Here is a 56,702-nt window from a genome sequence, read left to right on the forward strand (position 1 = left end):
CTTTAGGCGCCAGACTCAGCCGCGACGACCGTGACGTTGGCGGGCGGCGGTACAGCTGTGGGTAAGTTAGCCCGTCCCCTACGAGTTACCCATGTGCTTACGAAATCAGTGGGACAGTTACCAAATCAGCGGGACGGTTCGGCGGAGTTGGGGAAGCACTGGGTCAGGTAGGTACGCAGGGTCGCCGCGACTGAGGTGATCTGGGCGACCGGGACGTGTTCGTCGCGCTTATGGGCGAGATTGGGGTCGCCGGGACCGAAGTTCACTGCCGGGATGCCGCGGGCGGCGAAGCGCGCGACATCGGTCCACCCGTACTTGGCGCGCACGCTGTCGGCGCCCACCACGGTGATCAGATCCTTGGCCGCGGGGGCGGACAGGCCGGGCAGTGCGCCCGCGGCAGCGTCGGTGAGCTCGAAATCGAGCTCGAGTCCGTCGAATACCGCGCGCATATGCTCGGTGGCCTGCGCGACGGTGCGGTCGGGGGCGAAGCGGAAGTTCACGTCGACCTCGGCCTCGTCCGGAATCACATTGCCGGCCACGCCACCACCGATACGGACCGCGGACAGGCCCTCGCGATAGACGCAGCCGTCGATATCGACCTCGCGGGCCTTGTAGTCGGCGAGGCGCTGGAGTACCGGGGCCATGCGGTGAATCGCGTTGTCGCCCCTCCAGGAGCGCGCCGAGTGGGCGCGCACACCCTTGGTCGTGAGCCGGGCGCGGAGGGTGCCCTGGCAACCAGCCTCGATGACCCCGCCGGACGGTTCGCCGAGGATGGCCAGATCACCGACGAGCCAATCCGGGAGGTCTCGCTCGATGTGGTTGAGGCCGTTGTGCTTCGCGGCGATCTCCTCGCAGTCGTAGAAGATCAGCGTCAAATCGTGCACCGGTTCGGCGACGGTCGCGGCCAGATGCAGGAACACCGCGTCACCGGATTTCATATCGACGGTGCCGCAGCCGTAGAGCTGGCGCTCCCCCGCCTCGTCCACGAAGGTGCTCGGCACATTGTCCGCGATGGGCACGGTATCCAAGTGACCTGCGAGAATGACCCGCGTCGGCCGCCCCAGGTCGGTGCGCGCGAGCACCACATTCCCGTGCCGCAGCACCTCGAATCCCGTGGCCTGCTCGCGCAGCGCCCGCTCGACTATGTCGGCAATGGCCGCCTCGTCCCGTGAGACGCTCGGGATGTCGACGAGAGCCGCAGTCAGTGCGATGGGGTCGGCGCGCAAGTCGATGGTCACGCGCCCCAGCCTACGACCGCGGTGTTGATCTCCCGTCGTGCCCGTAGCCATCACAGCGGTGACCGTCGCGACGTCGAACCAGACTGGAGGCAACGCCGGGCGAGCGTCGAGTACTGGCTCGCCGGGGCAGGCCTGGGATGGCGACGTCGGCCGCTCGGGCGAGGACCGGTCGACGTGGCTCAGCACGGTCGTGGCTCGGTGGGTAACCTCTGATGACGTGAGCATTCAGGGAGCAGCAGCAGTCGGTATCGCCAATGTGACCGCGGACGGGACCGTATTGGATACCTGGTACCCGAATCCGGAGCTGGGCGCGTTCGGTGACACCGGGACCAAGCGCCTGGATGCGGCGCCCGCGGACTACGCGGCGCTGCTCGGATTCGACGAGGCACGCGGGGTGGATGTGGTCGCGGTGCGGACCACGATCGCTGATCTGTCTGCCGCCCCGGTGGATGCGCACGACGTGTACCTGCGGCTGCATCTGCTCTCACATCGGCTGGTCAAACCGCACGAGGTGAGCCTGGACGGGCAGTTCGGTCTGCTCAGCAATGTGGTGTGGACCAACCACGGTCCGGCCGCGGTGGAGGGTTTCGAGGCAACGCGCGCCAAGCTGCGGGCGCGCGGCCCGGTCACCGTGTACAGCATCGACAAGTTCCCGCGGATGGTCGACTACGTCGTGCCGTCGGGTGTGCGCATCGGTGATGCCGACCGGGTCCGTCTCGGTGCGCATCTGGCCTCCGGCACCACTGTCATGCACGAGGGCTTCGTGAACTTCAACGCGGGTACCCTCGGCGCCTCCATGGTCGAGGGCCGAATCTCCGCGGGCGTCGTGGTCGGCGACGGCTCCGATATCGGCGGCGGCGCCTCCACCATGGGCACCCTGTCCGGCGGCGGCACCACCATCATCTCCATCGGTGAGCGCTCCCTGCTCGGCGCCAACTCCGGCCTCGGCATCCCATTCGGCGACGACTGCGTCCTGGAGGCCGGTCTCTACCTCACCGCGGGCACCAAGGTCACCACCCCGGACGGCACCGTGGTCAAGGCCGCCGACCTCAGCGGCCAGAACAACCTGTTGTTCCGCCGTAACTCGACCACGGGCGCCGTCGAGGTCGTGCCCCGCAAGGGCACCGGCATCGAACTCAACGCCGACCTGCACGCCAACTGATCCGCCTCGCCGAGTCTTCAGGCGCCAGACTCAATCGCGGCAACTGTGACGTTAGCGGGTGGCGGTCGGACTGTGGGCAAGTTAGCCCGTCCCCCGACGAGTCACCCGTGTACGTACGAAATCAGTTGTCTCGTTGGGGACGATGGTCAGCACACCACGCAACCTTCAGTCGGTATCGCACTCGGCGGCGGCCAACTTGATCGCCGCAAGCTGTGCCTCGACTGTCACGAAGTCGAAAATCACTGCTCCGGAGTGGAACTCCCGCCCGAGGCCGTGGAGGAGGTCCATCCATTCCCAGCTCACCGCGATCTCCGCGTCGATGGGATCGAGCTTCGCACCGATCGCCGGTCCGGCCTTGTGCCGCAGGACGCGCAGACGCCATTGACCGAGGAAGCGTCGGAAACGGTCCAGCGCCGCACTCGCCCGTTCGGTCTGCTGCGCGACCGTCGACAGTTGCGCATTCACCTCGCGCATCTGGTCGGCCATATCGCACAGCCCGATGGCGGTCGCGTCGCACAGCAGGGGTACCGCCTTCAGCGTGCGGGCCGGCGCCGCGCCGTCGACCACTTCGGCGGCGAAGGCCGCGACCATGCTGTTGTACAAGGCGGCCAACGAGATTCGGAACCGCAGCTCCGTCACCGCCCCACGCAACCGGTCCAGTTCGGGCCCCAGCGTGTGCAACGCGGCGACCGCTTCGCTCATTGGTTCACCCATCACCCGGGCGATATTGAGCAGCACCGGATGCTCGTCGGCGACCCGCGCAGAGGCATCCCTGGCCGCCACAACGGATCGATCGATGTGGCGGGTGATGTCGGCGACCCGCGTTGCGGCGGTCATGAGCCGGCCGCACAGCTCCCGGTATTCGCCCAATCGCCCAACCATCTGAGCGAGCCTCGCATCCACCAGAGCGGTGCCCGCGAGCACGGAACCGATGGGCCCGGACACCTCCGGCCGCAGTGACGTCGCCGATACCAGATTGCCGCGGGCCGCGATCTCCGCGGGCAGAGCTTCGTGCATGAACTCGTCGTACGAGCGAAATCCGTGGCGACGCAGCGCTTCCTCGAGCCCGGCCATACCGCTCGCGGCGATGCCACGGCGGTCGTTCCCGGAACGGCGCGATGCCTGCTCCGCGGTTCGCGCCTGCGCGTAAAGCTGTTCGGCGAGGCCGAAATACGGACTGCACGGAGCAAGCCGCACCGAGACATAACCATCAGGCACCGGGCTCATCGTCGCGAACACCCAATACGCCGTTCCGTCCTTGGCCCGGTTCCTGACGAACGCCCCGACCGGTCGGCCATCGGCAAGCCGTTCCCACATCAGCCGGAACATTCCAGCAGGCATATCGGGGTGGCGGACGACATTGTGCGGCTGTCCGGCCAGCTCGTCGAGCGCGTAGCCCGATACGCGGGCAAAGACAGAATTCCCCAGGCCGATCACACCGCGCCGGTCGGTGGTGGAGAAGAACAGTTCCGTCGGCCCCAGGACCAGGTCGCCCGCGTCGACCGGCGAGGCCAGTTGATCCGCAACCTTTTCTGCATATGAAAGCACCGGGCAACCGTAGAGCAACGAGAACGGGTGACCGCTACGGGGCAGAGTGATGCACATCGCAATTCGGCTGAATTATTCTGCTAGTATGCAAGATACGTCCCTTTGCAAGGGCATTCGGATATCGGACATTGGGACCGAAAGACATTCGAATCAGTGACATAGGTCCCATCAGTTACATCACGGCTTCTCGGTCGAGCCGACCGGTTCGGCGTGCCGTTCGCGGATTTCGGCGGCGAACAATTCTGTAGAACCGGATCGATTCATCCAGGCAGGTAGTCGATCTGTTCGGGGGTCAGCGCTGCGCTCATACCGGCGACCGTAGAACCTGAACTTAAATAGAGGTCAAGCCGATGGCGCTCCAGTGCTCGTTCGCGGCGACACGTCCCGCAGTCGTACCCCGACGGACCCGGGAACGGCGTTAGCCTGGGATATGGACGCTGTCACGGTAGTCCCTATCCCGAGCAACGAGCCGGTGCATTCCTATGCGCCGGGCAGCCGCGAGCGGGAACTGCTGATCACCAAGCTCACCGAGATCGCCGCCGAATCCATCGATATTCCGCTGGTCATCGGTGGCAAACACCGGCCGGGCATCGGGACGCGGCACGATATCGTCGCCCCGCACCGACGTCGGCATGTGCTCGGCACTTACACCGACACCACGCATTCGGAAGCCCACGGCGCTATCGAGGCCGCGATCGCGGCGGCACCTGGCTGGCGCACCACGACCTTCGACGACCGGGCGGCCATCTTCCTGCGCGCGGCGGATCTGTTGGCCGGGCCGTGGCGAGAGACGGTCGCCGCCGCCACCATGCTCGGCCAATCCAAGACGGTGCAGCAGGCCGAAATCGATGCACCGTGCGAATTGGTCGACTTCTGGCGCTTCAATGTGGCCTTCGCGCGCCAAATTCTGCAGCAGCAGCCGCAGTCGAGCGCCGGGGTGTGGAATCAGATGGATTACCGCCCGCTGGAGGGTTTCGTCTACGCGGTCACACCCTTCAACTTCACCGCCATCGCGGGCAATCTGCCGACCGCGCCAGCGTTGATGGGCAATACCGTGGTGTGGAAGCCCTCGCCGACGCAGACACTCGCGGCCTTCTACACCATGCGGCTGCTGGAGGCGGCCGGATTGCCACCGGGCGTCATCAATATGGTGACCGGCGACGGTGTCGAATTGTCGGAGGTCGCGCTCGCCGATCCGCGACTTGGGGGTGTCCATTTCACCGGCTCCACCAAGACATTTCAGTTCCTGTGGTCCCAGGTCGGCGCGAATATCGGCCGCTACCACAGCTATCCACGCTTGGTCGGAGAAACCGGCGGTAAGGACTTCATTGTCGCGCACCCGTCCGCCGATCCGGATGCGCTGCGTACCGCGCTGATTCGCGGTGCCTACGAATATCAGGGCCAGAAATGTTCGGCGGCTTCCCGCGCCTATATCGCACGCTCGATGTGGCGCACGATCGGTGACAATTTCCTCCAGTTGACCCGTGAACTGAGCTACGGCGATGTCGCCGATCTGACGAATTTCGGTGGGGCACTGATCGATCGGCGCGCCTACGACAAGAATGTGGCCGCCATCGAACGCGCCAAGGCGGCGGGTATCGCCATTCCGGCGGGCGGCGCATACGACGACAGCGAGGGCTGGTTCGTCCGGCCGACGGTGCTATTGGTCGACGATCCGCACGACGACGCCTTCGTCACCGAATATTTCGGTCCCATCCTCGCCGTGCACGTCTATGACGATGCCGAACCCGGCTCCTTCGCGGCGGTATTGGCCGAGGTGGAGTCGGCGGCACCCTATGCACTGACCGGCGCGGTCTTCGCTCAGGACCGCAAGGCCATCGACCAGGCCTCGGCCGCATTGCGATTCGCCGCGGGCAACTTCTACATCAATGACAAGCCGACCGGCGCTGTCGTCGGTCAGCAGCCCTTCGGCGGTGCGCGTGCGTCGGGCACCGACGATAAAGCGGGTTCGCCGCTGAACCTGCTGCGCTGGGTCGCGCCACGCACGATCAAGGAGACCTTCGTGCCGCCGGGTGATTACCGGTATCCGCACATGGGGTCGGAATGAATCCATTGCGGCCGGTAATCCTCGCGGCCTCCGCTTCCCCGCGGATGCAGCGCATCCTGACCGGGATGCCGGTGACCGCGGAGATCGTCCGGCGCTTCGTGGCCGGCGAGGGCCGTGACGAGTTGATCGCGGTGGTGCGCGAGCTGCTGGCCAGCCGTCGGCTGATCAGCGTCGACTTTCTCGGGGAGAACACTACCGACCGGGCACAGGCCGAGGCCACGGCGGCCGAATACCTTTCGCTGATCAACGATCTGGCGGCATTGAACGGCTTCCGAGATATCGCGGCACGTACCGAGGTGTCGGTGAAAATGTCCGCGCTGGGGCAGGCACTGCCCGCGGACGGCCCGGCCATCGCCACCGAGAACCTGCGCATTGTGTGCACCAAGGCGGCTCAGGCCGGCGTGTGGGTCACTGTGGACGCGGAGGACCACACCACCACCGAGGCCACGCTTGCCGCGGTTCGTACGCTGCGCGCCGAATTCCCTTGGCTCGGTGCGGTATTGCAGGCTTATCTGCATCGCACCGAGGCCGACTGCCGGGAACTGTCCGGTCCCGGATCCCGAATTCGTCTGTGCAAGGGCGCTTATCGGGAACCGCATACCGTCGCGTATCAGCGTTCCGCCGAAGTGAACGATTCCTACCTGCGCTGCCTGGAGATTTTGATGGGCGGCGACGGCTACCCGATGGTGGCCACCCACGATCCGGTGCTCATCCTCGCCGCGGAACGGCTGGCCACCGAAACCGGCCGTGGTCCAGACCGTTTCGAGCATCAGATGCTCTACGGCATCCGCGATCCCGAGCAGTTGCGGCTGGCCGCCGCGGGCAATGCCATGCGAGTATATGTGCCTTATGGCAGCCAGTGGTACGGCTACCTGACCCGCCGCCTCGCCGAACGTCCGGCCAACCTCACATTCTTTCTGCGCGCGTTGGTCAGCAAGTCCTAGGGGGATGGCAGCCGGCGGAGCCGGCGGGGTGGGTGAGCTCAGACCAGCGGCTTGCCGCGACGATGCCGCCTGCGCATATCCCACAGACAGAGGTTCATCGGAAAGAGCCTGGCGGACTTCGGTAGTAACCGGTGCACGGCACCGATCGCGCGCAGTAGTTTATTCGCGACGCGCTCATGCCGCTCGCTCCAATCCATGTTCATCTCGGCGCGTAGGTGCGGCGGTAGCAGACCGGTCACCAAGAACCGCTGCAGCGGGGCGAATAATGTGCGGACCGGCCAGGCGACCATTTTCAGATCGACGAGATCATTGAAGTACGCGCGCGTGCGGTCATCCACGGTCTTGGTCGCGAGATTGGCATTCCAATACTCCTGGAAGGCCTTTCGGTCCCGCGGCCACATGTCCGGTCGCATCTGCAGGGTGGTGCCGAGCCGAGCGGCGTACTGGTAGAGCACATCCGCGGTGTCCTCATCCATCGGTCCGTGCAGCCGCTCCTCCAGATCGACCAAGCCCCAGTACAAACAGGCGGCCACCCACAGTTGCAGCTTCGGGTCGAAGGCGTTGTATTTGATCGGAGCGCCGGGCTCGGAATGCACCGCGCGATGTGAACCGTTGACGGCCTCGCGGTAATTCGCGCGGTCTTCCTCGGTGCCGAGCAGCGCCACCGCGAGATAGGTCAGCGTGGTGCGCGTTCGCTTCCACGGGTGCACATCGATCCGGCCGGATTCGACCGTGCTCTCCATGACGCCGTAGGCGACCGGCCGCAGGCTCAGCTGCATGATGACATTCGCCGTTCCGCCGAGGAAGGCCGCGACACCGCTGCACAATTCGTCCATCGCGAAGTCGTCGACAGTGCCGTAGCGGCAGGTAGGCAGCGGATCGGGCGGCTGCGCGGGTTGCGGCAAGGTCATCGTTGGCCTCGGCTTTCGGGGGGTGATCACCGACAATCGAAAGGTGATGAGAAGAATTGACATTTACCTTCTCATCACCTCGAGAGGCTGTCAAACGATCCCCGTACACGAGCGGTTTACATTCACCCACCCCGTCGGCTCCGCCGACTGCCGTCCCGCTGATCACACCAGGTGCAGGCCGAGCCGCCTGCGGATGCGCATATCCCACAGGTAGGCGTTGATCGGGAACATCCTGGCCTGCTTCGGCATTCGAGCGGTGATCGAGCCGAGGGTGCGCAGGATTCCGGCGAGTTTTCGATCGTCGTCCGCGGTCCAGGTCATGCCTATCTGGTCGCGCAGTTGCTCGGGCAGCAGGCCGGTGACCACGAAGCGGTGGAACCGGGCGAATGGTAAGCGGGCAGGCCTCGGCAGCATTTTCAGATCGATCAGCTCGTTGAAGTAGTCGCGGATCGGGGGATCGATGGCGGTCTTCGCGAGCCGCTCGGTCCAGAATTGGTCGAAGGCCACGCGGTCGGCGGGCCACGATTCCGGATGCATTTGCAGCGTCGTGCCGAGTCGAGACCCATAGCGGTAGAAGGCTTCCGCGTCGGCGTCGTTCATCGGGCCGTGCATGCGCTCGTAGAGATCGCGTGCACCCCAATAGAGACAGGCGGCCACCCAGAGCTGTAGTGCGGGATCGAAGGCGTTGTACTGCACCGGACTGGCCGCGGTCGACTTGACCGAGCGGTGCGACAGGTTCACGGCGTCGCGATAGGCGTCACGTTCGGCATCGGTGCCGAGCATGGCGACCGAGAGATAGGTGAGGGTGGTGCGCAGCCGCTTGATCGGATGCAGCATGACCTTGCCGCTGTCGACGGTGCTCTCCAGCACGCCGTAGCCGACCGGCAACGTGCTGAGCTGCATGATGACATTCGCCGTACCGCCGAAGAATGCGGCGACACCGTCGAGGTGCCGCTCGATATCGAAGGTGTCCTCGGCGGGTGTGCGAAACGGGCTGGTCATCGGCGCCCCCGTTCTCATGTTGAGAAGGAATTACCCAAACGTTCTCACTGTCTCATGAGTGTGTCAACCATCGCGTTGGTGGCCGAGCCGGCTCGCCGGGGGAGCGTGGTGGTGGTGCGACGTGGTGCCGAAGTAGCGTGAGCGAATGTCATTCGGTCCGCCGCTGCTGCTTCGTTCGCTCAATCCGCTCGCTGTTGCCGGGGGAGCGGATATACCCGATGCCGTCACCATCGATGGGATGACGTTGTCGCGCAGTGATTTGCTCGGTGCGGCGACGTCGGTGGCCGAGCGCATCGCGCGCGCCGATCGGGTGGCGGTACTGGCGCGACCGACCGTAACCACGGTGCTCGCGGTGGTCGGCTGCCTCATCGCCGGGGTGACGGTGGTGCCGGTGCCACCGGATTCGGGGACCGCCGAGCTGGCGCATATCCTCACCGACTCTGGTGCCCAGGCGTGGTTGGGGGCGGCGCCGGAGGGATCGGATCTGCCAGTCGTTCCGGTGCGCGCGCACGCGCGCTCGTGGCATACCTATCCCGAACCCGACTCTGCCACACCGGCATTCGTGCTGTATACCTCGGGGACCACCGGTCTGCCCAAGGGGGTCGTGCTGAATCGCGGCGCCATCGCGGCCGGGCTCGATGCACTCGCTGACGCGTGGGCCTGGACGCCGAACGACGTTCTGGTGCACGGTCTTCCGCTGTTCCACGTGCACGGGCTGATTCTCGGTTTGCTCGGGCCGCTGCGGGTCGGCAGCCCGCTGATCCACACCGGCAAGCCGACACCGCAGGCCTATGCGGACGCGCACGGCACGCTGTACTTCGGGGTGCCGACCGTATGGTCGCGCGTTGTCGAAGATCCCGATGCGGCACGGAAATTGGCCGAGGCGCGGCTGCTCGTCTCGGGCAGTGCGCCGCTGCCGGTGCCGGTATTCGAGCGGCTGCGCGAACTCACCGGGCACGCGCCGATCGAGCGGTACGGGATGAGCGAAACAATGATCACGCTGTCCACTCGGTTCGATGGGGAACGCCGTCCCGGCTGGGTCGGCACGCCCGTCGCGGGTGTGCAGACTCGGCTGCGGGACGAGGCTGGTGCGGATGTCCCGCACGACGGGGACAGCATCGGTGGCCTGCAAGTGCGCGGGCCGATGCTGTTCGACGGTTACTACAACCGGGCCGAGGCGACCGCCGAATGCTGGACCGAGGATGGCTGGTTCAAGACCGGCGATGTCGCGGCGATCGATGCCGACGGTTGGCACCGTATCGTAGGCCGGGAATCGGTCGACCTCATCAAGTCCGGTGGCTACCGCATCGGCGCGGGCGAAGTCGAGACGGTACTGCTCGGACATCCGGAGGTGGCCGAGGTCGCGGTGGTCGGCGTTCCCGATGCCGACCTGGGGCAGCGGATCGTCGCATACGTCGTACTACGCGGTGCCGCAACGGATTCCATCGAGCAGGCGCTCATCGAGCATGTGGCCGAACAGCTTTCGGTGCACAAGCGCCCGCGCGAGGTCCGCGTGGTGGCTTCGCTGCCGCGCAATGCGATGGGGAAGGTGCAGAAAAAGCTGCTCGGCTGAACGGAACTTCTCGCGCGCTCGTCGCATTCTGATCAGCCCGAATCCAACGATTACCGATGCGAATGGGCGCTGTCGACCGCCCCCGGCCCTCACGGTGGATACGACAAGATGGTGCGCATCCAGTCGAGGGTGTAGCGCAGACCGTCGCCCAGGGGTCTGCTCGGTCGCCAGCCCAACAGCGCGTGGGTACGGTCGAGGTCCGGGCTGTGCGCGGTCGGTGCGCTGAGATCGGCTGGGGCGATCTCCAGCCAGCCGCTACCGGCGAGGGCAATAGCGGTGTGGGCGAATTCGGCGGTCGTCACCGCGGCGGGGCCGCCGATGTCGACCGGGCCGGTCGTAGTGCTGTCGAGCATCGCGACCAATGCGTCGACGGTGTCGGCGATGTAGACGAATGATCGGACATCACTGTCGATGACCTGCACTGTCTGATCGCGTAGTGCGGCGGCGCAGATCGTGGCCGCGATGCGGCCGTCGCCCGGCCACTGGTGTGGTCCGTACACCTCGAAGGGCCGCACAATGCCCACGTCCACGCCACTGTAATGGCGGGCGATGACCTCGGCGAGGAGGGTGCTCAACGCGTGTACCTGAAAATCGCCTGCCTGGCCGGTGTTTCGCGGGTCGCCGTTACTCTCGGGACCGGATGCGACGACGATGCGCGCGCCGCGACTCGCGGCCAGGTCGAGAGCGGCCAGGGTGCCGGCCGAGGCCGCTCGAAGGGTGTCCGTCGGCCGCCGGACGGTGGCTTTCGGACTGCCAGGGCAGGCGAGATGCGCGATATGGGTGATCGTGGCGAGGTCGGCGAATGCGCCGGGTGTGCTCACATCCGCGGTACGGAGGGTGAAATGCGGCTGTGCCGTGAGGTTTTCGATGGCCACCCGACGGCCGGTGCTGAGGTTATCGATCGCGGTGACCCGGTCTCCGCGCGCGAGCAGTGCACGGCACAGGTGCGAGCCGAGGAATCCAGCACCACCGGTGACGACGATGTGGTTACCGGTGTGCGGGGATTCTTCCTTCATGGATGGGTGATCGTTCACGAGGGCATCTCCCACCAACGGGATCGACGTGCCGAATCAGGTGTGGCGTGCCCGGCCGCGACCAGTGTCGCGAACGCGGCCCGCTTTCTGGCGCAGTCGTGTTCGCGGTGGAGTTGCATAGCACGATGGGCGTCGGCGAGCGTCAACGGCGGCGACGGCAGGTCACATGTCCACGCCTTCGGCCACTCGACGGGACGTAACGGGCACGGCGCGCTGGCGCGCCGACGTGCGGCGGGGCGGTATGGCCGGTCGACCGGCCATACGCATCCGAGGGCGATCACCGCGACCATGCCCCCGCCGAGTACCGCCACCACGCTGGACACCACATGCCACGGACTCACCGTCGCTCTCCCTCGCGGCCGTCCCCCAGATGGGCGCGCATATCTTGCACGAGGCCATCCAGCACCCGCTGTAACAGCGTGAATCCCGGTGTGCCGCAATCAGACAGCGATCCATCGGCAGGCGATGACGCGGTGGGAAATTCGATGCCGCGCCGATGCGCGCGCTCGCGCGGACTCAATGTCTGCGGCGCGATCCTGCCATTGGCCACGAGGGTGTTGTACGCGACCCATTTCCAGGCACATATCTCGACCCGGCACGCCCGATGTCGCCGCATCTGCTGGTGTGCCAGCTCGATTTCGGCGCTGCCGCAGATAGCCGCTGAGGTGGCGATCGTATCCTCGCTCAACACGCCGCCCCCGTTTCGGTACCGGGTACCGACAGCGCGGTGCGCGTCCAAGTGCTCTGCGGGCAAACAGTTTCCAGGTCGTACCCGTGATCGCAGATCAGTGCGGGTTGATCGTTCACGTGCGCCAGTTCGAAAACCACGATGGCCTCGACACCGAGCCCGGCCGCCATGGCCAGGACGTACCCGATCGGGTCGGGCTCATCCCCCGGCGGATGCACTGTGTACACATACCGGTATCCCAATGTGCGCGCGTGCCTGCGTATTTCGCTGGCATGGCGAGGCGCGTGCAGTTTGGAGACATCCGTGCGAACGAACCCCATCGCCTTGGGTTTATCGGTGCACGGCAACGGCGCGATGGATTGCTTGTGGGTCATGTGGGTGCCTCCCCGGAACCTGGTCGGTATGCGAGATCTGCTGGCATCTGGATGAGCGGGCAGCGACGAATCAACACCGGTAGCGGAATCGGATCGCGAGGGTGCCGCTGAACCGTTACCCCGCCGCCGATGTTGTTGCAGTTCCGCCAGATTGAGGTATTTCGAGGGCCGCTGTGTCAGCCGAACGCCTGACACAGCACACCACGGGCGCTAGCCTGATTCGAGCAGAATCGATTATTCGAATCGAGCTGATGCGAAGGCCCAGAATGGGATCCGCGCCTGGGTCACGTTTGATTCGATTTCACACCACCGATCCACCCACTTTTCCGTAGCGGAGGCATAGACCATGACCAGCGACGACGTATCCGAGCCATCGACCCTGCCCAGGCGACAGCTGGGCCGATTCCTACGCGAGCGCCGAGAAGGGACCGGCTTGACTATCGCCAAAGCTGCCGCCCTGGTGGAGCTGAGCCAGGCAGCTTTGCAGCGCATCGAGGCGGCCAAGACGAAGAAGGTCCGCGCGATAGATGTGCAGGCGCTGTGTGATCTGTATGAGGTCTCACGCGCGGACATCACACGGGCCGTCGAACTTGCCAAGCAAGCCAGGGTCACCTCGTGGTATACGGCATTCGCCGGTCTCCACAGCGACGAGACGTTCAACATGATCGTCGAGTTGACGCCCGCTGCGCGGCAACTGATCTCGTACCAGGAGATCGTGCTGGGTCTGGTGCAGACTCCCGATTACGCGAGGGCAGTGATCAGCGCACTGCCAGGTCAGGAAGATATCGACCGCAAAGTGGAGCTGCGTTTGAAGCGCCAGATGATTATCACCCGCAAGACAGACCCGGTGCAGCTCGAGCTACTTCTTCACGAGTCGGCGCTGCACCGCGTCATAGGCGGCCCCCGCGTGATGGCGGCACAGCTGCGGCACCTGGCAGAGATCGGTAAGTTGCCGAACGTCAGTATCCGGATTCACCCGTTCAGCGCTGGGTGCACGTGGGGACTCCTGCATGGCCCCTTCATGATTCTGGACTTCGACCTCGATACCAAGGGCAAGCCAGTGGAGCCGCCGCTTGTCTATATCGAGGGTGCCGGTAAGCCTGACTTGTACTTGGAAAATGCCAACGATGTGCAGCGCTACCATGAGGTTGCTTCGGCCGTCCGAAGCACAGCACACGATGAAGTGAAGTCGCGAGACCTGCTCAGGCGGGTTGCAAGGGAGTATGAAGCGTGAAAACTGACCTACTCGGGGCCAACTGGTTCAAGAGCAGCTACAGCAGTAGCCAGACCGATTGCGTCGAGGTGGCATGGCTCAAGGGCGGCTGCGTCGGCGTCCGGGACTCGAAGAACCCCACCGGTCCAGCACTGGTCTTCACCCCGAGCGAATGGGACACCTTCGCCACAGTCATACGAGACGGGGAATTCAACCGCCCCGCATGACCGCCACTCCCCCGGCGCAGCAACGAGTTACGCAGCATGACCATAGATCTCTCCGGGCGAACTAGTTTAAAAGCAGCCACAGCGGCAGCCAGAGCGCCTGCGTTGAGGTGGCCTGGCTCGAGGGCGGCGGCATCGGTATTCGCGACTCGAAGAACCCAACCGGTCCAGCACTGGTCTTCACACCCAGTCAGTGGGACACCTTCGCCATGAGCGTGCGAGAGGGCGTTTTCAAGGAAGAATGAACGTGGAAACCGAACTGTCCAGCGCAAACTGGTTCAAGAGTAGTCACAGCGGCAGCCAGAGCGCATGCGTGGAGGTGGCATGGCCCAAGGGCGGCAGCGTCGGCGTTCGCGACTCGAAGAACCCAACCGGTCCAGCGTTGGTCTTTACCCCGAGTGAATGGGACACCTTTGCGGCGGGCATGCGGTATGGGAGGTTCACCCGCCGAGCTTGATCACCATTTCCGTCTCGATCACAACGGCCGCAGGTTCTCGACTCCCGACTCAGCTCAACCGTGCGCACGGTTCACCACCGCGCGCACGGTTCACCCGGCGATAATCCGTGGAACCGAATCGGTGTCCGATGCGTCCTACACTACGAGCGGACTATTAGGCGGCCGGACGGGAGCAGTAGTGGGACGACGGACGACAGCAGCGGTCGCGGTGCTGGCAGGGGCGTTGGTTGTCGCCACCGGGTGCGGATCAACAAATGGAGAGACAGCGCCCCCGAGTTCGACCTCCGATAAGACGGCAGCGACTGCGGCACTGTGGGATCCATGCACACAGATCACCAACGAGACCCTGCGGCAGGTTGGGGTGGATCCGTCGACACGTAGCGACACGATTGCGGGCGTCGAGAAGGTGGAAGGTTGGAAGTTGTGCTCGTGGAAGGACAAGCCGACTCGATCGAACTATTCCCTCGGCGTGTGGTCAACAACCCATACGATCGACGAATCGAAGAAGGACGCGAACAACATCGATTTCACCGATGTTTCTATCGCTGGTCGAGACGGGGTCCAGTTTCGCCGAGCAGATGATCGTAATGACGAGGTCTGCTATCTCAGCTTTCCGTCGAACAGGCAAACGATAGAGATCTCCATCTACAAGTCCTTCAGTACAAAGAAACTCGAAGACGATCGAGGCCCTTGCGTCATCGCCGCGGTGGCAGCGGAGATATTGGTGCCGACTTTTCCGAAGTGAGAGAGTGACGGTACGGCAATGGGCATGCAAGAGGATATTACGCTGTGGCAGTACCTTGCGGACGAGGCAAAAGCTGGCAGGTTGCACCTGGACGATTCGGTGGCGAAGCGGTGTCGTACGGCAATCGATAATCAGATCGAGGTGTATCGCGACTCCATGCGTGACATCGATCAGATGGCCCGTGTGACTGGTTTGGGCGAGTTCCAGTGCGGGAAGGAGCTGGCCAAACTGCTCGGCTTGAAGGCAAGCGACTCGGAAGGTGACGGCGATCTCGATACCGCTCTGCGAGACCACATCCGGGTACTCGAGCTCATGGGCGATACCATCCAGGCATCACTGGACCGCATACAAGAGCAGGACACCACCAACGCGCAAGACTTCGGCCGGATCTGAACCAAGGGGGGCACAGGGTGTTCGGTCTTCCATCTTTCGAATCAATCATCATCAATGTCGGCAAAATGATAAATAACGGCCCACTCGGTGCGGTCATTTCCGGTGCCAATGACATTGATAAATCGGCGACATCATTGGCCGCAGCCCTGGGCGACCAAAGCCCGGAGTCGATTGCCGCACGCAACCGCATCAAGGATCTGACCGATCACCATTTCGAGGGCGACTTCCATGATTCGCGCATTCCGGAGTCCCTGTACGGAAATGTTCGGAGCGAGGATCTGGATGAGCTGTATCGGAAGGCGCAGACGATCGATGTCGGTGTCATGACGACGCTACAACAGATGTGGAAGTCCCGAGCCGAGAAACTCGAATCCGGCCTCACCCAGTTCGGCCCGGAAATCTTATCGGCGATAGCGGAGTCGTGGACGGGAGCGGCCAGCCAGGCCGCCGCCGGTGGGATCGTCGATTATGTGGCGAAGGCGCAGAATATGGTGTCGGCCACGAAAATCGTCGCCGAAAAAGTGGAGATCGTGAAGTCAGCGGTCGAGGTGACCAAAGCGAATGTGCAGCCGCAGCCGGAAACCGGGTGGGCCAGCACCGTCGCCGGTTGGATACCCGGTCCGACCTGGAAAATGGACCGCAACCGCACCGACGCCGCCGAGTTGGCCACCTATACCGTCCTCGAAAAGGTCTACCAGCCAGGTATTCGGGAGGCAGACACCGCGCAGCCGCGTATTCCGTTGGCCTACAACCCGGTCCATGATCCTGGCACCGTCACACCGGTGCCGCCGCCGACCGGTCGGGAGCCCGGTCCAAGCGGAAGGTCGCCGTCCGATAGCTCGGAGCCCGATGGCGGCGGAACGACGGGCGGGAGCGGGGAACCTGGCGATTCGGCCCCGGCAGGCGTGGATCCGCTTGCGGGACAGGCAGATCAGCCAAGTCCTGGATCCGGGTCGACCACACCGGCGGGGCTCGGTACCACAGCATCGACCGCGACCACGCCGACCGGTCTCAGTCCTGGATCCACTCCGGGCTCCGGCCTCGGCAGCACCGGACTCAGCGGCTCTGGAAGCACGGTTTCCCCCGGTCCCGGGAGCACGTTTTCCGGTAGCCCGGGTCGATCGATTCCGGGCACGGGCGCAGTCACCGGCGTGGGCTCAGGTGCTGGCACCGGCGTCGGTAGCGCGGGCCGCAATGGCGTGTCCGGTACCGGCTCCATGATGCCCGGCGCGGCCCGAGGCAAGGGCGACGAGGAAAAGGAAAAGGGGAAATCGGCGGTGGCCGAGGCGATGGTGACCCGCGAGCACGGCGAGGAATTGACCGGCCTTGATCCCGACCATCGCCCGAAGACGGTTCCGCCGGTGCTTGGCGATTAGCGCGCTTCGCGAATAGTGTACTGGGCCAATGACATACGAGGCGGATAACGGTGTCGGGTGGATGACGGTGCGCGGCGGATGACACAGCGGATGTGGTCGCTATCGGCACTCGAGCTGACCGTACTGTGGCAGGCCATGGGCCGGGATGTGCTGCCCTACCCGCTGCGGTACCGACCGACCGAGGACACCGCCGCAGCCTACGAGCGCGCCTACAAAACCGCCGCCTCCGGGGTACGGGCGATGCTCGACGAGGATATGTACGGCCCACTGCGGGTCCTCGTGGAACCAGAGGCCAGGATCGAGGTCGCGGGATTCGCCGGTGCGGCAAGGGGTGTGCTGCCACGCGAGGACGCGGCCCCAGCGGCACTGGTACGTATCCATGTCGCAGTCTCCGGCCGCAGCGCGGTGATCCTCACGCAGGAACCGACAGCGGATCCCGACCGGGGCGGCGCCGTACGCATGATGCTGGTCGGGGCACACACCGTAGCCCGCCGCGTCATCGCCGCCCTACCGGACGCACCCCGTGGCACCGCCTCGAGCTTCGAGATCAACCGCATCGACCTCGACGGCGAAGACGACCGGCCATTCACCGCATTCTCCGCCGATGCACCTGTCTCCCGGCGCACCGAGGCGGAACGATTCTTCGAACGCCACCGCACCACAGTCGCGCACATCGCCGTATACCCGGGCGGCGCGTTCGACAACCGTCCCACCCCCAAGCGCGACTTCCACATCATGGACTACCCGGATGGCCGCTACCGGGTGCGCGCCACCGCAGCCGTCCACGTGACCCCGACCGACACCGCGGAACTATCCGCACACTTGCAAAACCTGCTCGATCGAACCCTGCGCGAGTACCGCGAAGACAACGACCCCACCTACGAATACAACTGATAAGGCAGAGACTTCCGCACCAGAAGGGTGCTCCTCACTCACGAATTTCTGTCTTCAGCAAATAGAATTATCGCAGGTCGGAGCACCCTTCACCGTCTCCAGCGCCAGCTGCCATCAATTTCGGCAAATTCCCGAGATTAGATGCTCCAAAGCCCTCTTGCACGCTCGGCCGTATTCAAGCTAATTACATCGTCAAGAGCGATCACCGGATGTGGCAAGTTGCCACATCCGGCACACCTCGCTCACCCCTTACCGCGATCTGCCACTCAAACCACGCAAATGGGATAGCCGACGACAAATAAGAGGAGGGCCGGGATACAAACGACCAAACCCACCAAAAAACCGGCGACGGCGCCTGGTACGCCTGCGCCTACGATGCTCCCAAATATTGTCAGCGCGGCTGGTTGGACCGCGTCAGGAGCTGCCGGTTCAGAAGCAGGTGCCGATACAGGTACTGGTTCTTGTACCGGGGTCGGTTCGGCGGCGGCCACACTCGAGCCCAGCACGATCGCGAGAGCCATCACCAAAGCTGATGCTATCGCCCGTAATCTGTTACTCATAATGATCCCTCCACAACTCCATGGACTGATGTCGAAGGCGCTCCACGGTCCCTACGGCCTTGGACGGACCCCGACATTCTGTATACTCCCGCCACCCTCGACTATATAATCATCTCGCCGAATTCCTCTGATAGCAAGGACGTCACTCCGATAACCGGACCCCGACAACCGCGTGCATGCCACGTGCGCTGACACGTTGTCATATTGCGAGAGCACACGGCGTTTCGAGCGTTAATTGACTTTCCCGATAAATAATCTGACTTGAGAGAATTTGGCGAGATGGAATAATCGAGGTGATTTTCCTAATCGTTAGTAGCGGTAAGGATTCCACGAGTATGACGGTCTCGAGTCGCGTTCCCGGATGGTCTGCGTCGCCCCCTCGCGCAAGCAGCTTGATGGACTTACCACCTGACTTCGGTCAATTTCGGCCGCGATCGCGGTCTGGTTGGCTTCGGAGATCATCCCGGCATCGGCCACCACGGTGACGTCGGTGAGCCGGTGAGCGGCTTTGAACGCGTTGATCACCGGCAGCATCGTGGCGGTCTCGGCTTTGTTGCCCTCGAACGCCGACACCGTCAGCGGAAACCCGGTGGCATCGGTGACCGGCCCGATGGTGATCTGTGGTTTCAGCCGACGTTCCTTGGAGAACCCCGGCTCACGGAATCCGTCCCCGGCGTCGGTCTCGAAATACAGGGTGCTCACGTCGTAGAGCACCAACGACGCCGGCCTCAGACCGCGTGTGCCGCGCACGCGGCCGACAATCCTTGGCGGAAACCGTCTTTCGCGTAATCCGGTAGCCGCCGCGTCAGCGTCCGATACGACACGGTCGAGATGCCGGTTTCCGCAGGACCCGCAGCGAGTCGGCCTTGCTGGTGGGCTCGATGATGCGGGCCAGCACCAGATCCCGGAACACCTCCATAACCGCCGGCCGCATCATCGAGCCCGAGCGCCTGAGAGGTGATGTAGCGGCATCGCCGCTGGCAAAGTTGACCGACGCAGCCTCCGCCATGATCCCTATTCATTATGTGCGAAAACGCTGAACAACAACGAGTTCCGTCGACGCCGAACTTATCGCGATCGACCGGGCTGGGCCCGGTCATGGATCCCCCTTTTTCACTCGCACGGACGCCGCGTCGATCACTGCCCGCGACCAGTCGATCAAGCCATGGCTGCCTAGCTCGTCGAGTATCGCGCAATGTAAACGGCGCCACAGTCCGGCCTCGGTCCACACAGTGAGCCGGCGGTGCGCCGTCGGCACCGTCACCCCGAACGATGGCGGCAGCATCCGCCACGCGCAGCCGCTGGTCAGCACGAACACCACGGCCGTGAACACCGCCCGCTCATCGGTCGGCGCGGTACCACCACCTTGCGGGCGCGGGCTGAACCTGGGCAGCAACGACTCAACCCGCTCCCAGAGCTCGTCCGGCACAAGACGTTTCGACAACTCGTCGGTCACGAATCGAACATCATGCCGCGCAAGCGGTTACGACACACAACCAACGAATACAACCACATAAGACACGGTCTAAGCAGGCGCTTCTGGGACGTCCCTCAATAACGAAGCCGTCTTCGTACGCGGCGAATGGCCGATTCGTGGAAGATGCCGCCGCGCGGGGGTATTCCGCTGGATCGTCTACCTCCTTGTGCTGTCCGCAATGTTCACCATTGTGGCCCTGGTTGCTGCGCCACAGCAGGGTATGGAGAACCTGCTACTGCCACTGGCATTCGTCGTGCTCCCGGGTTGGCTTCCGATCGGACTACTCCTCACCGTGCACGCATTCGATCGATCGATAGTCGCCAATTTCGGTGAATCCGTGAGGCCAACAGTTGCCGTCAGGTGGTGGGCGGCGGCTGCACAGCGCTACCCGGGCGTCAGCGCCGCCCCGGGTCGTATTCCCATGCATTGTCCGGCAAACCGGGGCGGGTCGGCACCTGAGTGATCCGCACGCCGGTCGCGATCCCGAGCTGTCCCAGCGTGGTGGGCATCATGCAGCCCCGGCTCGGCTGCCGGCGGGGGCGTCGGCAAACCCTGTGACCGACTTGTAGTAGGGCCCGAACGGCTGGCCGTAAGCCAGATTCACACCGAGGCAATCCACTTCGAGGATGTAGGTGCCGTCTCCTCCACAATGCGCCGACGCGCCGGTCGCCCACTGATTCAGCACACAGTCCCGTGGTTCCGCACCCGCTGAACCGGCCGCAAGCGTGATCATCGTCGCGGCGCCCGCGACGAGGACTGACTTACCGACAACCTTCCGCGCCAAGCCCATACTCACATTCTCCGTATCCCTGTCCGACGAATAAGTAGCCTGATCAAGATGGCCGGGAAAACTCGGAGACCGCCGCGATCTGGTCACGAAATGTTTCCAATCCCCCGCGACTCCGTGCGCGGCGTGACAAAAGGTGCGCGGGAAGTCCTGAGCGCCTTCATGAGGTGAATGCCCTCGTCGAAGCGGGCAACGAGGTTGTCACCCGGGGCGACGTCGAAGCGGAGAACATCCGGTTGCGTCCGCCGATGCCGACACCGACCTCGAGCCGCCCCGGCTCGGCGGATCCAACGTGCTGATCCGCTTCGCCAGGTGAACCTGGTTGTGCAACGGCAGGACGAACACGGCACAACCGAGCCGTAGTCCCTCATTGCGGGCAGCCGCGAACGCCGATGCATCCAGCGGACCGAGGCTGGACGCCGACCCGAGGATCTGCTCAGTCATCCATGCCCCTCGAACCCGAGCTTCTCCGCCCGATCCAATGTGGTTTGCCACCGTTGTGCACCACATTGCCAGTCGTCGGGACCACCGACAGCAGGTGATCCGCCGGGAGAACATGTTCCAGATCCGCTATGCGGACCGACCATGGTGACGGCGGCCAAACGTCCGGAAATGCCGGCAATGCAGCGTACTCACGCAGAGTTCCGTTGCGCGACTACCGACTCACCGACACCGCCATCACCGTTCCAGCCCTGGGGTGATCGGCCCCAAGTAGCTGGCCTTCGAGATCGTGACAGTGGAACCAACGTCCCGAGACACCACAGTTAGAGGATGTCGCGTGGATCGGCGGGACCGGCTGCGGCTGCTGCGTGTACTCTGCCTTCTTCTTCGAAGGTGTGGAAGCCCTCGTAGGTGAGGAAGCCGCGCTCGCCTTCGTCACGGTTGGGTGGTAGCCCAAGGTTGAACAGTGTCTCCTCAGCGGTGTTGTACCAGGTGCCGAGCTTGAGGATCTGCCGTGTTTGCTCAGGCGTCGCGATCGGGCGGCCGAGCTCCTGCGCGATGCGCACCATCTTGCGGATCATTTCCACGGTCGTGAACCTCTGGCCCTTGACCGGACCCCACAGGTTCTCCTCGATACCGGCACGGACGTGCTGACCGAGCGCGATGCACACCGCCGAGATCGGATATACGAGCCGGAACATCGACTGGTAGGTGAAGCACGATCCCTGCGGTGCGCGGCGTATGAGTTCCATCAGGTCGAAGGGGTTCGAGCCGGTCGAGCCGCCGCCGACCATGCTGTAGAACCCGTTGACAGGACCTGTGTACAAGCCTTGCCGGATCAGTCGTTCGACGATCTCGAGGCCGTGCACGTGGGCTAGCGCAAAGTAGGGCTGGATGCCGTTTTCGCGCAGGCGTCTGAGGTTTTCGATGTAGAACTCCGGCGTGGCGTCGGCGACCATTTGCGAGTACTGCCACATGACGTGCGGATCAGCCAAGTGGGTGCCCTCCACATCGTCGATGGTCAGCATCGAGGTGATGTCGTATTGCGTGGAGCCGACGGTCACCGTGACCTGGTCGGGCTTGGGGTCCAGCTCGGTCAGCATGTGCCTGGTGTCATAGCTTTGCCATTTGGCGACGGCATCGCCCTCGGGGGCAAACGAGATGGAGCCACCGACTTGCAACACCATGTCGGGCACAGCCTCGCGCAGCCGGCCGATCTGGGCGCTGTAGTCGTCGAAGTTCTTGGAAATCCTGCCGGTTTTCGGGTCACGGACGTGGATGTGCAGCAGGCGCGCGCCGGCCTCGAAGCAGTCGACGGCTTTCTGGACTTGCTCGTCCCAGGTCACCGGGATGTCTTCGGGATAGTCCGACGGGACCCACACCGGCCCGTAGGGGGCCGCGGTGATGATCAGCGGTGCCTGGTTCTCGGGGAGCAGTGACCGATCGGTGAAGTACATTTTCTCGCCTCCGAAGCTCTCGGTCGCGGTAGGTCACCCTCGCGGGTGGTGATCGCTGTACTGCCACGTCCCATCCTATTTCTGACATCACTCATGCGGCTCGATTCGAGACAGTTCATCAGCAAGGATCGCGACACCGAGATTGCATGCCTGCACTCCCTGGGCAACACAGAGTTTCAGGACTTCCACGATCTCCTGAGTCGTCGCGCCAGCGCCCAGCGCAGCCTTGATATGGCGTCGAATCCCCGGTGAGTACAGGTGGGTGACCGACGCATCCAGGGCGATGCTGAGAAGCTCGATCTCTTTGGCGGACATGACCCCGCTTCGATAGATGCCGACACCGGTCGCCATGAACTCTTCGGTCCATACCGGGTCAAGGTCGAAGAAGGGATTCCACGCGTCATTCCACTGTCCAGCAGCGCGCATCGCATCACACGACGGAGTCGGCTGGCCGCCGGTTCGGGACACTGGTTCGCCCCCGCCGGCTTGTGCCTCGTCGAGCAGGATCGGCGCAGCGACGCTGCACGAGTGGAGCGAAACCACGGTCGCGCACTTGATCACAAACAGGATTTCCGAGCGCGTAGCACCGACCGCAAGCGCCGCACGCATATGCCGGCGCGCCGCCTGTATATCAAGATTGGTACACGCCACGGCCAGGCCGACGCAGACCAATTCGGCGAACTTCCGGCTCAGGACCCTACTACACCAGGGATTAGTAGCCATCTTATTGCACGCATCGGCCCATTCTGGGGCCCACGTCCGTAGTCGTGACAAGGCTGCGGTATTCCAAGGACCGGCATCGGCCGCAGCATCGTCCATCGGATCGGGCATCGACGTGTCATCAGCGGACATATGTGCATCCTTCGTCTGATCGGCGCGGCTCATTGGATGGATCCGCGTGGTTGGTGACGACGCCTGCATGTAGGAGATTACGGCCATGGGTGAGGCACAAAGTGACCTGGATGCACCACGCTGACCGAACCGGCCAGCGCGAACTGGCCATCGCAGCCCCTCGGAAGATCACGGGCAGAATGTGGTACGCCTGCTGGCAATGCGCGCTCATGCCAGCCGAAATATCCGCTTCTGCCGCATATCGGTCGTTCGGGAACGCAGCGTTCGCCAATCAACAGCGCGATAACCCGTTCCACTTCTGTACTGCTGTCGTGGTCCCACGACTGGCAACGTGGTGGTCCACAACCAGGCTCTGGCGCAAATAGTGTTTGCGCCAGAACCCACAACGGTGGCAAACGACACCAAGTATCTCCGCAGGTCCCGAGGCGGAAAAGTACTGTCCGCGACATGCTGCGGAACAGATATCGCTTATCGCCTACCCGGACCCTAGCCCCACCGGCGCATGATCAACAGGACATGACGGAGCGGGTATGTACGCCGGGCCGAGCACAGGCGGTCTAGTGTTCTGGTCATGGAGACCGGCACCTGGATGGCCATCGGGTTTACGGTCTTAGGGATATTTCTGTTCGTCAACGGCATCTGGCAGCTACGGCAGGTGCGCGACCGTCGGCGGCATTGGAAGCGCCACCAGGGCGAGGTCATCGATTATGTCTGGGAATCGAGTTCGTCGAGTTCATCGATCCAATATTGGATTCTGCGATGGGTCGACGAGCACGGCGTGCCACGGACTGCCAAGAACCCGACCGGGAGTTCGGGCGGAACCCTGCGCAGCTTTCCGTTCCCGGTCGAGATCCTGGTCGATCCTGCGGACCCGCAGCGGGCTCAGATAGCCAGTGGCAGGCACTCGGGCGTTGCTGCAGGCATCGCCGCATCGGTGGTCGGACTCGTTTTCCTCGGGTTGGGCACGTTACTCGGCGGCGTCCAAGCCTGATCGTCCTGGCATTGCCGCCGAGAGGCATCGACTGACGGCACCAGATGGCCGCCCGCCTGGAGAATTCATGGCCACCAGGCCGGACAAAGGGTGTCCACCGGCAACGGACGATTTAGGGCATCGCATCGACGAAACGGGTAAGAAGCCGCGCGAATTCGCCCCGCTCGCATGCGGTCCACCCAGACATCGCCTGATCGAACGCCTCGCGGCGGCGACGGTGCACTGCGGCGACGACCGCCTGCCCGTGGTCGGTCAGCACCAACACTGAACGCCGACCATCGGTCTGATCGGCGACCCGCCGCACCAGGTTCGCTCCGACCGCGGTGGCTACCAGTTTGCTCGCGCGTGGCTGGTCAACCGCCAGGGCCGCCGCCACTGTAGACACCGTGGGTTCGTCGGAGGATTCGATTACGTCGAGGACGTCGAACGCCTGCCCGGCGACCTCCCTTCCGCCCGCCAGCGTCCGCTTGGTCTGGCGGCGGCGAATCGCGATCATCGCCTGCTCCACACGACCGACATCATCCATACCCGTATGTTAACGTTTTAACACTACTTGCACTTTGACAAGTAGTTGTCAATCGATATGAAGGTCCCGCAATGCGCATCCGCTCTCTTCTCCTCTGCGTCTTGACCACTGCTGCGCTGCCATTGGCCGCATGCTCGAGCCAGGGACAGGACACGTCCAGCTCGACGGTGGCTAACGAGCCGACTGATGGCAGGTTGATCGGATTCCAACTCAAGCGACTCGACCAGCTCATCGAGTCCACCTTCGACAGGCTTCTGACCGAGGCCGGTCTCACCCGCCGTCAGTGGCAGACTCTCAACGTCATCAGCCGGAACCCGGCCGATGCGGCACAACTGACCGACGCACTGCGTCCGTTCTGGGACGTGAATCGGGAGAACGTCGACGAAGTGGTCGCCGAACTGACTGCCCGCGCCTGGGTCGAGCGGGGTCCGGACTCTCGCTATGTCCTGACGCCCGCTGGGCGCACCGCACACGGCGAAGCAGCAAAGTCCGTGGATCGGATCCGAGACCTGTCGGCCACCGGGATCAGCCCCGAGGGGTTCGCCACCATGATGGACGTCATGGGACGCATGATCGAGAACTTGGAACGCGTCGGCTGAATGCGAGCACGGAGCCGTTATCCGTTCTTGGAGCTGTTGTGACTACTGGCAATATCACTGTGCCAACCGGTTGTTTGATCGTGCCTTCGACGTCACCGCTCCAGAGAGACTCAGGACCTCGAGTTCGCCGTCAGGCGGTGCGCCGCAGCCTCGATGCGTTCGTCGGAGGCGGTCAGCGCGATGCGCACGTACTCCCGCGCGCCCGGCCCATAGAAGTCGCCGGGCGCGGCGAGAATGCCACGCTCGGCCAGCCAGTCCAGGGTAGTCCGGCACGGCTCTCCCCTGGTAGACCACAGGTACAGGCCCGCCTCGGAGTGATCGATCCGAAAACCGGCGTCCTGCAACGCCTTTCGCAGCACCTCACGACGCGCACGGTAGCGCTCCCGTTGCCGCGCCTCATGCGCGTCGTCACCGAGCGCGGCGGTCATCGCCGCCTGAATCGGGAACGGCACCATCATGCCGGAGTGCTTACGCACCTCCAGCAATTCGGTGACGAGTTCCACATCGCCTACCACGAATCCGGCACGGTAGCTGGCCAGGTTGGAGGTCTTCGACAGCGAATGCACCGCGAGCAGACCGGTGTGGTCGCCGTCGCACACCTCGGGATCGAGGATGGAGACGGCACGCCCCTCCCAGGCAAGGCCCAGGTAACACTCGTCGGAGGCGACAATCGCGCCGCGCTCACGCGCGAACTGCACCACCTTGCGCAGATGCTCGACACCGAGCACCTTCCCCGTCGGGTTCGACGGCGAGTTCACATAGATAAGGGCAGGCGATTGCGGACCCAGCTGGGTCAGGCCATCCGCCCGCACCACCTTGGCACCGGCCAGCAGCGCACCCACCTCATAGGTCGGGTAGGCGACCTCAGGGATGACGACCAGGTCGTCCGCGCCGAGGCCGAGCAGCCGCGGCAGTCCGGCGATCAGTTCCTTGGTGCCGATCACCGGCAGCACCGCGGCCTGATCGAGTCCGGTGATCCCGTACCGCCGCTTCAGCGCGTCGACCGCCGCGACCCGCAGTTCGGGCGTGCCGTGCGTGGTCGGATAGCCGGGCACCTCGGCGACCGAACTCAGTGCCGCGCGGATCAGCGGGTCCACCGGATCGACCGGGGTGCCGACCGACAGGTCGACGATCCCGTCCGGATGCGCGGCGGCCTTCGCCTTCACCGCCGCAATGGTGTCCCAGGGGAAATCCGGCAGCAGAGCGCTGACGCGGCGACGCGATGACACAGAACTCACTCAGTACCCAATACTCATTCGGTCGCCATCGGCGGAAGCTGTTTGATGAGCGGCGGGTCGTAATCCACCTTGCCGACCTTCGTCGCACCGCCGGGCGAACCCAGCTCGTCGAAGAAGTCGACATTGGCGTTCACGTATCCGCTCCACTGGTCCGGAGTGTCGTCTTCATAGAAGATCGCCTCCACCGGGCACACCGGCTCACATGCACCACAGTCCACGCACTCGTCGGGATGGATGTACAGCATGCGACCACCCTCGTAGATACAGTCCACGGGGCATTCTTCGATGCATGCCTTGTCCTTCACGTCAACGCACGGTTCAGCGATGATGTACGGCACTGCCGCTCTCCTAGTCTGTCCTCACAGGGATAGTCCGCCCAGCGTCACATTATCCCGGTAGCCCAGGTTACTCCGGGTCAGCCTGCCCTAACCAACTTCGTCCCGCGTGCCACTCGCTGGATTCGAAACACCCTGGCATCCGCCCTTTGCGAATCGTCGCCAGGGCGACGTCCGGGAATCCGGTATCGACCCGGTGCCGCTAGCCAACCGTCAGTGGCAGCGCCGCGGAGATCTTCCGTGGTGGTACCCCATAAGTGGTGGTGCGCTCGCGCACCGGACGGCCGATGCCCTCGGCGATCTCGGCGAGTTCCGCGACGGTCTTGGCGGAGCCGTGTTGCGATCCGGCCATGCGGGAGATGGTCTCTTCCATCAAGGTCCCGCCCAGGTCGTTGGCACCGCCGTTGAGCATTATCCGGGTGCCAACTGTGCCGAGTTTCACCCAACTGGTCTGGATGTTATCGATGCGGCCGTGCAACATGATCCGCGCAAGGGCGTGCACCGCGCGGTTGTCTCGAATGGTCGGGCCCGGCCGCGCCGCGCCGGCCAGGTACAGCGGTGCGCTCTGGTGCACGAACGGCAGCAGGACGAATTCGGTGAAACCGCCTGTCTCGTCCTGGATTCCGCGCAGCACCCGCAGATGTCCGACCCAGTGCTGGGGATTGTCGACGTGGCCGTACATCATCGTGGAACTGGAACGCACGCCGACCTGATGTGCGGTGGTGATCACCTCGACCCATGCGGAGGTCGGCAGCTTGCCCTTGGTGAGCACCCAGCGCACCTCGTCGTCGAGGATCTCCGCGGCCGTCCCGGGAATCGTGTCCAGCCCGGCTTCCTTCAGCGCGACCAGCCAGTCGCGGATACTCTGCCCGCCGCGCGAGGCGCCGTTCACGATCTCCATCGGGCTGAACGCGTGCACATGCATCGATGGCACCCGCTGTTTGATCGCGCGCACCAGATCGGCATAGCCGGTGACCGGGAGGTCCGGGTCGATGCCGCCCTGCATGCAGATTTCGGTCGCGCCGTCGACGTGCGCCTCCCAGGCGCGGTCGGCGACCTCGTCCATGCTCAGGGTGAAGGCGTCGGCATCGCCCTTGCGCTGGGCGAATGCGCAAAAGCGGCAGCCGGTGTAACAGATATTGGTGAAGTTGATATTCCGGTTCACCACGTAGGTGACATCGTCGCCATTGACATCGCGACGCAGTTGGTCGGCGAGTGCGGCCACCGCATCCAATGCTGGTCCGTCGGCCGTTGCCAGCGCGAGGTATTCGGCGTCGGTGAGCCCGGCCGGATCGTTCTCGGCGGCACGCAGCGCGGCCAGCACATCGGAGTCGAGCCGCTCGGGTACCGTGACGGCGAGGTCCCTGGCCTGTTCGCGAATGGTGTCCCAGTCGCCGAAGGCCCCGACGACATCATGGCCGAGCGCGGAATCGCTGCGGCTCTCGGTATTGCGGCCCTCGGTATCGATCGAGGTATTGAGGTCGATGCGGCCCGCGGATTCCCACGACTCGTCCGGTTCCTGCCAGGGCAGCCCAACCGGAACCGCATCCGGATTCGCCAGACCGGTTTTCGGATCGGTGAGCGCGGCGACGTGTGCGCCGATGCGCGGATCGACCCACGGGTTGCCCGCGCGCACGTATTTCGGGTGCGCCGAGGTGCGTTCGACGAGTTGGTAGCCTGCGGCCTCGGTGATTTCGCGCAGCGTATCGAGGTTCGGCCAGGGCCGTTCCGGATTCACGTGGTCGGGGGTGATCGGCGAGACACCGCCCCAGTCATCGATGCCCGCATCGATCAGGGCCTGACATTCCGCGTGCGACACCAGATTCGGCGGCGCCTGCACGGGAACGTCGGGACCGAGCAGCAGCCGGGTGACCGCGATGGCGGCCAGGAACTCCGCCATGCCCGCGTCCGGAACGTCGCGCATGGCGGTGTCGTCCTTGGCACGGAAGTTCTGGATGATCACTTCCTGGATATGCCCGAATGCCTTGTGCTGCTTGCGAATCGCCATGATCGACTCGGCGCGCTCGGTCAGCGTTTCGCCGATGCCGACCAGAATGCCCGTGGTGTAGGGCACCGAAAGCCGACCGGCATCGGTAATCGCGCGCAGCCGCACCGCCGGATCCTTATCCGGACTCCCGTAATGGCAGTTGCCCTTTTCGGTGAACAGGCGGGTGGCGGTGGTCTCGAGCATCATGCCCATGGACTGCGCCACCGGCTTGAGCCGCGAGATCTCCGCCCAGCTCATCACGCCCGGATTCAGATGCGGCAGCAGACCGGTCTCCTCGAGCACCATGATCGAAACGGCGCGCAGGTAATCCAGGGTGGAGTCGTAGCCGCGTTCGTCGAGCCACTGCGCGGCCTCCGGCCAGCGGTCCTCGGGCCGGTCGCCGAGGGTGAACAGCGCCTCTTTGCAACCGAGCTCGGCACCGCGGCGCGCGATATCCAGCACCTCATCGGGCTCCAGGAACATGCCCTTACCCTCGGCGCGCAGCTTGCCCGGCACCGTGACGAAGGTGCAGTAGTGGCATTTGTCCCGGCAGAGTTTGGTCAGCGGGATGAAGACATTGCGCGAATAGCTGATGGTCTTCGGCCGACCCGCCGATTCCAATCCGGCATCGCGCACCCGGGCGGCGCTGCGACACAAGTCGACGAGGTCCTCGCCGCGTGCGTGCAACAGCACGGCCGCCTCGTCCACATTCAGTGTCACACCGTCGCGGGCCCGCCGCAGCGCGCGGCGCATTGCCGACGGCGTAGGCGGTGTTGGCGGGACGCTCGGGGTCGCTAGCTCGGTCACGTCCTCGATCATGCGCTACACATCCTGGGCTGTCTCCCTCCAGTGCCTGTGCGCGGTGATAACTGTCGGATTTCGCGCAGTATTCCGGGTTGCCGGGGCGAATTATTCCCGCGCAGGTAGGTGGGTTGGGGGCGGAGCAAGGACGTGCAACCATGGCTAGCATGTCGCCGCCGCACACGATCATGGCCGACCCAGCCTGGCGTCCGAGCACCAAGGCCAAGCTCTTGTGGACGATTCAGGCCGCGCTGGGGTGGGTGATTCCCGTCGTGGCACTGACCGTCTGGGTTGTCGCCGACTCCGGGCATCGCGGTGCGCAGTTGGTGGTGTTCGCGGCGGGGCTCGTGCTCGCGGCGGTAAGCATCGGGGTGATGCCGCTGTGGCGGTATGCGGTGCATCGGTGGGAGGTGACCGATGAGGCGGTGTACACCCGGGTCGGGTGGCTGACGGTGGAGAGCCGGGTGGCGCCCATCTCCCGGGTGCAGACCGTCGATACCGAGCGCGGGCCGCTGGAGCGAATTCTCGGACTGGCGACGGTGACCGTGACGACGGCGTCCTCGGCCGGTGCGGTACGGATCTCCGCGCTCGATCTGCCGGTCGCCGAACGGACCGTCACGCGGCTGACCGAAATCGCGGCATTGCACCGCGGGGATGCGACGTGAATTCGCACCTACCGGAGACCGATCTCGTGCCGGAGACAGAGCAGCCGTGGTCGCGGCTGGATAAGCGAATGTTGTTGGTACACCCCATCAACGAGGTTGTGAAGTTCATTCCGGTGCTGATCGGATCGGTGCTCCTCGGCACCAATACCGGTAATCATCTGTGGGGGCTCATCGCGCTGGCGGCGATCGTCGGCTTCGCGCTGACGCGCTGGTTCACCACTACCTATCGGGTCGGGCCGACACATGTCGAGTTGCGGACCGGGTTGATTCAACGCAAGAAGCTGTCGGTACCGCGGCCACGGATCCGATCGGTCGATATCGAGGCCGATCTGTTGCATCGGGTGCTCGGGCTGGCGGTGTTGGCGATAGGGACTGGGCAACACGCAGATTCGGGCGAGAAATTCAAGCTCGATGCGTTGGATGCGGATGTGGTGCCCGAGTTGCGGACCGTGTTGCTCGCGCACACCGCTTCGGAATCCGCTGTCGGACAGCAGATGCCAATCGAGGATCCGCTCCGCAAAGACCTGCCGGTCTCCGGGAGTGCTCGGGAGATCGGTCATTGGCAAGCGAGCTGGGTGCGTTACGCGCCACTGTCGCTGACCGGTTTCGCGATCATCGCACCCATCGTCGGTGTGGCATTTCAGTACGGGTTCGGCCAGATCATGTTCAGTTCGGATGCGGTGCTCCGTATCGAGGACAGCAGCGCGGTCCTCATCGCCGTCAGCATCGCACTGCTGGTCGTCGCGATCGTGGTGATTGTCAGTCTCGCGGCCTGTGCACGTTATCTGACAACCTATTTCGGGCTGCGCGTGCTCGACAACGACCGCACATTGCACCTGCGCCACGGACTGTTCACGACCAGGCAGATCACCCTGGATCTGGCGCGGTTCCGCGGCGCGACCGTCAACGAGCCGCTGCTGTTGCGCCTGGCCGGTGCCGCCGAGCTCGAAGCCATCATGACCGGCCAGAGCCCGCGCCAGAAAATCCTGCCCCAGGCACCGCGTTCGGCGATCGAACGCACCCTCGCGCAATTGCTCGCCCCCCGAGGCACCAGGCCGCCCGACGATGCGACGGTCAGCACCGCACCGCTGATCGCACACGGACCGGCCGCACGCCGCCGTCGGTACACCCGCGCACTGAGCCCGATCCTGCTTCTCGCGGCCGCGATGCTGATCACTGCCCTTGCCGGAGTGGATTTTTCACCATGGTGGTGGCTGCTGCCCGCACTCGCGACCCCGATCGCCGCGGCGCTGGCCGCCGACCGTTACCGCGGCCTCGGCCACGCAATCCTGCCCGCCACCGACAGCAGTCCAGCCTGGCTCATCACCCGCTCGGGCTCGCTCGACCGGGACCGCGACTGCCTCGAAGCCCCCGGCATCATCGGCTGGACGGTCCGCCAATCCTTTTGGCAGCGCCGCTCCGGTATCGCCACCGTCGTGGCCGCCACCGCGGCTGGCAAAAAGCGCTACCTCGTCGTCGACATTCCACTCGAACAGGCCTGGAACCTCATCGAATCGGCAACCCCCGGCCGCCTCGGCACCCGCTGAGAGCCGCACGCACATCCAGTGACTACCTCGCGCAGGCTGCACGCAGGGTTGCCCGCTGCGCGAGGTGGTCACTGTGGTCGTCCGCAACGCCGTCGTCGCCTGGACAAAGACGTTGTCAGTCACAGCCCTATCCTTCGATGAGGCGCACGACGAGGGTGAGTCGACCGGCTGGCGTCCACGCGCCGACGGCGACGTTCCCCGAACCCAAATACGTGAGCCTCTCGATTTCTCCCTCGTCGCCGAAGTCGATCGGCAGTACGATGCGTTCGGCCGAGTCGAAGTTCTCGTCGGCGACGATCAATGCGTCCTCGGTCGCGTACACGGCGGCTCGGTCGTCGTTGATCCAGCATCCGGCGAGCCCGAAACCGTACACGGCGTCGACGTCACTCGCGTCGAGCCGTGAGATCTCCTTCAGATCCGGCCACGACAGCATCCGTACGATCTGCGGATCGCTTGGATACGGGGTGACAAGTAGCCTCGCGCCCGACGGACTGAAACCCGCGATCACGAGATCATCTCCGGCGAGGATCTCGGTCAGATGTAGGCGCGATCCCTCGACATCGACGCGGAAGGCGAGAACGCCATCCTGCCCCATGGCGAGCTCGAGAATCGCCGTGTCTTCGGCAGGATGAGGATGCAGGAAGGCGCGAGCATCATCGGCGTCGATCGCTTGGTCGTCGAGGATCGCCCCGGTCGCGGAATCGAGCACGAGCAGCCGGTGCCTCTCGCCGTCCGGGACAGCGACGACAAGTAGACCGCCCAGGAGCACAGCCGCGTCGGCGGGTATTCCGGGCACCGTTACCACTTCCTCTCCGGCGATGACGAGCCCGCCGGCGGAGGCGAGTATGAGCAGATCGAGGCTGGACGCCGCAAGGACGCAGACGTCATCCTCCAGAGGGAGCTCTCGCTGCGAGTTCTCGGCGAGTCTGTCGTCGAGAAGACGCACCGCACCGTCTCGCCACAGCGCGAAAGTCAGACGCCCGCTCGCCTCGCCCGCAAAAACGAGACCCGACATCGCGTCCAGGACGTCGATCACGTCAGCGGAAATGCGCATTCGATCACTGTATCGAGCACGGCCGGTCATCGACTGGACCAAGACTTTGCCAGACACGCCACACCTAGCTGTCCGAGACCGTCGGCGCCGAGAGCGACCGAGCCGAACCAGCGACTCGACCCGACTCGCGCGGTGTCGCTGATCGATTGCCAGCGCTGCGCCGAGTTCAATGATCAGCGTGGTCGAGACCCCGACATCGCCGACGCGGGAGTTACCCATCGCCGATCGCCGCGTGCGGCGGATGCAGCGAGGCGACAAATATCGACTGACCGCGATCGGTGGTTTGGCGGCGTTATCGCTGGATGCGCTGACCAGTGTGGCGTATGGGCCCGAGGCGATCGTGCTGGTTCTGGTCGCGGCGGGTGCGGCGGCGGTGTCGTGGACGCTGCCGGTAACGCTGGCGATCTCGGCATTGTTGCTGGTACTGGTGCTGTCGTATCGGCAGGTTATCGCGGTACATCCGGACGGCGGCGGGTCCTATGCGGTGGCGAAGAAGGATCTCGGTCGCGGTGCCAGTTTGCTCGCGGCGGCGAGTCTGGTGGTGGACTACGTGCTGACCGTCGCGGTGAGTCTCGCGGCCGGTGCGGCCAGTCTGGCCAGCGCTTTTCCGGTACTCGCTGATCATCTGCTGCTCATGACATTGAGCGGACTCGCGTTGCTCACCGTGATCAATCTGATCGGGGTGGCCGAATCGGCGAAAGTGCTGATGGGGCCCGCACTGCTGTTCATCGTCTCGATCCTCGCGATGATCGTGATCGGACTGTTCCGCGCGGCACCGGTCGCGGTGATCGGCACCGATCTCGGGCCGATCGTGCCGGTCGATACGATCGGAATTCTGTTGCTGCTCAAGGCATTTTCGGCCGGGTGTGCGTCGCTGACCGGGGTCGAGGCGATTGCCAACGCAGTGCCATCGTTCCGGACGCCCGCGGTACGACGGGCCCAGCACACCGAGGTCGCGCTCGGCGTACTGCTGTGCACGATGCTGCTCGGTTCGGCGCTGCTCATCGGCCGTTATCACGCGGTGCCGCGCGGCGGTGTCACGCTGCTCGCGCAATTGTCAGCGGGGGCATTCGGGATCGGGTGGCCGTTCTACGTGACGAGTCTGGCCGTCACGCTGGCGCTGTGCCTGGCCGCGAATACCAGTTTCGGCGGACTGCCGGTGTTGCTGTCACTACTGGCGAAAGACCACCGGGTCGCGCACTTGTTCGCGTTGCGCTCCGAGCGCCCGGTATTCCGCTATGGCGTTGCGGCCCTTGCCATTCTGGCAGCCACGGTGCTGCTGATCGTGCATGCCGAAACCCAACGCCTGCTACCGGTTTTCGCGGTCGGCGTCTTCATCGGATTCACCATCAGCCAGACCGGGCTGGTGCGGCACTGGCGTACGCAGCGTGGCCCGGGTTGGATTCCGCGTGCCATGCTCAACGGCTTCGGCGCGCTGCTCACCGCCGTGGCCGCCGTGGTACTGCTCATCGAGAAGTTCAGAGAAGGGGCGTGGCTACTGCTGATCATCGTGCCCGCGTTGATAACTCTGTTCGCCCGCACCGAAAACTACTACCGCAGCATCGCCGATCAACTCAGCCTGGGCCGAATCCCGGCCCTCCCATCGCAATCCCCGGATCGGGAACCGATGCTCATCGTGGTTCCGGTGGTCGCGGTCAGCGCGGTAACTGCCCGTGCCCTGCGCACCGCCCAAGCCTTCGACGGTGAAGTCGTTGCCGTTGCAGCCGAAATCGACGCCGCCGCCACCCGTCGACTCAGCAAGCAGTGGAAGCAATGGGATCCCGGCGTTCCCCTCACCGTCCTCCCGAGCCCACATCGCAGTCTCATCACCACCCTCGTCGGCTACGTCCGCGCCCGAACCCGCACCGGCCGCCAAGTCACCGTTCTCCTGGCCCAGGTAGAAGCCGCCCGCTGGTACCACCGCCTCCTCCACAATCCGCGCGGCCCCGTCCTGGCCGCCACCCTCCGCGCCCGCACCGACGCCGTCATCGCCAGCCTGGCCATTCGCGTCGACTGAGGCACCGGCGTCCGTAGGGTCGCCTCCGCCGACGGGATCCGAGTCACCCGAGACGGCAAATACGTTGTCCGCAACGAGTTTTTCGGCAATAACGATCCTGCCTGGACAGTCGCGGTGAACGTGGCGGAGCCCGGCGAGGTGCGGTGTGTGCGGTCTTCAGCCCCAGCGGCGCCGCCATCGCCACCCCGTAGCTCGGCGTCAACGAGAATCAGTGCGTGCTGAACAGGCCGGCGTTTGTTCGGAAGTAGATGTAGAGCAGGGGTGGGACCAAACCGCAGAACAGCAGGAGCAGGGTGCGCCAGTCGCTGCCCAGCAAGATGTCGCCACCTGGGCCGCTGACGGAGCAGAGCAGGAATCCGAAGGTCCAGGCGACCAAGGGGAGGATCATCACGCTGACGCGCTGGGTTATCGAGCGGACTCCCATGACCAGGAGGATGTTCACTACGCCCGCCAGCACCGCGGACAGGGGGAACGCGACGGTGTTGATGTAGGTGGGGAGGTAGAGGACTTCGAGGACGAGGGTGATCAGAGCGTCCAGGACCAGGACGCTGATGATTACCGGGCCCAGGGGCAGAGTTTCGTGGGCGCCGTAAGTGCGCTTCGGTGCCTTGTCGAAGATGACGCTCACGGCTGCGCCTCGCTGACGCTCGACTCCGCCGTGCGCGACGGCGCGCTGTATTGATGGTTCACTCGCTGACGCTCACTCACAGCTGCGCCTCGCTGACGCTCGACTCCGCCGTGCGCGACGGCGCGCTGTATTGATGGTTCACTCGCTGACGCTCACTCACGCGACCGACGGGAAACCGAGGAGGGTGAGCAGGTGGCTCTGCATATCGACGAACGCGTACAGCACCGACATGTAGAGGTCGTGCTGCTGCTGAGCGCCGGGGCGCAGGCTGTCCACGAAGGCAGCGATCGCGTTCTGCAGATCCCAGTTGTACATGATCGGAGTCTATTCCGAATTCACTCGGCTTCGATGGGGATGTTCGCGACTACGGGGAACTCACCGGTGTAGCCCTTGCGCATTGCGGCGATCGCGAACACCCGCTTGCGGGCGGCGAACCAGCCTATGATCAGCGCCGGGATGAGCACCACGAGGGAGGCGACGGTCCAGGTCCCGACCGGATAGTCGACGCCGGTGAGCACCACAACGAAGAACAGGAATACCAGCGTGATCAGGCCGGTCCACGGCGCACCCCACATGCGGAACTGCGGCCGCTGGAGTCTGCCCTGTTTCCACCAGCGCCACAGCTGCAGCTGGCATAGCACGATGGTGGCCCAGGACGCGATAATGCCGAGCGAGGCCATATTCAGCACGATCTCGAAGGCCCGCTCGGGCACGATGCCATTGAGCGCGATACCGCAGAGCGCGATCAAGCTGGTCAGCATGATGCCGCCATAGGGCACCCCGTTGCGGCCGATCACCCCGGTGAACTCAGGTGCGCTGCCATTCATCGACATAGACCGCAGAATGCGCCCGGTGGAGTACAGACCCGCATTCAGACTGGAGAACGCGGCCGTCAGCACGACAACATTCATGACGCTGCCGATACCGGGAACCCCGAGCATGGTGAAGAAGGTGACGAACGGGCTCTCGCCGGACTTGTAGCTCGTGTAGGGCAGCAACAGTCCAAGCAGCACGAGCGAGCCGACGTAGAAGACCGCGATCCGCAGGATGACCGAGTTGATCGCGCGCGGCATGATCTTCGCCGGATTCTCCGTTTCGCCCGCCGCGGTGCCGACCAATTCCACAGCGGCATAAGCGAATACGACACCAGAGGTGACCACGACCAACGGCAGGATCCCGGTCGGGAACCCTCCGCCGTGATCGGTGACGACGCTCGGACCGGTCGCCGCACCATTGACGGTGAATCGGCCGATCAGAAATACCGTGCCGATGATCAGGAACGCGCTCAACGCGGCCACCTTGACCAGTGCGGCCCAGAATTCCATCTCCCCGAACCACTTGACCGAGACCAGATTGACCCCGAGCACGAGCATCAGCGCGATGAGCGCAAGCACCCATTGCGGAATATGGGCGAATCCGGCCCAGTAGTGAAAATATTGGGCAATCGCGGTGGTATCGGCGATTCCGGTCATCGACCAGTTGAGGAAGTACATCCATCCGGCGATGAATGCGGCCTTTTCACCGAAGAATTCGCGGGCATAGGAAACGAATGAACCGGACGACGGCCGGTGCAGCACCAGCTCACCGAGCGCACGCAGAATGAAGAACACGAATACACCGCAGACCGCGTAGACCAGGAACAGCGCTGGTCCAGCACTCGCGAGCCGACCACCCGCGCCCAGGAAAAGACCGGTTCCGATCGCGCCGCCGATGGCGATCATTTGGAGCTGACGCGGTTTGAGACTCTTGTGGTAGCCGTGATCCTCGATGCTGAGGTGAGCCTTGTCGCCGACCGCTGTCATGAACCGCTATACCCTCCACCTGGATGTCCGAAATCACAGAGACGGTACCCGCCGCCAAAAATGGACCCGACAGCAACCCTCAGGCAACGCCAGGAAACCTATCGGCCCGCGAACAAATCGTGTTCCCGCCCATCCGGCCCCACCGGCCCGCGCGTACCACGGACCAAGACGAAGTGCTCCTCCGGAAGTACCGGCTGCGCAACATTATTGGATAGCGCGAACTCGCGCCCCGACGGCGCGACCGTCACCTGCGTGGTGTGCGCCCGCAGCGCCGCCCGCTTGGCGGCCAGCGAATCGGATACGTCGATGGTGGTCGTCACCGTATGACTCGGCACGCTCGCGAGTTCGCCCGCGGCCGGCAACCGCCAGCCGCGCGGCAATGCGCCGGGCAAACCTGCCACGGTCCGCCGGGCCAACGCCTCGGTGTGCTGGCGCAGCATGTCGCCGTCGACGACCGTCCAATAGAACTTCGGGGTGTCCCAGCCCTGCTCGGCTGCCGCGGTCACCGCCGCCGAGGTGACCCAGTGCGCCCGAATATGGTCCGGATGCCCGTAGCCGCCGTGTGGGTCGTAGCCGATCACCACCTCGGGCCGCAATTCCAGCACGATCGCGGTCAGCGCTTCCACCGCGGCGGCACCGGAATGCACGAAGGCCCGTGGATGCTGCGCGGCCGTGGTGCCCGCCATACCGGAGTCGCGCCAGCGGCCCGCACCGCCGAGGAAGCGCGGCGGCCCGGCCTTCAGCGCGGCCAGCGCCTTGGTCAGCTCCGCGATCCGGTAGCCACCCAATTGATCGGCGTGCTCGGCGGTCAGCAGCGCCCACTCGTCGCCGATCACCTCTCCCTCTTCACCGAGGGTGCAGGTCACCACCGTCACCGGTACGCCGCGGCGGCGGTAGTGCGCGATGGTGCCGCCCGTGGTGATGGACTCGTCGTCCGGGTGGGCGTGCACCAGCAGCAGTCCACCGGTCGTCATGGGATCCTGCGCCACATTGCCGCATCACCGAAGATGCCGACCTGAATGGCACCGCTCAACGACGCACCATCGACGCGCGGTCCGGATGCGGCGACCACATTGTCCTGCACGATCGGCAGCACCGTCGCCAATGACCACAGCCGCGGCTCGGCATCGGCCAGCACCCGACCGACCTCCACACCGCGCAGCGCCTCGTCGATCGAGGGCTGCAGTCCGGGATCGCAGATGCCGGACAGATTGCTCGGCGCCGTCTTGGCCGCCTCGATGGCGGCTTGCGAATCCCCATTGCTCGCAGCGGTAGCCACCGGCGGGCAGCCGTAGCGCGATGCGAGTACGGTGGCCGGATCCGAACCGGCGACCTCCCAGCCGACTATGGCGTCCACGCCGCCCTCGATGAGTTCCTTGCCGTAGAGGGTGTCCGCCGCGAAACTGCGCACGCTGGCATCGATTCCGGCACTGCGCAATTGGTCCGCGGCGGTATTGGCGACCGCGAGCGCGGTTGCGTCACCGGTCACCGCGCCGATTCGAATCGCCAGTGCCTTACCGTTTTTCGCGATCGAGCGGGGGCGCGGCGCGGGTGAGGTCGGCGACTGCACCGGCGGCGTCTCGGGGGCCCGACCATAACCTGCCTCACCCAGCAGCGCGAACGCCTCGTCCGCGGACGGCCGCGGTGGCGCGGTCGGCGTGTATCTGGGATCCGACAATGTCAGGATCTGCGAGCGCACCGGCTCGACCCAGCCGCCGGTCTGCCCGGCGACGGTGGCCAGCAACGTCGGATCGATCAGCGCGGTCACCCCGCGCCGCACCCGCGGATCGCTGAGATCGCCACTGCGGCCATTGATGACGAATTGCAGCTCACGCGACTGCGGCATGATCGCGGTGCGCACCGACGGGATCGCTGCCAATTGCGCCTGGGTCGCGACACCGCCGTGCACCAGTGCCATCTGCGCGTCGCCGGTGCGCAGCGAATCGGCCAGCTGCGCGGGAGTTCCGCCGCGGCGCAACAGAATCTGATCCGGCGCGGCGGGGGTGCCCCAATACCGATCGTTGCGTTCGAGCAGGATCTCGTCGCGTCCGCGGTCGGTCGATTTGATGCGGAAATTGCCACCCGACACCGGAACACCCTCGACCAGACCAGTGGCGAAGCCGCCGGGCTGATCCTTGATCAGATGCGAGGGCAGCAGATTCGTGAACAGCTCACGCCAGGCCGGGTATGGCTCGGTCATCGTGACGGTGACCGTCTTGCCCCCGCCCGAGGAGTTGATATCGGCAATGTGCCGATATCCTGCCGGATCGACGACACCCGGCTGGGTGATCATCTGCTGCCACAGGAACCGGAAGTCCTCCGCCGCGATCGGCGCACCATCGGACCAGTTCGCCTGGTTGCGCAGCGTATAGGTGATGGTGAACGGTTCCTGCGCGGTCACCTCTGCCGAGACCATCAGCGCGGTATCCGGCACCCATTCGGTGACACCGGGCACCGCTGGATTCGGCACCGGCCGGAACGGGCTCGGCAACACCATCGAACTCACCGCGGCGGTGGCCGGTGACTGATCGGAACGCAGATGCGGATTGAACCCGATGCCAATGTCATCGATGGCCACCACGACGGTGTTCTTACCGGGTTTGACCGGTGTCGTCTTCGGGCTGTCGGTGCTCTCGATCGGCGGCGGCGGATTCGCGGTGCAGCTGGCGAGCACCACGGTGGAGGCCGCCATGATGATCAGCATCGCGCGTCGTATAGCCCCCGTGCTCACGTGCCGCACTCTACTTGGCCTCGCGCTCGCTCGGCCGAATAGCATGCCGCTGGCGTGTGTCCTTGGTTGACTCGCCGCACTCGCATGAGGTTGCCGGAAAGACCCATCCCTATTACAGCGCAGCCCGGTCCCGCGCCTTCCGTCGCGACAGTTCGCGCCCGCGTTCGGTGGCGCCGAGGATGACCTTGCGCACCCGCACGATCTCCGGCGTGACCTCGACGCACTCGTCGGCGGCACAGAACTCCATCGCCGCCTCCAGGTCGAGCTGCAGCGGTTTGGCGAGCGTCTCCATCACATCGGCGGTCGAGCTGCGCATATTGGTCAGCTTCTTCTCGCGGGTGACATTGATATCGAGATCCTCGGCGCGCGGGTTGATGCCGACGACATGACCCTCGTAGGTATCCGCACCCGGCTCCACGAAGAACTGGCCGCGATCGGCCAGCTGGATCATGGCGAACGGAGTCACCGAGCCCGCGCGGTCGGAGACCAGCGAACCGGTGTGGCGGGCCCGGATCTCACCGGCCCACGGGGCGTAGCCGTGCGAGACCGCGTTGGCGATGCCGGTGCCGCGAGTTTCGGTGAGGAAATCGGTACGGAAGCCGATCAGACCGCGCGACGGGACGATGAACTCCATCCGCACCCAGCCCGCGGCATGGTTGTTCATCTGGACCATCTTGCCCTTGCGGGCGGCCAGCAGCTGGGTGATCGCGCCGAGGTACTCGTCGGGGCAATCGATGGTCAGCTCTTCGTAGGGTTCGTGCACCTTGCCGTCGACCTGCTTGGTGACCACCTGCGGCTTGCCGACAGTCAACTCGAAGCCTTCGCGGCGCATCGTTTCGACCAGGATGGCCAGCGCCAGCTCACCGCGGCCCTGCACCTCCCAGGCATCCGGGCGGCCGATATCGAGCACCCGCAGCGAGACATTGCCGACCAGTTCGGAGTCCAGCCGCGACTTCACCATGCGAGCGGTCAGCTTGTGGCCCTGCACCCGGCCGACCAGCGGCGAGGTATTGGTGCCGATGGTGACCGAGATGGCGGGCTCGTCGACCGTGATGCGCGGCAGCGCGACGGGATTGTCGACATCGGCGAGGGTGTCGCCGATCATGATGTCCGCGATACCCGCGATCGCGACGATATCTCCGGCCACCGCGACCTCACCGGGCTGCCGCTCGACGCCGATGGTCTGCAACAGCTCGGTGATCTTGACCTGCTTGACGCCGTCGGCGTGCATCCACGCGACGTTCTGACCCTTGCGCAGCTCACCGCTGTAGACACGGACCAGCGCGAGCCGGCCGAGAAATGCCGAGGCGTCGAGGTTGGTGACGTGCGCCTGCAGCGGTGCCGTCGGATCGCTCTTGGGTGCCGGGATGTTCTCCAGCAGCACCTCGAACAGCGCGTCCAGATTCTCCGCGTCCGGCGCGCTGCCGTTCTCGGGACGTTCCTTGGATGCCTTGCCTTCACGGCCGGATGCGTAGAGGACCGGCAGATCCAGCGCGAGTTCGGCGGCCTCGGCGGCCTCGTCGTCCAGATCGGAGGCGAGGTCGAGCAGCAGATCGTGGCTCTCCTCGACGACCTCTTCGATGCGGGCGTCGGGGCGGTCGGTCTTGTTCACCACCAGGATGACCGGCAACTTCGCGGCCAGCGCCTTGCGCAGCACGAACCGGGTCTGCGGCAGCGGTCCCTCGGACGCGTCGACCAGCAGCACGACACCGTCGACCATGGACAGCCCGCGCTCGACCTCACCACCGAAATCGGCGTGGCCGGGGGTGTCGATGACATTGATCACGGTGACCGAACCGTCCGGGTGGTGCCGGTGCACCGCAGTGTTCTTGGCGAGAATGGTGATGCCCTTCTCGCGCTCCAGGTCACCGGAGTCCATCACGCGATCGACGAGCTCGGCCCGTTCGGCGAACGCGCCGGACTGGCGCAGCATGGCGTCGACCAGCGTCGTCTTACCGTGGTCGACGTGGGCCACGATGGCGACGTTGCGAAAATCGCGTGCAGACGACACGCCTCAATCCTCCTGCTGTTGGTATAGATGCCGGCTGCATCCGAAGTCGGCGTGCTCGAGACCCTACGTGGTTACGCAGGCTTGCTCCGCCGGGTCCTGACGCTCCCGCCAGTCACCCTGAGAACAGGTGGAGAATCGATACTCACCGGGCATTGCGGCCAGGTACACAGTACCGGTATCCCGATGGCCTGCAGACCACGCGCTCGACTAAGGGTATGCTAACTAGCCATGGGCAAGGTCAAGGCGAAGAAGGTCTCCAGCCTGAAACCGAAGAAGAAGTGCTGTCGCAAGAAGACGCGCTGCCTGAAGTGCCCGGTTGTCATCATGCGGATGAAACGCCTGGAAGCGGCCGGTTGCTGCGGCAAGGAACTGAAGAAGGGCCTCGCGAAGGCCCGCGCTGCCTGAGCGACGAATTCGCCGCGCCCTCGGATTCAGCGATGGGTTTGCGGCACTCGGGGTACAACTCCGGTATGAGCGAACGCAGTGAGCGAACAAACAACACAGCCGCCCGATCGGTCATGCCGGAGCTGAGCGCTAGCGAGGCGCCGGCATGAGCGCTCCGAAACTAACTGAGACAGAACTCACCGAGGCTTTGACCGAACTGTCGGCCTGGACTCGGTCCGGCGACACCATCACCCGCACGATCGAGGCCAAGACCTTTCCCGCAGGCATCGAACTCGTGCGTCGGGTCGCCGAAGTCGCCGAGAACGCGAACCATCATCCGGATATCGATATCCGCTGGCGTCGGGTGAGCTTCACCCTCTCGACCCACGACTCCGGCGGACTTACCGCACTGGACGTGTCGCTGGCTCGCGAGATAGATCGGCTTGCGGCGCAATCCGATTGACCGTGCGCCCGGACCAGATCACCCAGGCATAGAACGCCAACACGCCGACCACATCGACGGCGCCGAGCCAGGACAGCACCCCCGGTCGCGAAATCGTCCAGATCGACGGCTGAGCGAACGAGAGCACCCACGGCACGCCGATCAGGGTGGTGGCGAGCCAATACCCGGCGAGTATCCGGGCCCCCGGCGCCTGCCGCAGCGGCCCGTACACCAGCCACAGCACCGTGGGCAGCAGCCATACGAAATGATGCGACCACGAGATGGGCGAAACCATCAGCCCGAACAGCTGCACAATGATCAAGGTGCCCAGCCGATCGTCGGGCCCCAGTGCGCGCCAAGCTAAGAAGGCAAGGACGGCCACTACCACAGCGGCCGCCAGCCACCACGGCCCGGATTGGACGTCGTGGCCGAGTAGACGACTCAGCGCACCACGCAGCGACTGATTCCAGACCGAGCCCACCGGACCGATCCGATCCGCGTCACCGAGCAGCGTGCCGAAGTACCGCTTGGCCTCCTTATGGTTGATCAGGAAGCTGACCCCGACCGTCGCACCGAAAACCACCGCCGACCACACCGCGGTCCCCCACCGCCGCCGGGCCACGAAGTACAGCCCCGAAATCGCCGGTGTCAGTTTGATTCCCGCGATCACACCGACCAGGCCGCCGGACAGCCACCAACGCGAACTGCGCACCGCGAGCATGGCCCCGAGCACCAGGAACACATTGACCTGGCCGTAGTCGATGGTGGTCCGCACCGGCTCCATCCACACGCCGATCGCGGTCCACCAGACCACAGCGGTGCGCCACCGCGACTCGCGCATCCGCTCCGCACCGAGGATCAATTCGAAGGCGATCCACACCACCACGTACAGCGCGACGACAATAGCCAGCAGCCAGAGCACCGCGACCATGGTGAACGGGAAGTAGTGCAGCGGGAAGAAGACCAGCGCCGCGAACGGCGGATAGGTGAACGGCAGCGGGAAGTCCGGGGTCTTCTCGGCATAGGTGAAGTCGTAGAGGCGGTCGGTCAGCAGGTCCGCCGAACCGCCGACATAGACGTGCAGATCGACGAGGTTCATCCCGTTTTTCGTCAGCAGCATCCACAGCAGCCTGGCCAACACAGACAGACCGAGCACCGGCACAGCCAATCGGAGGCTTCGGTTCAATTCGCAGGCTTTCGAGTCGATTCCGGGAAGGCTGCGACTAGCCTAACCGCCACCGCGAGCGATCCCATCAATCCCCCGGACCGACCCCGGCATGAGCGGTCGAGCCCAGAGGAGGTACCTCGCGCAGCCACGCAAGGCTGCACTCATGCCTTATCGGCACAGCGTGCGCGGTCGAGCCAGAAGCCGGTGGCGTGCGTGGCCACGGCGGGTTCCGAACATCACTGATAACATTTGCATCACCTTTCACTCTGGTAACACAAGACAGCGCTACGGTCTGATAACACTGATCGTCCACAACAGCAATAAGGGCACGGCGGCTGTACAACCAGCACTCCTGTCCCTAGAGTGGCCCCGAAAACGATGGCTTTTTGCATCGCTCCCGTGATGTACCCGAGGTTAAGGACGGCTAGACCAGTGCTTCGCACCCGAGGATCGCGGATCATGTTGTCCGCGCTCGCCATCGCGGCGAGCGCTTCGCTCACCGTGCCGTCGACGGCAGTCGCAGCACCGGCTCCTGCGCCCGTTGCACCGAGGAACACCATTCCGATGATTCCGGAGGGCGTTCCTACCGATGCGATCGCGTCGCTGGCCCCGGCCATCGTCGGCGCCATCGCCGGGCCGGCCGATGCCAAGCCCATCGCGGATGCCCCGAAGAACGCCATCCTCGATCAGGTCCGCGCGCTGCTCAACGCGCTGAACCTGCCACCGCAGATCAAGTCCACACTGGAACGGATCATCACGTTCCTGGACGGCAGTGGTGGCGGTGGCCCGGAGGTCCCGCAGGGTGGCCCGGCCATCGCGCAGTTCCTCTACCCGAGCATCGGCAAGGGCTGCATCGGCCCCGGCGCCGATTCGGTCGGCACCGCACTCGCCGTTCCCGGCCCGGCCACGCTGCCGCCGCCGGGACCGCAGGCCGGTCAGACCGGCTTCGTGTTCACCGCGCTCGGCACCAAGGGGCCGACGCCGGAACAGAATCCGCCGATGACGGTCCAGTGGCTGAACGTCGACACCCGGCAGTCCGGCATCCAGCCGTTGACCGACGAGGCGAAGATCAACCCGGACGGTCCGGCCACGCTCTCGGCGATCGCCGACACCGGCTCGGGCCGGGTCGTCGCGGTCATCTCCGGTTCGTTGACCACCAAGGCCGATGACGCCGACCCGCGGACCTGCTCGTTCCTGCCGACGCTTGGCTTCTTCACCGTCGCTTAAGCTCTCCTTCAGGCGCCGGAAGTTCGGTAACTGCGTAGGCCCCACGAACTGTGGTAGACCGAACACATGGCGGCTGTCGATAATTCGCGTTGGTCCCGTTCGATCCGGAGCAGACGTTCGCATCGATCGATCCTGTCCTTCCGCTCGGAAGGCTCGATCCTGTCCATCGGCTCGGCCTACTCGATCCTGTCGATCGGCAGTGTGGGTTCGGTGCTGTCCATCGGCGCCGTCGGCTCCTTCGGCTCGGTGATCTCTTCCTTCTCGTTAGGCAGCCTCGGCTCCGCGTTCTCCGGCATCTCCCGCTGGTCCATGTTCTCCTGGCGCGGCGACCACGAGGCCCCCGACAACCGCCCCGCCCTCCGCGTCGTCCCCGACGACGAACCCGAACTCCGCCGCGCACCCACCTGTCACTGCCAGACTTGACCGCCTCCCCGAATATTCGGGCCGTACCAGTAGGTGCCACTGAAGTCGCGTTCGGGTCCTGCGCCGAATACCCGGTCGGATTTTGGATGTACCCGACGAATTACCGACGTTCTTCCGAAATCAGTTGGTCAGTTCCGGCATTCGCCGCAACTTCATGACCTCGATGATCTTCACCACTGGCCATACTCGGCGGCGAGGATGTTGTTGACGTCGACACCGACGCCGTCGATGGCGCGTTGGTCGATCTCGATCTGGTGCAGATGTGCGGCGGGGTGTACGAAACCTTTGGGCGTACCCCAATTGTGCTGCCAGTACCAGGAACCCAGGCCCGCAGCCTGCGCCAGTTCGATGGTCGGCGCATTGGCGTAGATGCCGACGTTCTGTTTACCGAGCACCGACTCCCAGCCGAGGAGGTACGGCGCGATCATGGTCGCGAAATCGTTCGCGGACGGATTGTCGTCGATGGAGGCGTAGATCGGCCGGTTTTCCGGACCGCCCGCGGCGAGGTGCAGTTCGAAGCCGCGATCGGCATGCTTCTTGCCCGCCTCCAGGCCACCGCGCCAGTCGGCGGTCGTGCCCTTGCCGAACTGGTAGTTCGACACGATTGTCAGCCCGGCAGCATGCAGTCGATCGACCTCGTCGGCGCGCAGCGGCTTACCTTCCATCCATTCGGCGCCCGGACGGCGATCGGAGACGTAGCGAATGACGCCGAGGTGACCGTCATCCCGGATCGCGCCGGCAGAGGGCACACCACCCGCGTAATCGACGAGGGTGCCGAGCACACCCGCCGCCGCAGCGCGGGGCGCGGCGATTCCGACGGCGGCGGCTGCGGCGGTGTAGGCGAACAGCTGGCGGCGGGACACAGAAATGGAACGCATCGCAGGACTCCTTCGCGCAAACCCGACATGGACAGGTAGCAGCGTGCCCGGCGCACCTTCCCCAAGGTTCATTCGCGCGCCGGGAGCCTCGAACGTGCACTCATTTCACCACATTCACATTGGAACCGCCAGACCCACTGGAATCAGAAATTCACACTTGCCACACAGGTCAAGCGCGGGCTCTAAGCGATGCCGTCGATCCGCGCCGCGACATCGATCGTGCGGCCCGAACTATCGCTGAGCACCTCGCGCAGCACCTCGGCCACCCGCACGACGACCTGTTTCCTGATACCGGCCAGCACAGCGAGTGTGGCCGCCCGCATTCCGCGCGCCTTGAACTCCAGCCGCAGGTCATCGGCCGCGGGTGGCGGCACATCGATGACGATCAGCAGCGGGTCGGCCGCCCGCGCGGTCAGCACCAGCGGTATCTCGACCTCAGCGCGATAGTGGTTGGTCTTGAGCACGTCGACGGTGATATCCAGGCTCACCGGCAGGGTCAGATCGAAGGACAGCGGCACGTCCGGCCGATCCGCCAACTGCGGCACTCGAGCATTGCCCCGCACCGTGACCGTGGCAGAGTCACGCGGGCCGGCGCGCAACGGCCCGACCTCGATGGGACGGCCCACCATCTGCTCGACGAATTCGAAGACCCGATCGCGGGTCACGATGCGGGAGAAGAACTGATATCCGAATTCGTCATAGCCGATCCAGTCGAATTCGGCCTGGTCGATGTGCTCGGAACGGACGCCGTTGATGATGGCCTCGACGTCGAAGACCCGGCTGCGCCGCGCCTGCGGTTCGGCGAGTATCGCATTCACCCGATTGGCAACCTCGCGCTGCACCACCCCGGCGATCGGATCGAGCAACCATTCCCAGGCCGATTCGATGGCCTGGGCGCGCAGCACGAAGCTGACATCCCGCGAGCCGATCGGCGGGACATCGATGACGATGAGCAGCGGGTCCGCGGTGCGCGCGTGCAGCGTGAGATCGATTTCGGCGACCGCCTCGAGCCGCAACTTGCGCCCGCCGAGCAATACCTTCACCGACATGGTCAGCGGCACCGTGACCTCGAAGGTGATATGCGGGCCGTTGCGCAGAATGACCGGCTTGCCCACCTTGCCCTCGGCCATGAATCCGGCCAAACCCACTGGTCCGAGCGAGAACGGGCCGATGGTGATGCCGTGATCGGTCATCGCGCAGACCGCCGCCTCGATCCGTTCCGCGGTCACCGCGTGGGTGACGAACCGTTCCCCGAACTCGGCAAAGTCGATCCACACGGGATCACCGGTCTTTTCCACGATTGGCAGCATCAGAGTTTCCGAAACCCTCACCTCTCAACGGACAACCGACACGGTACGCGACGCAGATTTCGGCGAGGTCGGGCCGACATCCCCCACCCAGAGGTCCCTGTCCTGCTGATGAGGGGGTAGCAGGACAGGGACCGAAAGACGGCGCTGCCGGGCGCCGCCTAGTCAATGGTAAGTGCTAGCGGAGGAGCCGCCGACAACGCATAGCCACTAACAAGACCGGCTTAGGCCCGACACTATTCACAAACGGCCGTATCCGACCACCCCGGGTATCTCCGCCAGTGCGAAACGATGGATCGCGACCTCGCCGAATTCGTTGCCGCCCATGGTCGTCACGGTCCCGTTCGCGGCAGTGAGCACGATATTTGTGTGCTGACCGAAGGGACTTCTCTCGGTGTAGAGCAGGACGTCACCGGTGCGCGGCTGATATCCCGAACCGACCGACGCGAAGCGACCAGCGCCCTGGTAGTACTCCTGCAGCGTGTACACGCCCGGAATTCGCCACGATCCGGAATTCGGATTGGCCAGTGGCGTACCCGCCTCCCGCAGCACCCAGCTGACGAAATCGGCGCACCACGGTTCGTCGGCACCCTCGGCGTACTTCGGACCGTCGCCCGGTGCCTCGAATTCCCGTTCGAGGACCGCGACGATCCGTCCCTGCGTGTGGTCGAGCCCGGACCGGTCGATCGCGGGAAATGCGGTCAAGCGGTCTCCGGCGATTGCGGGTTGCGCGCGATCCTGCCACCAGCGCACCCCGACCACACCGACCACGACCAGCGCTACAACCACGAGGCCGAGCAGCGGCCACCGATGCCGCCATCGCTCGACCACCCTGCGCTCCGACATACTCCCCCTCCAAGCTTCGACTCTTGATCATTGGGACGATCGGGCCCGGCCCGAGGTTCCCACGGATGTAGTTGGGGTTTCAACGGGACGGACGTGGGCAGTCTCTCGAAAGCATGGCGGCGGTTGACAATTGCCGCTCGCTGTAGCGCGCGAATCACATCCCGGTCGAGCGGCCGGCGCGGTAGTCTCCGATAACACCGGGCGGGAGGTACGGCCCTGGACACACTGTGGACGTTCATGGTGCATCGGCGCGCACAGCTGGTCACCGATTCGTACTTGCATGTCTCCGCGGTGGTGCAGTCGTTGCTGCTCGCGACGATCGTTGCCGTGTTGATCGGCGTACTGGTCTACCGCAGCCCGTTCGGCTCCTCGGTGGCGACGGCGCTGGCAAGCGCCATCCTCACCGTCCCGTCGTTCGCGCTGCTCGGGCTGCTGATTCCAGTCCTCGGACTCGGCATCGGCCCGACCATCACCGCACTGGTGCTCTATGCCCTGCTGCCGATTCTGCGCAACACCATCATCGGGCTCGCCTCAGTGGATCCGGCGATCGTCGACGCCGCGCGCGGGGTCGGCATGAACCGGCTCCGGGTGCTCGCGCGCATCGAACTGCCGCTGGCCTGGCCATCGATCCTGACCGGGATGCGGGTCAGCACCCAGATGATCATGGGCATTCTGGCCATCGCCGCCTATGCCAAGGGGCCCGGACTCGGCAATCTGATCTTCTCCGGCCTGGCCCGGCTCGGTAGTCCGAATGCGGTGCCGCAGGCGCTGGCCGGCACCATCCTGATTGTCGTACTCGCGCTGATCCTCGATGGGATCTTCATCATCGTCGGGCGTCTCACCACATCGAGGGGAATACGTGACTGATACCGAAATCCGCGGCGACAGTGCGGCATCGGCGGTATCCGGCGTCGAGATCGTGCTCGACGAGGTCACCAAACACTATCCCGGCCAGCGTGATCCGGCCGTCGACCGGGTTTCGCTGACCATCCCGGCGGGCGAAATCGTCGTCCTGGTCGGGCCGTCCGGCTGTGGTAAGACCACCACCATGCGGATGATCAACCGCCTCATCGAACCGACCGCGGGCACCATCACGATCGGCGGACGCGATGTCACCGGTATGAATCCGGACCAATTACGCAGAGGCATCGGCTATTCCATCCAGCAGGCAGGGTTGTTCCCGCATCTGACGGTCGCGAAGAACGTTGCGACGGTGCCCGGTCTGATCGGCTGGGACCGCAAGCGGGTCGCCGCGCGAACCGACGAAATGCTCGAGCTGGTCGGCCTCGATCCCGATACCTACCGCCACCGCTATCCCAGGCAGCTCTCGGGTGGCCAGCAGCAGCGTGTCGGCGTGGCTCGGGCGCTGGCAGCCGATCCGCCGGTGCTGTTGATGGACGAGCCGTTCGGCGCGGTCGATCCGATCACCCGCGGCCTGCTCCAGGACGAGCTGCTGCGCCTGCAATCCGAACTGGGTAAGACCATCGTGTTCGTCACCCACGACTTCAATGAAGCGGTGAAGCTTGGCGATCGAATTGCGGTGCTGGGCAGTCAATCTCGTATTCTGCAGTACGACACCCCTGCGGCGATCCTGGCCGATCCCGCGGATACGACGGTGGCCGGTTTCGTCGGCGCGGATGCCTCGCTCAAACAGCTCACCCTCACTCGGGTCCGCGATGTCGAACTCGGCAGCTGTCCGACTGCCGTGGAGACCGATTCGGTCGACAGCCTCCGCGCCGCCCTGGCCGGACGGGCTTGGCCGTGGGCGCTGATCCTCGACGCGCAGCAGCGGCCGCTGCGCTGGGTGTCGAGTGAGCAACTGGCACAGGCAGATTCATTGCACGATGTCGGATCTCCGGTCGGTGAGCAGTTGTCGGTGCAGTCGACACTGCAGGATGCGTTGGAGGCCTTGCTCGCCGAGCAGACCGCGACCGCGGTCGTCACCGGTCGACGCGGTGAATACGCTGGTTTGATCACGATAGACACGCTTGTCGGCCATCTGTCGGCCATGCGCGCCACCCATGTGGGCGCGGAGACGGATGCGATCACATGACCACGGCCACCACCGCACCGGCCACGGCATCGCCGACGACACTGCGTCGGGCCGAACGCATTCGACTGCTCGTCCAGCCCGCGCTCGTACTCGTACTCACCGCGGGTGTGCTGGTGTGGGCATTCCGGCGCGATCTCACCGTCACCCAGCAGGCCAGTATCAGCGTATCCAATATCGCAACCGTCACCTGGCAGCATGTGCTGATCACCGCGACGGTCGCGGTAATCGTCGTCGCGGTGGCGGTACCGCTGGGCACCCTGCTCACCCGGCCCGGATATCGCCGTCTTGCTCCGCTTTTCGTCGGCATCGCCAATATCGGCGCCGCGGCGCCCGCGATCGGCCTGATCGTGTTGTGCTATCTCGCCACCCGCACCACCGGGTTCTGGATCGGCGTCGCGCCGATCGCGTTCTATTCGCTGCTTCCGGTACTGCGCAATACGATCCTGGGCTACCAGCAGGTGGATGTCGCAGTCATCGATGCCGGACGCGGCCAGGGCATGTCGGCGCTGACGGTATTGCGCCGCATCGAATTTCCACTGGCCATCCCTTACATCCTCGCCGGGCTGCGCACCTCGCTGGTGCTCGCCGTCGGTACCGCGACGCTGTCGTTCCTGGTGAGCGCGGGTGGTCTCGGCATTCTGATCGATACCGGGTACAAGCTGCGCGATAACGTCACGCTGGTGGTCGGGGCAGTCCTCGCGGTCGCGATGGCGCTGCTCGTCGACTGGCTCGGCGCGTTGGCCGAACAGTACTTGGGGCCGAGGGGCTTGAAGTGAAGGCGTGGATGCTGGGCCTCGCGGCCGTATTCGTCTTGAGCGCCTGCGGATTACAGTCCGGTAGCACGGTGCCGCTGCGAGTGGGGCCGGGCAGCATTCGTCCGGTGCCGGAGCTCGATGGCGTGTCGATTACCGTGGGCTCCAAGGACTTCACCGAGCAGAACATCCTCGGATATCTCATCGAATTCGCCCTGTCCGCCGCGGGGGCGCAGGTCCGGGATCTGACGAATATCCAGGGCTCCAACAGTGTTCGCGATGCCCAACTGCACGGTCAAATCGATATCTCCTACGAATACACCGGCACCGGGTGGATCAACTATCTCGGCAACGAGACACCCGTTCCGGATGAGATCGGGCAGTTCAACGCGGTCCGCGATGCGGACCTGGCCGCACATGGCATCGTGTGGACGGATATGGCCCCCATGAACAACACCTACGCGTTGGTGATGAGCGCGGGCACCGCGAAGGAGACCGGTGTTGTCACGCTGTCCGACTATGCCCGGCTGATCGCCACCGATCCGGCCGCCGCGGCGACGTGCGTCGGCACCGAATTCAATGTGCGCCAAGACGGTTATCCCGGGATGGCGCGCAAATATGGGATCGATGTCGGCAAGGTGCACAAGCAGATCGTCCAGGATGCGGTCGTCTATCAGGCCACCGCCGATGCCAAGCAGTGCCGGTTCGGTTCGGTCGCCGCCACCGACGGCCGGATTCCGGCGCTGGGACTCGTCTTGTTGCGGGACGATCTGGGCTTCTTCCCGAAATACAATGCGGCACTGGTGATGCGGAAGTCCTTCGCTGACGCGCATCCACGGATCGCCGACATCATGGCACCGATTTCGAAGAAGCTGACCAACGAGGCGATCACCGAATTGAATCGCCAGGTCGATGTGGATGGCCGCGAACCCGCCGAGGTGGCGCGGGATTGGATGGTGGCGGAAGGTTTCGTCACCGCACGCTGACGGAAATGGGTCTGAGCGTGCACTTTTCGCGTGTACGCTCAGACTCGTTCGAATCAGACCCGCGGATCGCGCCCCAGGTAGCGCAGCAACTCGGCGACCACTGTGTCACCCGCCTCGCCGTCGACGATCGCGGCGTACACACCCCACTGACGCAGCGGCGCAACGATTTCCGCCTCCGGACCGCCACCGGGCGCCGGATTCGCGGCCCGCGCGGCGGTGAGCAGGTGAGCGGCGAGTTCGTCGTTCAATGGGGACGGCTGTCCGGTCGCGATCGCGATACCCCAAGCATGCACGGCCGCGTCCAGTGCGCACATGACCGCGGCGACCGAGGTCGGCAGCGCGCCGTGCGGCAGCGGGGTGGGCACAGTCTCGGACTCGTCAGTGACCGTGGCTCAGGCGGTCGCGGTCTGCTCGACCGCATCGCGCACTTCCATACGCCGAATGGCATTGAACGTCTTCATGTTCGAGTTCCCGCGGCGGCCGTGGTGGATGTACGCCATGATGCCTATCGACTGAACCGACCCGGCTAGGATCGGATTTATGACGGCCGACGAGTTGTTCCTCGAGCCCAATATCGGTAAGCCCGGCGAAAAGGTCGGCTACTTCGCGAATCGAGCCGGTTTCGACCGCTTCGCGGCGGCATACCGCGACGGTATTGCGCAGTTGCCGGAACCGGCCGAGCGGGTTGCGGTGTCGACTTCGTTCGGGCCGGTGCGCGGCTATCGCTTCGGCGACAAGCCTGGGACACCGGTGGTGCTGCTGTCCGGCAGGCAGGCGTCGACACCGATGTGGCGGGCCAATCTGCCCGGGCTGATGGCCCAGCACACCGTGTGGTCGATCGACAGTATCGGCGAGCCCGGTGCGAGCACCCAGCGCAAACCGCTTGTCGATGCCGCGGACCAGGCGACGTGGGTCGCGGAGGCGTTGGCAGGGCTCGGTCTGGAGCGGGTGCATCTGCTCGGCGTGAGCATCGGCGGCTGGCTCGCCACCCAGGTGGCCATTCATCGACCCGAATGCCTGGCCTCGATAACGGTGCTCGATCCGGCGAATACCTTTGCGCCGCTGAGCTGGAAGGCGATCCCGGTATCGCTCGGCAGTGTCATTCCCGGCATGCCGATGAAGGTCCGCTACTGGCTGTTGAGCTGGATTTCCGGCGGCGCCCGTGCCGATGATTCGGTGCCGGAGGGTCGGCTGATCGCTTCGGGCATGCAGGATTTCACCGGAGCCCAGCCGACACCCGCGCGGCCGACCGATGCGGAACTCACCAGCATCAAGGTGCCGGTGCTGGCAATCCTCGCCGGGCGCAGCATCATTCACGATGCCGAGCGCGCCGCCGCGACCGCGCGCACCATTCCCGGCGCTCAGGTGGAGGTGTGGCCGCTGGCCTCGCACGCCGTCAACGGCGAATTCCCGGATCGGATCGCGGCGCGCTTCGCCGAATTCGCCGCAGGGCAGGCAAACGAGACCGACCCTCGCCGTTGAGGATCGGTCTTGTGGCCGTTCGGGCTGGTGACCCGATGATCAGGCGTGCCCGGCCTGATCGGCGGCATCGGCTGCCTTGCGCATCGGAATGATCAGCGTGAGCACAATGGCGACCAGGGCCGCGGCCGTCGCGATCAGGAAGGTGGTGTGGAAGCCGTCACGGGAGGGCAGCACATGCGAACCGAGTTGCATCGTCATATGGGCGAGCACCACGCTCATCACCGCCGCCGAGGTCGAGGTACCGATCGAGCGCATCAGTGAATTGAGGCCGTTGGCCGCCGCGGTCTCGGTGATCGGCACCGCGCCCATGATCAATGCGGGCATCGCGGCATAGGCCAGACCCACACCACCCGCGACGATCATCGCCGCGACCATGAGCTCCCATACGCTGTTCATCAGCACCACGGCACACAGATAACCGATCGCGATCACCGCCGAGCCGAGCGCCAGCGTGACCTTCGGGCCGCGCGCCGCCGACAACCGCGCCGAGACCGGGGACAGCAGGATCATCACGAATCCCGTTGGGGCCAGCGCCAATCCGGCATTGACCATGGACAGTCCGAAGCCGTATCCAGTCTGCTCCGGCGCCATCATCAGCTGCGGAAAGGTCAACGACATGCCGTAGAGCGCGAAACCGACCGCGATGGAAGCGAGATTGGTGAACAGCACCCGTGGCCGCGCCGAGACCCGCAGGTCGACCAGCGGTGAGCGCTGCTTCAGTTCGAAGTAGCCCCAGATGAGGAAGACCACCACGGAGAGCCCGAACAGGCCGAGGGTGCTCGGGCTTGCCCAACCCCAGTCGGCACCCTTGGTGATCGGAATCAGCAAGGCCAGCAACGCAATCGAAAGTCCGACCGCGCCACCGAAATCGAAACGCGCGGGCGTGCGCACGGGCGACTCCGGCACGAAGACGAAAACCACTGCGGCACAGACAACACCGAGCGCGGCCGCGGTCCAGAACAGCATATGCCAGTCCGCATTCTGCGCGATGGCCGCCGCCAGCGGCAGGCCGAGCGCACCGCCGACACCGAGCGTGGCACTCATGATCGCCATCGCGGAACCCACCTTCTCGGCGGGCAATTCGTCACGCATGATGCTGATGCCGAGCGGAATCGCGCCGACCGCCGCACCCTGCAGCGAGCGTCCGATGATTTCGGGAACCAGCGAGGAGAACACCGCGCACACCACCGAACCGGCGACCAACAACACCAGATTGGCGAACAGCACCCGACGCTTGCCGAACATATCGCCGAGTCGGCCACTGATCGGGGTTGCCACGGCACCGGCCAGCAGGGTGGCGGTGATGACCCAGGACGCGTTGGACGCCGAGGTGTCCAGCAGCGTCGGCAGCGTGGGAATGATCGGAATGACCAGCGTCTGCATCAGTGATACGACGACACCGACCATGCCGAGGGTCGCGATGAGGAGGCCGGATGCGGGACGGCGCCGGGCGTCGTTCCCGGTGACGGTCGAAGACACGTCGGGTGCAACAGTCATGAATATGTACGGTACATATCGTATGTATCGTGCACAATTTGCAATCGAAGTGATTCAGCCGACATAGTATGGGCCATGTCCGAATCAGGTCCCGAGGATGCCGATGCGCTCGCCCGCCTCGTCTTCGAGTTGACCCTGCTCTTCCGGCACTTTCCGGCCTCACTGCTGCGGCGGCCAGGATTCCAGCTCGATCGGTCGGCGTATCTGATCCTGACCAGACTGGAGATGGATGCCCCGCTCAGCCTGCGCGAGCTTTCGGAGGCCTTCCAGCTCGATATCTCGACCATCAACCGACAGGTCGCCGCGATGCTGAAGCAGGGGCTGGTCGAGCGCGTTCCCGATCCAGACGGCGGCATTGCCCGCAAGATCCGGGCCAGCGCCAAGGGCCTGGAATTGGTGGCGGCCGATAGGGAGCGGTGTCACGAGGGCACCGGCGCGATCGTGGCCGACTGGACGGTCGCCGATATCACGCAGTTGGGCGGGCTTATCTCCCGGTTCAATATGTCGATCGAGCATCTCGAGGAGAATCCGTGGCCGCGCCCGCCTGCCGCCCGGTAGGTCGCCGAGTGGCGCAGCACCCGCGACGTCGGGCAATATCGCAGCAGTGAGGTTCGGGTTCGGGGTGGTCGCGGCATCACTGTTCGCGGCGTCGCCGCTCGCCGTCGGCTGCGGACTCGATACCGACGGCGACGAATGGGACGGCTGGACGGTAACGGTGTACTACACCGCGGTCGAGTCCTATCACTTCGGACCGCTCGAAACCGTGCGCGGCTGCGGTGATCTCGAATGTGCCGATGCCGATGTCGAAATCGGCTCGCTACCAAAGGATTTCATCGACGTGGTACGCGATGAGGGCACCGGCCGGATCACCAGCGGCGGGAACGCGGGGCAATACCTGAACTGGTCC

56 protein-coding genes and 2 pseudogenes (1 of these 58 cut by a window edge) are annotated in these 56,702 nt (G+C 64.7%); 28 read left to right on the forward strand and 30 right to left on the reverse strand.

The features are described from left to right. Positions 1–125 precede the first annotated feature (125 nt). Positions 126–1,238 carry a succinyl-diaminopimelate desuccinylase gene (gene dapE, locus AB0L63_RS01235; RefSeq protein WP_364492985.1) on the reverse strand — a complete coding sequence of 371 codons (1,113 nt, stop codon included), beginning with the start codon at positions 1,236–1,238 and terminating at the stop codon, positions 126–128. A gap of 217 nt (positions 1,239–1,455) precedes the next feature. Between dapE and dapD the strand changes: the two genes are divergently transcribed. Beyond that, the gene (gene dapD / locus AB0L63_RS01240) at positions 1,456–2,400 is read left to right on the forward strand and encodes a 2,3,4,5-tetrahydropyridine-2,6-dicarboxylate N-succinyltransferase (RefSeq protein WP_364492987.1); all 945 of its coding nucleotides are present in this window, start codon (positions 1,456–1,458) and stop codon (positions 2,398–2,400) included. 165 nt (positions 2,401–2,565) lie between these two features. Here dapD and AB0L63_RS01245 read toward each other — a convergent pair whose 3' ends face one another. Further along, positions 2,566–3,948 carry a PAS domain-containing protein gene (locus tag AB0L63_RS01245; RefSeq protein WP_364492989.1) on the reverse strand — a complete coding sequence of 461 codons (1,383 nt, stop codon included), beginning with the start codon at positions 3,946–3,948 and terminating at the stop codon, positions 2,566–2,568. 430 nt (positions 3,949–4,378) lie between these two features. Here AB0L63_RS01245 and pruA point away from each other — a divergent pair, with 430 nt between their 5' ends. Both pruA and AB0L63_RS01255 read left to right on the forward strand, forming a co-directional pair. Then, positions 4,379–6,016 carry an L-glutamate gamma-semialdehyde dehydrogenase gene (pruA, locus tag AB0L63_RS01250; RefSeq protein ID WP_364492991.1) on the forward strand — a complete coding sequence of 546 codons (1,638 nt, stop codon included), beginning with the start codon at positions 4,379–4,381 and terminating at the stop codon, positions 6,014–6,016. After that, positions 6,013–6,960, forward strand: coding sequence for a proline dehydrogenase family protein (locus tag AB0L63_RS01255; protein WP_364492994.1), 948 nt, complete (start codon positions 6,013–6,015; stop codon positions 6,958–6,960). Before pruA ends, AB0L63_RS01255 begins: the two co-directional genes overlap by 4 nt. 38 nt (positions 6,961–6,998) lie before the next feature. Here the strand turns inward: AB0L63_RS01255 and AB0L63_RS01260 are convergent, their stop codons facing one another. Continuing rightward, positions 6,999–7,934 (reverse strand): oxygenase MpaB family protein, encoded by a 936-nt coding sequence (locus tag AB0L63_RS01260; RefSeq protein ID WP_364492996.1) that lies wholly within the window; start codon positions 7,932–7,934, stop codon positions 6,999–7,001. 99 nt (positions 7,935–8,033) lie between these two features. Beyond that, positions 8,034–8,873, reverse strand: coding sequence for an oxygenase MpaB family protein (locus AB0L63_RS01265; protein WP_364492999.1), 840 nt, complete (start codon positions 8,871–8,873; stop codon positions 8,034–8,036). 145 nt (positions 8,874–9,018) lie between these two features. Between AB0L63_RS01265 and AB0L63_RS01270 the strand changes: the two genes are divergently transcribed. Further along, a complete protein-coding gene (locus AB0L63_RS01270; RefSeq protein ID WP_364493001.1) occupies positions 9,019–10,446 on the forward strand; it encodes an acyl-CoA synthetase in 1,428 nt (475 codons plus the stop codon). Between the two features lie 89 nt (positions 10,447–10,535). On the opposite strand, the gene AB0L63_RS01275 is transcribed toward AB0L63_RS01270, so the two are convergent. From AB0L63_RS01275 to AB0L63_RS01290, 4 genes are read right to left on the reverse strand one after another with little or no spacing between them, the layout of a single operon-like run. Beyond that, positions 10,536–11,462 carry an NAD-dependent epimerase/dehydratase family protein gene (locus AB0L63_RS01275; protein WP_364493003.1) on the reverse strand — a complete coding sequence of 309 codons (927 nt, stop codon included), beginning with the start codon at positions 11,460–11,462 and terminating at the stop codon, positions 10,536–10,538. A gap of 14 nt (positions 11,463–11,476) precedes the next feature. Next, complete coding sequence (locus tag AB0L63_RS01280) at positions 11,477–11,821, reverse strand: hypothetical protein (RefSeq protein WP_364493005.1); 345 nt, start codon at positions 11,819–11,821, stop codon at positions 11,477–11,479. Then, complete coding sequence (locus tag AB0L63_RS01285; protein WP_364493007.1) at positions 11,818–12,171, reverse strand: hypothetical protein; 354 nt, start codon at positions 12,169–12,171, stop codon at positions 11,818–11,820. The genes AB0L63_RS01280 and AB0L63_RS01285 overlap by 4 nt, the downstream gene beginning before the upstream one ends. Next, positions 12,165–12,542, reverse strand: a complete 378-nt coding sequence (locus tag AB0L63_RS01290; protein ID WP_364493009.1) for a hypothetical protein — start codon at positions 12,540–12,542, stop codon at positions 12,165–12,167. Before AB0L63_RS01290 ends, AB0L63_RS01285 begins: the two co-directional genes overlap by 7 nt. 346 nt (positions 12,543–12,888) lie before the next feature. Here AB0L63_RS01290 and AB0L63_RS01295 point away from each other — a divergent pair, with 346 nt between their 5' ends. The 8 genes from AB0L63_RS01295 (at position 12,889) to AB0L63_RS01330 (ending at position 17,844) form a co-directional block, all read left to right on the forward strand. Next, the gene (locus AB0L63_RS01295; RefSeq protein ID WP_364493011.1) at positions 12,889–13,776 is read left to right on the forward strand and encodes a helix-turn-helix transcriptional regulator; all 888 of its coding nucleotides are present in this window, start codon (positions 12,889–12,891) and stop codon (positions 13,774–13,776) included. Next, positions 13,773–13,982, forward strand: a complete 210-nt coding sequence (locus tag AB0L63_RS01300; RefSeq protein WP_364493013.1) for a DUF397 domain-containing protein — start codon at positions 13,773–13,775, stop codon at positions 13,980–13,982. The genes AB0L63_RS01295 and AB0L63_RS01300 overlap by 4 nt, the downstream gene beginning before the upstream one ends. Positions 13,983–14,089: 107 nt before the next feature. Next, complete coding sequence (locus AB0L63_RS01305) at positions 14,090–14,224, forward strand: DUF397 domain-containing protein (RefSeq protein WP_364493015.1); 135 nt, start codon at positions 14,090–14,092, stop codon at positions 14,222–14,224. Further along, the gene (locus AB0L63_RS01310; protein ID WP_364493017.1) at positions 14,221–14,436 is read left to right on the forward strand and encodes a DUF397 domain-containing protein; all 216 of its coding nucleotides are present in this window, start codon (positions 14,221–14,223) and stop codon (positions 14,434–14,436) included. The genes AB0L63_RS01305 and AB0L63_RS01310 overlap by 4 nt, the downstream gene beginning before the upstream one ends. A 178-nt stretch (positions 14,437–14,614) precedes the next feature. Next, complete coding sequence (locus tag AB0L63_RS01315; RefSeq protein WP_364493019.1) at positions 14,615–15,181, forward strand: DUF3558 domain-containing protein; 567 nt, start codon at positions 14,615–14,617, stop codon at positions 15,179–15,181. An 18-nt stretch (positions 15,182–15,199) separates the two neighbouring features. After that, complete coding sequence (locus tag AB0L63_RS01320) at positions 15,200–15,574, forward strand: hypothetical protein (protein ID WP_364493021.1); 375 nt, start codon at positions 15,200–15,202, stop codon at positions 15,572–15,574. Positions 15,575–15,639: 65 nt separating this feature from the next. Further along, complete coding sequence (locus tag AB0L63_RS01325) at positions 15,640–16,950, forward strand: hypothetical protein (protein ID WP_364493023.1); 1,311 nt, start codon at positions 15,640–15,642, stop codon at positions 16,948–16,950. 78 nt (positions 16,951–17,028) lie between these two features. Then, positions 17,029–17,844 carry an ESX secretion-associated protein EspG gene (locus AB0L63_RS01330; protein WP_364493025.1) on the forward strand — a complete coding sequence of 272 codons (816 nt, stop codon included), beginning with the start codon at positions 17,029–17,031 and terminating at the stop codon, positions 17,842–17,844. A 992-nt stretch (positions 17,845–18,836) separates the two neighbouring features. Here AB0L63_RS01330 and AB0L63_RS01335 read toward each other — a convergent pair. From AB0L63_RS01335 to AB0L63_RS01355, 5 genes and pseudogenes are all read right to left on the reverse strand, one after another. Next, a pseudogene (locus AB0L63_RS01335) lies at positions 18,837–19,317 on the reverse strand (IS1634 family transposase); the annotation flags it as partial. 148 nt (positions 19,318–19,465) lie between these two features. Beyond that, positions 19,466–19,860, reverse strand: a pseudogene (locus AB0L63_RS01340) (transposase); the annotation flags it as partial. 529 nt (positions 19,861–20,389) lie between these two features. Next, positions 20,390–20,671: a hypothetical protein gene (locus AB0L63_RS01345; RefSeq protein WP_364493028.1), complete on the reverse strand. Its 282-nt coding sequence runs from the start codon at positions 20,669–20,671 to the stop codon at positions 20,390–20,392. Positions 20,672–21,432: 761 nt separating this feature from the next. Continuing rightward, entirely contained in the window at positions 21,433–22,566 is a 1,134-nt protein-coding gene (locus AB0L63_RS01350) for a 3-keto-5-aminohexanoate cleavage protein (protein WP_364493030.1), read from the reverse strand. An 87-nt stretch (positions 22,567–22,653) separates the two neighbouring features. Then, on the reverse strand, positions 22,654–23,418 hold the full coding sequence (locus AB0L63_RS01355) for a carboxymuconolactone decarboxylase family protein (RefSeq protein WP_364493032.1): 765 nt from the start codon (positions 23,416–23,418) through the stop codon (positions 22,654–22,656). 571 nt (positions 23,419–23,989) lie between these two features. Between AB0L63_RS01355 and AB0L63_RS01360 the strand changes: the two genes are divergently transcribed. Beyond that, positions 23,990–24,409, forward strand: a complete 420-nt coding sequence (locus tag AB0L63_RS01360) for a DUF3592 domain-containing protein (protein ID WP_364493035.1) — start codon at positions 23,990–23,992, stop codon at positions 24,407–24,409. Between the two features lie 112 nt (positions 24,410–24,521). Here the strand turns inward: AB0L63_RS01360 and AB0L63_RS01365 are convergent, their stop codons facing one another. Beyond that, entirely contained in the window at positions 24,522–24,935 is a 414-nt protein-coding gene (locus AB0L63_RS01365; RefSeq protein ID WP_364493037.1) for a MarR family winged helix-turn-helix transcriptional regulator, read from the reverse strand. A gap of 194 nt (positions 24,936–25,129) precedes the next feature. Between AB0L63_RS01365 and AB0L63_RS01370 the strand changes: the two genes are divergently transcribed. Next, the gene (locus tag AB0L63_RS01370) at positions 25,130–25,534 is read left to right on the forward strand and encodes a MarR family transcriptional regulator (protein ID WP_364493039.1); all 405 of its coding nucleotides are present in this window, start codon (positions 25,130–25,132) and stop codon (positions 25,532–25,534) included. 110 nt (positions 25,535–25,644) lie between these two features. Here AB0L63_RS01370 and dapC read toward each other — a convergent pair whose 3' ends face one another. The 3 genes from dapC to AB0L63_RS01385 form a co-directional block, all read right to left on the reverse strand. Beyond that, entirely contained in the window at positions 25,645–26,763 is a 1,119-nt protein-coding gene (gene dapC / locus AB0L63_RS01375) for a succinyldiaminopimelate transaminase (protein WP_364493948.1), read from the reverse strand. Between the two features lie 23 nt (positions 26,764–26,786). Continuing rightward, the gene (fdxA, locus tag AB0L63_RS01380; RefSeq protein WP_364493041.1) at positions 26,787–27,110 is read right to left on the reverse strand and encodes a ferredoxin; all 324 of its coding nucleotides are present in this window, start codon (positions 27,108–27,110) and stop codon (positions 26,787–26,789) included. A gap of 199 nt (positions 27,111–27,309) precedes the next feature. Then, on the reverse strand, positions 27,310–29,913 hold the full coding sequence (locus AB0L63_RS01385; protein ID WP_364493043.1) for a bifunctional FO biosynthesis protein CofGH: 2,604 nt from the start codon (positions 29,911–29,913) through the stop codon (positions 27,310–27,312). 149 nt (positions 29,914–30,062) lie between these two features. On the opposite strand from AB0L63_RS01385, the gene AB0L63_RS01390 reads away from it, so the two are divergent. Both AB0L63_RS01390 and AB0L63_RS01395 read left to right on the forward strand, forming a co-directional pair. After that, on the forward strand, positions 30,063–30,560 hold the full coding sequence (locus tag AB0L63_RS01390) for a PH domain-containing protein (protein WP_364493951.1): 498 nt from the start codon (positions 30,063–30,065) through the stop codon (positions 30,558–30,560). 68 nt (positions 30,561–30,628) lie between these two features. Further along, positions 30,629–32,107: a PH domain-containing protein gene (locus AB0L63_RS01395; protein ID WP_364493955.1), complete on the forward strand. Its 1,479-nt coding sequence runs from the start codon at positions 30,629–30,631 to the stop codon at positions 32,105–32,107. Positions 32,108–32,234: 127 nt separating this feature from the next. On the opposite strand, the gene AB0L63_RS01400 is transcribed toward AB0L63_RS01395, so the two are convergent. After that, on the reverse strand, positions 32,235–33,161 hold the full coding sequence (locus AB0L63_RS01400; RefSeq protein ID WP_364493045.1) for a hypothetical protein: 927 nt from the start codon (positions 33,159–33,161) through the stop codon (positions 32,235–32,237). Between the two features lie 241 nt (positions 33,162–33,402). Between AB0L63_RS01400 and AB0L63_RS01405 the strand changes: the two genes are divergently transcribed. Then, the gene (locus AB0L63_RS01405) at positions 33,403–35,178 is read left to right on the forward strand and encodes an APC family permease (RefSeq protein WP_364493958.1); all 1,776 of its coding nucleotides are present in this window, start codon (positions 33,403–33,405) and stop codon (positions 35,176–35,178) included. A gap of 208 nt (positions 35,179–35,386) precedes the next feature. On the opposite strand, the gene AB0L63_RS01410 is transcribed toward AB0L63_RS01405, so the two are convergent. The 6 genes from AB0L63_RS01410 to typA form a co-directional block, all read right to left on the reverse strand. Beyond that, positions 35,387–35,806, reverse strand: coding sequence for a hypothetical protein (locus tag AB0L63_RS01410; protein ID WP_364493047.1), 420 nt, complete (start codon positions 35,804–35,806; stop codon positions 35,387–35,389). A gap of 156 nt (positions 35,807–35,962) precedes the next feature. Further along, the gene (locus AB0L63_RS01415) at positions 35,963–36,121 is read right to left on the reverse strand and encodes a hypothetical protein (protein WP_364493049.1); all 159 of its coding nucleotides are present in this window, start codon (positions 36,119–36,121) and stop codon (positions 35,963–35,965) included. Positions 36,122–36,141: 20 nt separating this feature from the next. Further along, positions 36,142–37,608: an amino acid permease gene (locus tag AB0L63_RS01420; RefSeq protein WP_364493051.1), complete on the reverse strand. Its 1,467-nt coding sequence runs from the start codon at positions 37,606–37,608 to the stop codon at positions 36,142–36,144. A gap of 98 nt (positions 37,609–37,706) precedes the next feature. Beyond that, positions 37,707–38,582 carry an N-acetyl-1-D-myo-inositol-2-amino-2-deoxy-alpha-D-glucopyranoside deacetylase gene (gene mshB / locus AB0L63_RS01425; RefSeq protein WP_364493961.1) on the reverse strand — a complete coding sequence of 292 codons (876 nt, stop codon included), beginning with the start codon at positions 38,580–38,582 and terminating at the stop codon, positions 37,707–37,709. After that, entirely contained in the window at positions 38,579–40,312 is a 1,734-nt protein-coding gene (locus tag AB0L63_RS01430; protein ID WP_364493963.1) for an ABC transporter family substrate-binding protein, read from the reverse strand. Before AB0L63_RS01430 ends, mshB begins: the two co-directional genes overlap by 4 nt. A gap of 139 nt (positions 40,313–40,451) precedes the next feature. Next, positions 40,452–42,350, reverse strand: a complete 1,899-nt coding sequence (typA, locus tag AB0L63_RS01435; RefSeq protein ID WP_364493053.1) for a translational GTPase TypA — start codon at positions 42,348–42,350, stop codon at positions 40,452–40,454. A 228-nt stretch (positions 42,351–42,578) separates the two neighbouring features. Here typA and AB0L63_RS01440 point away from each other — a divergent pair, with 228 nt between their 5' ends. Both AB0L63_RS01440 and AB0L63_RS01445 read left to right on the forward strand, forming a co-directional pair. Then, on the forward strand, positions 42,579–42,755 hold the full coding sequence (locus AB0L63_RS01440; protein ID WP_364383793.1) for a hypothetical protein: 177 nt from the start codon (positions 42,579–42,581) through the stop codon (positions 42,753–42,755). Positions 42,756–42,900: 145 nt separating this feature from the next. Further along, positions 42,901–43,197, forward strand: a complete 297-nt coding sequence (locus AB0L63_RS01445; RefSeq protein WP_364493055.1) for a 4a-hydroxytetrahydrobiopterin dehydratase — start codon at positions 42,901–42,903, stop codon at positions 43,195–43,197. Here AB0L63_RS01445 and AB0L63_RS01450 read toward each other — a convergent pair. After that, positions 43,136–44,362 carry a mannosyltransferase gene (locus AB0L63_RS01450; protein WP_364493057.1) on the reverse strand — a complete coding sequence of 409 codons (1,227 nt, stop codon included), beginning with the start codon at positions 44,360–44,362 and terminating at the stop codon, positions 43,136–43,138. The genes AB0L63_RS01445 and AB0L63_RS01450 overlap by 62 nt on opposite strands. 441 nt (positions 44,363–44,803) lie before the next feature. Here AB0L63_RS01450 and AB0L63_RS01455 point away from each other — a divergent pair, with 441 nt between their 5' ends. After that, on the forward strand, positions 44,804–45,571 hold the full coding sequence (locus tag AB0L63_RS01455) for a hypothetical protein (protein WP_364493059.1): 768 nt from the start codon (positions 44,804–44,806) through the stop codon (positions 45,569–45,571). Between the two features lie 66 nt (positions 45,572–45,637). Then, positions 45,638–45,994: a hypothetical protein gene (locus AB0L63_RS01460; RefSeq protein ID WP_364493061.1), complete on the forward strand. Its 357-nt coding sequence runs from the start codon at positions 45,638–45,640 to the stop codon at positions 45,992–45,994. A 170-nt stretch (positions 45,995–46,164) separates the two neighbouring features. Here AB0L63_RS01460 and AB0L63_RS01465 read toward each other — a convergent pair whose 3' ends face one another. The 3 genes from AB0L63_RS01465 to AB0L63_RS01475 all read right to left on the reverse strand — a co-directional run bounded on the left by AB0L63_RS01465 (position 46,165) and on the right by AB0L63_RS01475 (position 49,025). After that, positions 46,165–46,872 (reverse strand): DUF1906 domain-containing protein, encoded by a 708-nt coding sequence (locus AB0L63_RS01465; protein WP_364493063.1) that lies wholly within the window; start codon positions 46,870–46,872, stop codon positions 46,165–46,167. Between the two features lie 182 nt (positions 46,873–47,054). Further along, positions 47,055–48,182 (reverse strand): hypothetical protein, encoded by a 1,128-nt coding sequence (locus tag AB0L63_RS01470; RefSeq protein ID WP_364493066.1) that lies wholly within the window; start codon positions 48,180–48,182, stop codon positions 47,055–47,057. 237 nt (positions 48,183–48,419) lie between these two features. Continuing rightward, positions 48,420–49,025 carry a CHAP domain-containing protein gene (locus tag AB0L63_RS01475; RefSeq protein WP_364493068.1) on the reverse strand — a complete coding sequence of 202 codons (606 nt, stop codon included), beginning with the start codon at positions 49,023–49,025 and terminating at the stop codon, positions 48,420–48,422. 237 nt (positions 49,026–49,262) lie between these two features. On the opposite strand from AB0L63_RS01475, the gene AB0L63_RS01480 reads away from it, so the two are divergent. Genes AB0L63_RS01480 through AB0L63_RS01495 form a run of 4 tightly spaced genes read left to right on the forward strand, consistent with a single transcriptional unit; the run spans position 49,263 to position 52,816 of the window. Then, positions 49,263–49,892, forward strand: a complete 630-nt coding sequence (locus tag AB0L63_RS01480) for an ABC transporter permease (protein WP_364493070.1) — start codon at positions 49,263–49,265, stop codon at positions 49,890–49,892. Further along, the gene (locus tag AB0L63_RS01485) at positions 49,885–51,078 is read left to right on the forward strand and encodes an ATP-binding cassette domain-containing protein (RefSeq protein ID WP_364493073.1); all 1,194 of its coding nucleotides are present in this window, start codon (positions 49,885–49,887) and stop codon (positions 51,076–51,078) included. Before AB0L63_RS01480 ends, AB0L63_RS01485 begins: the two co-directional genes overlap by 8 nt. Continuing rightward, a complete protein-coding gene (locus AB0L63_RS01490; RefSeq protein WP_364493075.1) occupies positions 51,075–51,854 on the forward strand; it encodes an ABC transporter permease in 780 nt (259 codons plus the stop codon). The genes AB0L63_RS01485 and AB0L63_RS01490 overlap by 4 nt, the downstream gene beginning before the upstream one ends. A gap of 8 nt (positions 51,855–51,862) precedes the next feature. Then, a complete protein-coding gene (locus AB0L63_RS01495; protein WP_364493966.1) occupies positions 51,863–52,816 on the forward strand; it encodes a glycine betaine ABC transporter substrate-binding protein in 954 nt (317 codons plus the stop codon). Positions 52,817–52,869: 53 nt separating this feature from the next. Here AB0L63_RS01495 and AB0L63_RS01500 read toward each other — a convergent pair whose 3' ends face one another. Further along, positions 52,870–53,181, reverse strand: a complete 312-nt coding sequence (locus AB0L63_RS01500; RefSeq protein WP_364493077.1) for a hypothetical protein — start codon at positions 53,179–53,181, stop codon at positions 52,870–52,872. Between the two features lie 175 nt (positions 53,182–53,356). Here AB0L63_RS01500 and AB0L63_RS01505 point away from each other — a divergent pair, with 175 nt between their 5' ends. Next, complete coding sequence (locus AB0L63_RS01505) at positions 53,357–54,298, forward strand: alpha/beta hydrolase (protein WP_364493079.1); 942 nt, start codon at positions 53,357–53,359, stop codon at positions 54,296–54,298. A gap of 39 nt (positions 54,299–54,337) precedes the next feature. On the opposite strand, the gene AB0L63_RS01510 is transcribed toward AB0L63_RS01505, so the two are convergent. Further along, positions 54,338–55,795 (reverse strand): MFS transporter, encoded by a 1,458-nt coding sequence (locus tag AB0L63_RS01510; protein ID WP_364493082.1) that lies wholly within the window; start codon positions 55,793–55,795, stop codon positions 54,338–54,340. Between the two features lie 75 nt (positions 55,796–55,870). Here AB0L63_RS01510 and AB0L63_RS01515 point away from each other — a divergent pair, with 75 nt between their 5' ends. Next, positions 55,871–56,353, forward strand: coding sequence for a MarR family transcriptional regulator (locus AB0L63_RS01515; protein ID WP_364493084.1), 483 nt, complete (start codon positions 55,871–55,873; stop codon positions 56,351–56,353). 46 nt (positions 56,354–56,399) lie between these two features. Then, positions 56,400–56,702 carry the 5' end (the start) of a hypothetical protein gene (locus tag AB0L63_RS01520; protein ID WP_364493086.1) on the forward strand. The gene runs 321 nt beyond the window's last position, so only the first 303 of its 624 coding nucleotides appear in the window; the start codon lies at positions 56,400–56,402; its stop codon lies off the right edge, out of view.

The organism is Nocardia sp. NPDC051990, from assembly GCF_040680755.1.
GTDB lineage: Bacteria > Actinomycetota > Actinomycetes > Mycobacteriales > Mycobacteriaceae > Nocardia.

Excerpts from the sequence above, each read along its gene's own strand:
- AB0L63_RS01275 (WP_364493003.1), bottom strand. The coding sequence starts at position 11,462 with ATGAAGGAAGAATCCCCGCACACCGGTAACCACATCGTCGTCACCGGT.
- AB0L63_RS01325 (WP_364493023.1), top strand. The coding sequence starts at position 15,640 with ATGATAAATAACGGCCCACTCGGTGCGGTCATTTCCGGTGCCAATGAC.
- AB0L63_RS01390 (WP_364493951.1), top strand. The coding sequence starts at position 30,063 with ATGTCGCCGCCGCACACGATCATGGCCGACCCAGCCTGGCGTCCGAGC.
- AB0L63_RS01440 (WP_364383793.1), top strand. The coding sequence starts at position 42,579 with ATGGGCAAGGTCAAGGCGAAGAAGGTCTCCAGCCTGAAACCGAAGAAG.
- AB0L63_RS01460 (WP_364493061.1), top strand. The coding sequence starts at position 45,638 with ATGGCGGCTGTCGATAATTCGCGTTGGTCCCGTTCGATCCGGAGCAGA.
- AB0L63_RS01355 (WP_364493032.1), bottom strand. The coding sequence starts at position 23,418 with ATGTCCGCTGATGACACGTCGATGCCCGATCCGATGGACGATGCTGCG.
- AB0L63_RS01400 (WP_364493045.1), bottom strand. The coding sequence starts at position 33,161 with ATGCGCATTTCCGCTGACGTGATCGACGTCCTGGACGCGATGTCGGGT.
- AB0L63_RS01310 (WP_364493017.1), top strand. The coding sequence starts at position 14,221 with ATGAACGTGGAAACCGAACTGTCCAGCGCAAACTGGTTCAAGAGTAGT.
- AB0L63_RS01345 (WP_364493028.1), bottom strand. The coding sequence starts at position 20,671 with ATGGGCTTGGCGCGGAAGGTTGTCGGTAAGTCAGTCCTCGTCGCGGGC.
- AB0L63_RS01470 (WP_364493066.1), bottom strand. The coding sequence starts at position 48,182 with ATGCTGCCAATCGTGGAAAAGACCGGTGATCCCGTGTGGATCGACTTT.
- AB0L63_RS01255 (WP_364492994.1), top strand. The coding sequence starts at position 6,013 with ATGAATCCATTGCGGCCGGTAATCCTCGCGGCCTCCGCTTCCCCGCGG.
- AB0L63_RS01260 (WP_364492996.1), bottom strand. The coding sequence starts at position 7,934 with ATGTCAATTCTTCTCATCACCTTTCGATTGTCGGTGATCACCCCCCGA.
- AB0L63_RS01510 (WP_364493082.1), bottom strand. The coding sequence starts at position 55,795 with ATGACTGTTGCACCCGACGTGTCTTCGACCGTCACCGGGAACGACGCC.
- AB0L63_RS01350 (WP_364493030.1), bottom strand. The coding sequence starts at position 22,566 with ATGTACTTCACCGATCGGTCACTGCTCCCCGAGAACCAGGCACCGCTG.
- AB0L63_RS01330 (WP_364493025.1), top strand. The coding sequence starts at position 17,029 with ATGACACAGCGGATGTGGTCGCTATCGGCACTCGAGCTGACCGTACTG.
- AB0L63_RS01385 (WP_364493043.1), bottom strand. The coding sequence starts at position 29,913 with ATGATCGAGGACGTGACCGAGCTAGCGACCCCGAGCGTCCCGCCAACA.
- AB0L63_RS01455 (WP_364493059.1), top strand. The coding sequence starts at position 44,804 with ATGTTGTCCGCGCTCGCCATCGCGGCGAGCGCTTCGCTCACCGTGCCG.
- AB0L63_RS01265 (WP_364492999.1), bottom strand. The coding sequence starts at position 8,873 with ATGACCAGCCCGTTTCGCACACCCGCCGAGGACACCTTCGATATCGAG.
- AB0L63_RS01415 (WP_364493049.1), bottom strand. The coding sequence starts at position 36,121 with ATGTACAACTGGGATCTGCAGAACGCGATCGCTGCCTTCGTGGACAGC.
- mshB (WP_364493961.1), bottom strand. The coding sequence starts at position 38,582 with ATGACGACCGGTGGACTGCTGCTGGTGCACGCCCACCCGGACGACGAG.
- AB0L63_RS01295 (WP_364493011.1), top strand. The coding sequence starts at position 12,889 with ATGACCAGCGACGACGTATCCGAGCCATCGACCCTGCCCAGGCGACAG.
- AB0L63_RS01420 (WP_364493051.1), bottom strand. The coding sequence starts at position 37,608 with ATGACAGCGGTCGGCGACAAGGCTCACCTCAGCATCGAGGATCACGGC.
- AB0L63_RS01360 (WP_364493035.1), top strand. The coding sequence starts at position 23,990 with ATGGAGACCGGCACCTGGATGGCCATCGGGTTTACGGTCTTAGGGATA.
- AB0L63_RS01465 (WP_364493063.1), bottom strand. The coding sequence starts at position 46,872 with ATGCGTTCCATTTCTGTGTCCCGCCGCCAGCTGTTCGCCTACACCGCC.
- AB0L63_RS01395 (WP_364493955.1), top strand. The coding sequence starts at position 30,629 with ATGTTGTTGGTACACCCCATCAACGAGGTTGTGAAGTTCATTCCGGTG.
- AB0L63_RS01430 (WP_364493963.1), bottom strand. The coding sequence starts at position 40,312 with ATGCTGATCATCATGGCGGCCTCCACCGTGGTGCTCGCCAGCTGCACC.
- AB0L63_RS01445 (WP_364493055.1), top strand. The coding sequence starts at position 42,901 with ATGAGCGCTCCGAAACTAACTGAGACAGAACTCACCGAGGCTTTGACC.
- AB0L63_RS01475 (WP_364493068.1), bottom strand. The coding sequence starts at position 49,025 with ATGTCGGAGCGCAGGGTGGTCGAGCGATGGCGGCATCGGTGGCCGCTG.
- AB0L63_RS01405 (WP_364493958.1), top strand. The coding sequence starts at position 33,403 with ATGCAGCGAGGCGACAAATATCGACTGACCGCGATCGGTGGTTTGGCG.
- AB0L63_RS01290 (WP_364493009.1), bottom strand. The coding sequence starts at position 12,542 with ATGACCCACAAGCAATCCATCGCGCCGTTGCCGTGCACCGATAAACCC.
- AB0L63_RS01270 (WP_364493001.1), top strand. The coding sequence starts at position 9,019 with ATGTCATTCGGTCCGCCGCTGCTGCTTCGTTCGCTCAATCCGCTCGCT.
- AB0L63_RS01495 (WP_364493966.1), top strand. The coding sequence starts at position 51,863 with ATGCTGGGCCTCGCGGCCGTATTCGTCTTGAGCGCCTGCGGATTACAG.
- AB0L63_RS01480 (WP_364493070.1), top strand. The coding sequence starts at position 49,263 with ATGGTGCATCGGCGCGCACAGCTGGTCACCGATTCGTACTTGCATGTC.
- AB0L63_RS01505 (WP_364493079.1), top strand. The coding sequence starts at position 53,357 with ATGACGGCCGACGAGTTGTTCCTCGAGCCCAATATCGGTAAGCCCGGC.
- pruA (WP_364492991.1), top strand. The coding sequence starts at position 4,379 with ATGGACGCTGTCACGGTAGTCCCTATCCCGAGCAACGAGCCGGTGCAT.
- AB0L63_RS01365 (WP_364493037.1), bottom strand. The coding sequence starts at position 24,935 with ATGGATGATGTCGGTCGTGTGGAGCAGGCGATGATCGCGATTCGCCGC.
- AB0L63_RS01490 (WP_364493075.1), top strand. The coding sequence starts at position 51,075 with ATGACCACGGCCACCACCGCACCGGCCACGGCATCGCCGACGACACTG.
- AB0L63_RS01515 (WP_364493084.1), top strand. The coding sequence starts at position 55,871 with ATGTCCGAATCAGGTCCCGAGGATGCCGATGCGCTCGCCCGCCTCGTC.
- AB0L63_RS01320 (WP_364493021.1), top strand. The coding sequence starts at position 15,200 with ATGGGCATGCAAGAGGATATTACGCTGTGGCAGTACCTTGCGGACGAG.